Source organism: Microcella indica, assembly GCF_013414345.1.
Taxonomy (GTDB): Bacteria; Actinomycetota; Actinomycetes; order Actinomycetales; family Microbacteriaceae; genus Microcella; species Microcella indica.
Window position 1 is genome coordinate 2,541,927 of record NZ_CP058670.1, and the last position, 43,422, is coordinate 2,585,348.

Below are 43,422 nucleotides of genomic sequence, written 5' to 3' on the forward strand. Positions count from 1 at the left end.
TTGGAGTTGAACAGGAACACCGCGTGGATGTGGGGGTGAAGGTCAAGTCCCTGGAAGTGGTGTAACGGCTGATCCTTCGCTTTATGCGCTGAGCGCGATGAAGGTGTCGGCGACCACCTCGTCTCCGTTGTTGGGCAGCACCCGCATGCGGGAGCGTGCCAGGACCTCCAGGCCCAAGTAGCGGCGCCCCTCTGCCCACTCGTCGGTCTGCTCGGCCAGAACGCCGCCGACCAGGCGGATGACGCTGTCGCGGTTGGGGAAGATGCCCACGGAGTCGGTGCGGCGGCGGATCTCGCGGTTGAGGCGCTCGTTGGGATTGTTCGACCAGATCTGCGACCAGACATCTTTGGGGAACTCGGTGAAGGCGAGAATGTCGGCCCGAGCGGTATCGAGGTGCTCGGCGACCGCGGGGAGCTTCTCGGCGACGTAATCCAGGGTCCGATCGAACTGGGCGTGGACGTCGGAGGCGGTGGGCTGGTCATAGACGGAGTGCAGCATCGCCTTCACCGCCGGCCACATGCTCTTCGGGGTCACGCTCATCAGGTTCGCCGCGTAGTGGGTGCGGCAGCGTTGCCAGGTGGCGCCGGGCAGGTTCGCTGCGATCGCGTCTTTCAGGCCGGCGTGCGCGTCACTGGTGACGAGCTGCACGCCGGTGAGCCCGCGGGCGACGAGGTCGGCGAAGAACGCATTCCACGCCGACCCGGTCTCGCTCGTGGCCGTCTGCAGGCCGAGGACTTCCCGGCGGCCGTCGCCGTTGACCCCGGTGGCGATCAGCACGACCGTGTTCACCACCCGGCCGCCCTCGCGAACCTTCATCGTGAGAGCGTCGGCAGCCACGAACGTGAACGGGCCCGCCTCGACCAAAGACCGGTGCCGGAAGTCGGCAACCTGCTCGTCGAGCTCGGCAGCCATCCGCGAGACCTGCGACTTCGATAGAGCGTTGATGCCGAGAGTCTTCACCAGCTTGTCCATCCGCCGGGTGCTCACCCCGGCGAGGTAGCAGTCGGCAATCACGGTGATCAGAGCCGCCTCGGAGCGTTTCCTGCGCTCCAGCAGCCACTCCGGAAAGTAGGTGCCCGATCGTAGTTTCGGGATCGCGACATCGATCGTGCCGATGCGAGTGTCCAGGTCACGGTGCCGGTAGCCGTTGCGGTGCGTCACCCGATCAGGGCTGGGCTTGCCCCACTCGGCGCCGACCACAGCGTCGGCATCAGCGGACAGCAGGGCGTTGATCATGGTCTGCAGCAAATGCCTCATCAAATCCGGCGACGCCTCCGAGAGGGCTTCACCCAGAACGGTCGCAGGGTCGACAATGTGTGGAGCGGTCATCGTGTTGATGCCTTTCGAGTGGAGGTAAGAGACTTCTCGAAGGATCACACGGTGACCGCGTCCACGTCAGCAACGACGTGCGCGACCACCGTGCGTTACACCACTATGTGGGACTCCACTGGGGTGAAAGCCCTGCTCCGGGAATGTAACTTCAATGCTCCTCACTCGCCCTATCAGCCCAGTGCGGTCACGAAAGGTTGAATCCCCCCGGCGTGTTCGGAGACTCGATTCCTTGGAAGGATCAGTCTCATGGCACGACCCAACAAGTATCCGCGCGAGCTTCGTGAGCGCGCAGTCCGCATGGTCGCCGAGGTGCGGCCTGACTATCCCAGCGAGCACGCCGCGATCACCGCGGTCGCCGGCATGCTCGGCATCGGCTCGCCCGAAACGGTCCGAACCTGGATTCGGCGGCAGCAGGTCGATGTCGGCCAACGGCCGGGGGTGACCACCGAGGCGCAGGCGGAGATCAAGAAGCTCAAACGAGAGAACGCCGAGTTGCGGCGGGCGAACGAGATATTGAAGGCGGCTTCGGCTTTCTTCGCGGCCGAACTCGACCGGCCAGCGAAGCGATAGTCGCGTTCATCACCGACCACAAGGACCGCAATGATGGTGGCCTGCGATGGGGTGTCGAGTCGATCTGCGCCGTGCTCACCCAGCATGAGGTGAAGATCGCCCCATCGACCTACTATGACGCCCGCAAGCGTCGACCCTCAGCGCGGCAGGTGTCCGATGAGCGGTGGAAGCCGATCGTGCTGGGCTGCTGGCAGCGGCAACGGCGCGTGCTGGGCGCTCGGAAGCTCTGGTTGCGTCTGCGCCGCGAGGGCCACGACATTGCCCGTTGCACGGTGGAGCGCCTCATGCGCGAGCTCGGCATCGCTGGCGTGCGACGTGGGAAACGCACCAATCCGGTCGATGCTGACCCGCGCGAGACCAGACCTGCCGACCTTGTCGATCGGCATTTCGCCAGGTTCCGCACGAACCAACTCTGGGTCGCTGACTTCACCTACGTGTGGTCGTGGTCCGGATGGGTTTACGTCGCGTTCGTGTTCGATGTTCACTCCCGCCGCATCCTGGGCTGGCGGGCGGCGACGAGAATGACGACGCCGCTGGTGCTCGACTGCCTGGAGATGGCGTTCTGGACCAGGCGCCGCGAGGGCGTCGCCGACTTCGCCGGACTGACGCATCACACCGATGCCGGCAGCGTCTATACGTCCATTGCCTTCACCGACCGCCTGATCGAGGAAGGCATCGACCCCTCGGTTGGATCCGTCGGCGACGCCTACGACAACTCCCTCGCGGAGTCCCAGATCGGACTCTATAAGACCGAGTTGATCCATCACGAAGGGCCCTGGCGAAACGTCGATCAGGTCGAGGCCGCGACCGCGGACTGGGTGCAGTGGTTTAACACCGAACGCATCCACAGTTCGATCGATGACCTCACCCCGATCGAACTGGAGCAGCTCGAATATGCTCTGACCGAGCCCCTCGAACAAGCGGGCTGACACCAGCAATACGCTCTCCGAACACGCCGGGGGGATTCAGGTCCCCATCCAGGATCCGCTGGTGAACGCAGTGGCCCATGTTTCGAGAATCGGCGCGAGTGATCCTGCGCGCCGTGAGGAGTCGTCATGGGCGACGGTGAACGTCAGATAGAGCACCGAGCGAGCTGTGGCGAGCTTCTGCTCAAGACGAGATCGATCTGCGGCGAGCAGAGATGGCGAGCACAGCGGACACGACCACTTATTGCCACAGGCGGTCCGGTATGAACGGCCGTCAGGCCCAACTACCTGCTTGCCCCTCCTGCACAGTCGGAGCGAGTTTCTCTTCGCATACTGCTGAATGACTGCCCTTACCTCATCCATCAAAGAGGGATCATGGGGGAAGGATTCACGATACTTATCAAGAAGGGAGCGTTCGAACGGAAGCCTCCCTGATCCTCCGTGCGGGAAAACGCTGTCGATCCAGTCGTCACCACGCCCTTGCGGCTGGTCCTGCCTCAATGGCTCGCCGGGTTTGGAGGAGGCGGTGGGCGGGTGTTCGATGCGGTCGCGCTCGTTATTGGGCACGGTGTGCTCCTGTTCTTGGAGCACGGTGCTCCAAGTACTGATACGCCGTAGGAGCCGGAGTCACCACCTTGGTCTTCTCTGGCGCGGGGTGTTTAGCGCGCCCGCCCTCGAAGAAGGCCCGCTCCGGGCCTTCCGCGTTTAGCGCAGGCCTCGCTGTTTAGCGCGACGAGGCTTCAGCGTTCAGCGCATACGGAACACGTTTAGCGCGAACAGCGCCGAACCCCTGAGCAGGCAACTGCGCTTCGCTGATCCCGTGCCACCGGCGTGCCTTGAGAGATGGCACGACCCGGGTAAGCTGAACACTGCAAGAGGCCTGATAAATCAAGAAATAAGGCCCTTCGGGGATGTAGTTCAATGGTAGAACTTCAGCTTCCCAAGCTGATAGCGCGGGTTCGATTCCCGTCATCCCCTCTGACCCGCCGACAGTCATCTCGGCACACTGCTCGACGCGCAGACGCTCACCGCGTCTGCGGGGTTCGATTCCCGTCATCCCCTTTGTGTTTGCTTCTGGCTGCGCCGCCGCTCCTGCGGCTCAGTACGCTGCGGGCAAACCGATTCCGCGGGGGCACCGAATGACGGATGTTAGGGGAGGTCACCATGTCCAGGAGCACCGCACGCATCGTCGCCGGTGTTCTGGCTGTGCCGGCGCTGCTGTGGGGAGTCGCGCTGGTGGTGATCGTGACGGCGGACCTGCCGCCGCTCGGGGGAGCGGCCGCAGGCCTGCCGATCGCGAGCGTCGCACTTATGTCGCTGTCGGGAGCGATCGTTGCGGCCATCGTGGCGAGGCGGGGGCGTGAGCATCGGGGGGATGCTCCGCCCCGGCCCTTCGCCGCTGCGACCATCACGGCGAGCGCCGTCGTCGTCGCCTCGGCGATCGCCCTCGCGCTCGGGCCGGTGGTGACACCCGCTCCCGCCGTCGCCGACCCCGGGATCGGGACCGAGCAGCGCATCGTCTTCGGCGACCACAGCGGGCACGTCGGCTACGAGCCCTAGGCGCGAGAGTCCGCGCACGGGTCACCGCTACGCGGCGGGGCCGTCCACCGCTCGACCGATGAGGGGCTCGACGTCGGCCATGAAGCGGCGCACATTGTCGTCGACGATGATGTCGCTCGGCCGCAGCGGGCGGGTCAGGTGCAGCCCCTCGAGCGAGCGGATGCGGCTCAGCGCCACATAGGTCTGGCCGGGCGCGAACGCGCGCGGCCCGAGATCGACGATCGCCTGGTCGTAGGTGGAGCCCTGCGATTTGTGGATCGTGACCGCCCACGCGAGGCGCAGGGGAAACTGCGTGAACTCGGCGATGACGTCCTTGCTCACCGACTTCTTCGCCGTCGAGTAGGTGTACTTGTACTTCTCCCACGTCGCCGGCAGCACCTCGTGGCTCTCGCCGTCGACCTCGACGCGCACCGTGCGACCGATGCTCTCGACCGTGCCGAGCGTGCCGTTCACCCACCGCGGCGGCCCGTCGCCGCTCGTGTCGTTGCGCAGGAACATCACCTGCGCCCCGACCTTGAGCTCGAGCTGCTCGTCCGCCGGGTAGCCGCCCGCGCCGCCGAACTCGCCGATGATCTCGGCACGGGCGGTCTTGGAGTCTCCGGGCAGGCGGCGCAGGGCATCCCGATTGATGCGCGTGACAGTCGCGTTCGTCGTCGCGAGGGTCAGCACGCCCTCCTCGGGTGCGGGGCGCGAGCCGGCCTCGTTGAGGGCGCGCCCGATCTCGGGCGTGACGGTGCCGTGGCGCACGGCGGTGAGCATGGCGCGAAAGTCGGCGTCCTGCTGACGGTGGATGGTCTGCAGCTCGACGATGCGCAGATCCGTGTACTGCCACACGGCCGCATCGAAGAACCACATCGAGCGGTAGTGGTCGGCGTAGTAGGCGCGCTCTCCCTCATCGCGGCCCGGCACGGGGGCGAGCTGGTACGGGTCGCCGAAGAGCACGACCTGAGCCCCGCCGAAGGGCTCGTGGCGACGGGCGCGCGACTGGCGCAGGCGACGGTCGATCGCGTCCATGAGGTCGGCGCTCACCATCGAGACCTCGTCGATGACGACGGTGTCGACGCTCGCGAGCAGCCGGCGCAGCTCCGGCGGATCGTCGAGGTCGTGATCTGCGATGAGCCCGATGGGCAGTCGGAAGAGCGAGTGGATCGTCTGCCCGCCCACGTTCAGTGCGGCGACCCCCGTCGGCGCGCACACGATCGCCGTGCGGTCCGTCGTCGTCAAATAGGTCTCGAGCAGGGTCGACTTGCCGGTGCCCGCGCGGCCCGTGACGAAGACGTGTTCGCGCGTCGACTCGATGAGGTCGAGCACGGCGGACTGCTCGGGGCTCAGCGTGGTGCCGTCGGGCGAGCGCCTGGCCTCGTCAGGTACCGCCATGACGCTCCTGCCTGCGATCGGAAACCTCCACTGTATCCGACGAGCTGCAGCACGAACCGTAGGCTGAGGACATGAAGCGGGCACCCCTGGTCTGGGGAGGAGCGGTGGCGGCAGTGGTCGCAGCGGGCGCAGGCCTGCTCGCCCTCGTCATCGGCGCCACGGCCACGCCGGAGGCCCACGTCGAGCGTTATCTGCAGGCGCTCGCGGCCGATGACCTCGTGACCGCCTCGCGCCTCGCCGGACTCGCCGAGGGGTCGCCCACCCCGGTCGGCGACGCGGGCGAGCCCACCGTGCTCGCCGTGCTCGGCCGCATCGAGCGCGGCGACGACCGGGTCGCCATCATCGCGGAGTACGGAGGGCCCACGGATGCGGCCACCGTCATCTTCACTCTCGCTCCCGCCGAGCCCCTGCTCGGCATCATCCCGCAGTGGAGCTTCACGACACCTCCCGTGCGCAGCCTCGAGGTCGGCGTGGACCAGCACGACGAGTTCCTCATCAACGACGGGCGCCTCGCCGCTGCCGCCGCGGGCGAGACCGCCCGCGTCACCGGGTTCGTACCCGCGCGGCTCGAGATCGGTATCGCCGACCCCTACGTCGACGGGCGGTCGGTGAGCGTTCGACTCACCGGCGCCGCACCCCGCGTCGTCGTGCTCGAGGCCGAGCCGACCGCACGGCTCGAGCGCGGCGTGCTGCGGCAGGTCGAGGCGTTCCTCGCGGACTGCGTGGAGCAGGAGGTTCTGCAGCCGGCCGGCTGCCCCTTCGGCCGTGCGATCGACGATCGCGTGCTCGGGCTGCCGCAGTGGGAGCTCGTGAGCGACCCGATCCTCACGCTCACCGCCTCCTCCACTCCCGGCACGTGGGAGGTGCGCGCTCTCGCCGAGGTGGGGCTGCGCGTGACGGTACAGCGCCTGTTCGACGGGCGGATCTCCGACGTCGACACGACCCTCACGGCAACGGTCACGGGTGAGGTCGTCACGCGCGACGGCATGCCACGGCTGACGATCGCGCCGCCGCGCGGCTGAGCGGCTGCCTGCTCAGGAGGCCGGGCGGAGGGAACGCTGGGCGGCTACGAACTCGCGCGATCGGCGCGCTGAGCGAGCATCTCGTTGTAGGCCTGCAGCTCGGCGTCGCCGTCTCGCTCGGCTTGCCGGTCGCGCCGTTTCGACTCGCGACCGTCGGAGCGGCTCCACGACAGCATGACGAGTAGCGCGAGCGCGAGCGTCGGAATCTCGCCGACGCTCCACGCGATGCCACCGCCCGTCTGCTGGTCGGCGAGCGGCGCCTGGCCCCACTCGCGGCCCATCGCCCCGTACCACTCCGGCAGCAGGAGGCCCGTGCCCGTGAGCAGGAAGAGCCCGAAGAAGGCGTGGAACGCCATGGTCGCCATGAGGATGAGCAGCCGGATCGGGTACGCCGGCCGGTAGGGCGCGGGGTCGATGCCGATGAGTGCGTTGACGAAGAGGAAGCCGCTGAGCAGGAAGTGCAGGATCATCCACTGATGCCCGACATGGTCGGTCACGGCCCAGGAGAACAGGGGCGAGTAGTAGAACGCGAGGAGGGAGACGGCGAAGACCACGGCCGCCACGAGAGGGTGCCCGACGATCCCGGCGAAGCGCGAGTGGACGATCGCGAGGATCCACTCGCGCGGCCCCCGCGAGCCGTCGGTGCGCGCGTGGATCGCCCGCGCCGCGAGGGTCACGGGGGCGGCGAGCACGAGCAGCACGGGAATCGCCATGCTCAGCAGCATGTGCCCGAGCATGTGCACGCTGAACAGGTACGGCTCGTAGACGGCGAATCCGCCGCTCGTCACCGCGAAGAGCATCGCCATGCCGGTGACCCACAGGATGGTGCGGTGCACGGGCCAGCGGTCGCCCCGCCGGTGCAGTCGCCAGGCGCCAGCGAGGTAGAAGAAGGCGCCGAAGACGGCCAGGAGGGCCCACAGGAGGTTGAGATCCCACTCGGTCGCGAGGCGCCAGGGCTCGAAGGGCGGCGGCAGGGGCGAGCCTGTGAGCAGCTCGGCGGGCGTCGGATCGGCGAGCTCTTCGGCGGGCACCTCCTCCACGGGGGGCGCGGTGCGCGCGAGCGCCGTGGCGATGCCGGAGGCCGCGCCCATCACGACGAGCTCGGCCACGACGATCGCCCACAGGGATGCTCGGGGCTGGGCCGCGCGCTGCACGCGAGCGATGAGCACGCCCCGGTAGACGGCGCCGAACGCCCCGAGCGCGATGAGCGAGACGACCTTGGCGATGAGGAGCGCGCCGTACGGCGACGCAAGGCCCTCGAGCGTTCCGACCCGAATCTGCGCGCTCACGAGACCTGAGGCCGCGACGACGATGAAGGCGATGAGCGCGAGAGTCGAGTAGCGCGCGAGCACGGCGCCGAGTCGATCACCGAGGGCTCGGCGCGCGAGAACGAGCGTGAGCAGGCCCCCCACCCAGACGGCCGCGAAGACGCTGTGCAGGTACACGGCGGTCACGGCCGCGTCATGGTCGGCCGTGCCCCCCGCGTGACCCGTCTGCGCGACCGGCCACACCGCGGCGACCGCGAGCGCGAGCACGCCGGCGAGGAGCGCGGGCGAGCGCACGGCGAAGCACAGCACCGTCACGACGGCGGCCATGAGAGCGGTCGCGAGCCACGCCTGCCCGAGCTCGCGCTCGGTGAAGAACGAGGCGAGCAGTTGGCCGAAGCGGTCGTCGAGCGTGATGGGCTCGAGGAAGATGCTGAGGAAGATGAAGAACCCTGTGGCGACGGCCCCGAGCGCCCAGAGGGCCGCTCCCGCCGCCGCAACGTCGAGAGCGCGGTCGTGAGCGGGAGTGTCACGCGCGAGCGCGAGGAGCGACAGCAGGAGGGCTCCGATCGCGGCGGAAGCGCCGAGAGTCGTCGCGAGCTTCGCGATCGGCAGGCCGTAGCGCACGACCGGTCCCGGGTCGAGCACGAGCGGAGCCGCGGCTGCGCCCCCGACGACGAGAGAGACGAGGAGGGCGAGCAGCGCGGAGACTCCGAGGGCCGCGACGGCGAACGCTCCCCACGGCAGGCCCGCGCGCTCCGCAGCGCCGGAACCGGGGGAGCCGGGTGCGCGGCGCGCGCCAGCACTGCGCGTGGCAGCACCGTGGGCGGTGCGGGTCGCGGGCGGCGACGAGGTCATGCGGGCGGCCTTCCTACTCTCCTCGAGGCTAGACGACGCCGCTGAAGAAGCGGCGAGCCGAGCATCCCGCCTCGCACCGCCCTGGTGATGTCGGTCTGCGGCCCACAAAAAAGACGGCCCCGCGCACGAAGCGCGGGGCCGTCCGTTTGTCAGTCTAGGTGAAGAACCCTACTTGGCAGCGGCCTTGAGCTTGCTGCCGGCGCTGACCTTCACGCCGTAGGACGCGGCGATCTGGATCGTCTCACCCGTCTGCGGGTTGCGGCCCTGGCGCGCCGAACGGTGGGTGCGCTCGAAAGCGATCCACCCGGGGATCGAGACCTTGGTGCCGCTGGCGACGGCGCCGGAGACGACCGAGAACAGGGCGTCGACGGCGCGGTTGACGTCAGCCTGGCTCAGGCCGGACTCAGCGGCCACTGCGGCGACGAGCTCGGAACGGTTCATGGTGTCCTCCTCGGACCTCAGTTGTGCTGGAGACGACTCTCCAGCAGTGTGTGCTGTCGAGCCGCCTTGACGCTACCAGCTTGACTTGGTGATTCCGGGCAACTCACCACGGTGAGCCATATCCCGGAAGCGGACGCGCGAGATGCCGTACTTGGTGAGGACACCGCGCGGGCGGCCGTCGATCGCGTCGCGCGAGCGGACGCGGACGGGGGAGGCGTTGCGGGGCAGCTTCTGCAGACCCTTGCGCGCTGCCTCGCGGGACTCGTCGGTGCCGTTGGGGTCGACGAGGGCCTTCTTCAGTTCGAGTCGCTTCGCGGCGTAGCGCTCCACGACGATCTTGCGCTGCTCGTTGCGCGCGATTTTGCTCTTCTTCGCCATGACTTAGCGCTCCTCGCGGAATTCGACGTGCTTGCGGATGACCGGGTCGTACTTCTTGAGCACGAGGCGGTCGGGGTCGTTGCGACGGTTCTTGCGGGTCACGTAGGTGTACCCGGTGCCGGCGGTCGACCGAAGCTTGATGATGGGACGGACGTCCTGCTGCTTGGCCACTAGATCTTCTCCCCGCGGGCGATGAGGTCCTTGACGACGGACTCGATGCCGCGCGCGTCGATCACCTTGATGCCCTTCGCCGACAGGGTCAGCGTGACGTTACGGCGAAGCGACGGCACGAAGTACGTCTTCTTCTGGATGTTCGGGTCGAACCGGCGCTTGGTGCGGCGGTGCGAGTGCGAGATGTTGTGTCCGAAACCGGGAACGGCTCCGGTCACCTGGCAGACGGCTGCCATGGCTCCTCTTTTCTTCTGGGCTACCGTGCGGCGAACGCCGCACCCAAGGTCACTTGTCGGCACGCAGATCTGAACCGGTTCCGGTCGTGTAGCGGGTGACCGGGGAGCAGTGCGCACAAGGACGAGCGGATGTCCGCTCGGCACAATCGCCTAGCTTACGTCCTGCAGGGCCCGTGTCGCAACGCGGAGGCCGGGGCGCTCGGGGCGCGGCTACTGCTGCCGGGCATCCGCGGTGCACTGCGGGCACAGGCCGAAGACATCCACGACGTGCTCAGCCGCCGTGAAGCCGTGCTCGGTCGCGACGCCGCGCGCCCACGACTCGACCGCGGCGGCCTCGATCTCGACCGTCATGCCGCAACGGCGGCAGATGAGGTGGTGGTGGTGACTGCCCGGCGTGCACGCGCGATACAGCGCCTCGCCCTCCTGCTGCAGCGAGTCGGCCTCGCCCTCTTCCGTGAGGTCGGTGAGCGCCCGGTAGACGGTGGCGAGGCCGATCGTCGAGCCCGAGTCGCGCAGCGAGCCGTGCAGGGCTTGAGCGCTCACGAAACCCTCGGCCGTCGAGAGGGCCGTGCGCACTGCCTCGCGCTGCCACGTGTTCCGCTTCATGTCGCCTCCAGCGTGCGTCGCGACGGTGCTGACAGGTGGCGCGAGGTCGCCGAGAGGCGACGGGAGCCGACGATGCGGCACACGACGTAGATCGCGAACGAGATGGTCGTGATGTAGGGGCTGATGGGGAGCGAGCCGCCGATCGCGAGCAGGATGCCCCCCACGGCCGAGACGAAGCCGAAGACCATGCTGAGCACGGGCACGAGCACGGGGGAGCTCGAGACGCGCAGAGCGGCGGCGGCCGGCGTCACGAGCAGGGCGAGCACGAGGAGCGCCCCGATAACCTGCACCGAGACGGCGACTGCAAGGCCCAGGAGCACCATGAAGATGAAGGAGAGCGGGCGCCCCGGCACACCGCGAGCGTGGGCGACCTCGGGATCGAGGCTGTCGAACGTGAGAGGGCGCCACACGACGATCAGCACGAGGAGCACGAGCACGCTGATCGTGATGAGCAGTCCGAGCTGCGGGATGTCGACGCTGATGATCTGGCCCGTGAGCAGCCCGAACTTGTTGCCGCTGCGCCCCGGGTAGAGGGCGAGGAAGAGGATGCCGAGCCCGAGCCCGAAGGGCATGAGCACGCCGATGATCGAGTTGCGGTCGCGCGCCCGCGCGCCGAGGAGTCCGATGAGCGCGGCGGCGGCGAGGGAGCCGACGAGGGAGCCCGCGACGACGTTGAGGCCCAGAAGGAGGGCAGCGGCAGCGCCTGCGAAGGAGAGCTCGCTGATGCCGTGCACCGCGAACGCCATGTCGCGCTGCATGACGAAGACGCCGATGAGCCCGCCGAGGATGCCGAGGACGGCGGCGGCGATGATCGAGTTCTGCACGAGCGCGAGCAGCTGCACGTAGGTCTCCCAGTCGACGGTGATCATGACAGCACCGCCCTCATGCGATCACCTCGTGGTGGTGGTCGCCGTCGGGCACGCCCACGACGATGACACGGCCCCGCGAGCGGATGACCTCGACGCTCGTGCCGTACAGGCCGCTCAGCACGTCGTCGCGCAGCACCTCGTCGGGAGTGCCGATCGTGAAGCGGCCATGGGCGAGGTACAGGATGCGGTCGACCATGCCGAGCACGGGGTTCACATCGTGGGTGACGAAGACGACGGCCGTGCCGTGGTCGCGCCGACGCGCGTCGATGAGCCCGCTCACTTCCCGCTGGTGGTGCAGGTCGAGGCTCATGAGCGGTTCGTCGCACAGCAGCAGCGTCGGATCGTCGGCGAGGGATTGGGCGACTCGCAGGCGCTGCTGCTCGCCGCCCGAGAGGGTGCCGAGGGGTCGGTCGGCATAGGCGTGGGCTCCGACCGCGGTGAGCAGGGCATCCACGCGATCGCGGTCGGCGCGCGTCGCGATCGGCGGGCCCCAGCGGTGACCGTTGACGCCCAGCATGACCAGGTCGCGGCCGCGCAGGGGAGTGCCCGGCGGCACGATCTTCTGCTGGGGAATGTAGCCGACGCGGCGTGCGCCACGACGAGCGGGATGCCCGGCCACGAGCACCTCGCCCGCGTCGAGCCGCTGCTGCCCGAGCATCGCGCGCAGCAGGCTCGTCTTGCCCGAGCCGTTCGCGCCGAGGACGGCGAGGAACTCGCCGGGCGCGATGTCGAGGTCGAGCCCGCTCCACAGCCCGCGGCCGCCGAAGCCGAGAGCCCCACCGCGGATGCTGAGAACCGGGGCGGGGCGTTCGGAGCCGAGAGTGTCGGGGGTCACGCGGCCGTCAGCGCCGACTCCACGGCCTCGACGTTCGCGCGCATCCATGACACGTAGTCTTCCCCCTCCGGGAGGGTTTCGACGAACGAGACCACCGCGATGCCCGCGGACTCGGCCGCGTCGCGCACGCGCTGCGTCTCCGGGCTCTCGGTCTGCTCGTTGTAGGCGAGCAGGCGCACGTCTCCCGAGTCGATGAGGTCGAGGGTCTGCTGGAGCGCGAGCGGGGGTACGTCGGCACCCTCCTCGATCGCCTCGGAGAACTCCTCGGGCGTGCCGTCCTCGAAGCCGAGCTCGGCCAGCAGGTACACGGGCACGGGCTCCGTCGCGGCGACGGTGCCGCCCCCGAGGGAGCCGGCGAGCGCCTCCATGTCGGCCTCGAGGGACTCGAGGTCGGTCAGGAAGGCGGCGAGGTTGCTCTCGTAGGAGGCCGCGTTGCCGGCGTCCGTCTCCACGAGCGCCTCGGTGATGGCCTCGGCCACGTGCGCGATGCTGTGCACGTCGTACCAGACGTGCTCGTTGAGACCCTCGATGATGTGGCCGTGGTCCTCGGCGTGCTCGTCCTCGGCGTGCTCGTCGTCGGCGTGCTCCTCGTCGCCGTGAGCATCCTCAGCGTGGTCCTCCTCGAGGAGGCCACTCGTTTCGACGGCGGAGATGACGATGGCGCTCGAGCCGGAACCCTCGACGAGCACGTCGACGAAGGGGTCGTACCCGCCGCCGTTCTCGATGACGATGTCGGCGTTCGCGATCGCCAGCTGGTCCTGGGCGCTCGCCTCGTAGCTGTGCGGGTCGATCGCGGCGCTGTCGATGATGCTCGTGACGGTCGCGAGGTCGCCCGCGAGCGACTGCGTGATGTCGCCGTACACGTTCGTGGAGGCGACGATGGAGAGGCCTTCGGCGTCCTCCGCCGGCGCGGGGCTCGCGCAGCCGGCGAGGGCGACAGCGGCGGCGCTGCCGATGAGCAGGGCGGCCAGGGATCGGGCGAGCGAGGTCATGGAGAAAGAGTACGTCTTATCGAGAACGGTTGTCAAAACCATTCTCAATAAGATCGTGCGAGGTTCGTCTCGGCGCTGCTTCAGGCTGTGCCGCTAGCGTGCGCGCATGTCGAACCGCTGGCTCATGCTCTCCATGACCGGGATGCACCGCGCTCTTCTGCGCCTGACGGGCGGTCGCCTCGGTTCGAGGCTCGGCGCGATGCCCGTCATCGAGCTCACGACGCGGGGCCGCCGCACCGGTGCCGAGCGCACGACGCTGCTGACCATCGCCGCGCGCACCGGCAACACCTTCGTGGTCGTGGCCTCCCGCGGGGGCGACGACGCGCATCCCGCCTGGTACCTCAACCTCGTCGACGACCCGGACGTGCGCGTCGGGAAGCCGGGCAAGGAGTCTCGTCCGATGCTCGCGCGGGTCGCCGGCGACGCCGAGCGCGAGCGGCTGTGGCCCGAGATCGTGCGCGCCTACCGCGGCTACGCGGCATACCAGCGCAAGACCACGCGGCGGATTCCGCTCGTGATCCTCGAACCGCTCGCCCGCACGACGTAGAACGCGAGCGGTGCAGCGCTCGCGCGGCGTCAGTCGAGCAGCAGCGCGGGCTCCTCGATGATGCTCGCAACGTCCGCCAGGAAGCGGCTCGCGACATCCCCGTCCACCACACGGTGATCGAACGAGGCTCCGAGCGTGGTGACGAAGCGCGGGCGCACCTCGCCGTCGACGACCCACGGCTTCTTCTTGATCGTGCCGAGCGCGACGATCGCGACCTCCCCGGGGTTGAGGATGGGCGTTCCCGTGTCCATGCCGAAGACGCCGATGTTGGTGATCGTGATCGTGCCGTCGGCCATGTCGGCGGGCTGCAGCTTGCCGTCGCGCGCCGTGAGGGTCATCTGCTCGATCGACTGAGCGAGCTCGCGCAGCGTGAGGTCCTGCGCGTTCTTGATGTTCGGCACGACGAGCCCGCGAGGCGTCGCGGCGGCGAAACCGAAGTTCACGAAGTGGTGCACGATGATCTCGGTGTCGGTCCACGTCGAGTTCACGGTGGGGTTGCGGCGCACCGCCCACATCATCGCCTTCGCCATGACGAGCAGCGGCGATACCTTGATGCCCGCGAAGTCGGGGCTCGCCTTGAGCCGCGCCACGAACTCCATCGTGCGCGTCGCGTCGACGTCGACGAAGACGCTCACGTGCGGTGCCGTGAACGCGCTCTTGACCATGCCCGCGGCGATCGCCTTGCGCACTCCCTTGACGGGGATGCGGTCCTCCCGATCGCTCGGCCACTCGGGCGTCTGAATGTTGCGGAAGACGCTCGCCTGCTGCGCGTGCCGGATGACGTCGTCGCGCGTGACCTCGCCAGCGAGGCCCGTCGCCGGCACCTCGGCCAGATCGACGTCGAGGTCTTTCGCGAGCTTCCGGATCGGCGGCTTCGCGATCACCGGCGCGGCGTCCGAGGCCGGCACGGAGCGCGGCCGGGGCGCAGGCTCCTGGGCAGGCGGGGCGGACGCCGTCGACGGAGCGGGTGCTCCGCGGCGGCGGCGGGAGGTTACGGCACCCTTGGTGCCGTAGCCCACGAGCACGGCGCCGGGCTTCTCGTCGGCCTCGCGATCGATGGTCGAGGCGGTATCGGCGACGGATGCTGCGCTCGCGTCGTCCGCGGGCGCTGCGGGAGCATCCCCCTCGCCCTGCGCCCCCCGCACCGTGATGATCGCCGTGCCGACCTCGACGGTCTGCCCCTCGTCGACGAGGAGCGATTCGACCGTGCCGGCGAACGGCGACGGCAGCTCGACGAGAGACTTCGCCGTCTCGATCTCGACGAGCACCTGGTTGACGGCCACCGTGTCGCCCGGCTTGACGTGCCACGAGACGATCTCCGCCTCGGTCAGGCCCTCCCCGACGTCGGGGAGCGGAAACTCTGAAACGCTCACGGTGCCTCCAGGGGGTTCGACGCGGCTTCGGTGCGCGGACTCGTGATCAGGCTAGTAGGCGAGTGCGCGGTCGACGGCATGCAGGATGCGATCGACGTCGGGCAGGTAGGCGCCCTCGAGCTTCGCCGGTGGGAAGGGAGTGTCGTAGCCGCTCACGCGCAGCACGGGCGCCTCGAGCGAGTAGAACGCCTGCTCGGTCACCGTCGCCGCGATCTCCGAGCCGATGCTCACCGAGCCCGGCGCCTCCTGCGCGACGACGAGTCGGCCCGTGCGGCGCACCGACTCGAGCAGCGGGGCGTAGTCGATGGGGGAGAGCGAGCGCAGGTCGACGACCTCGATGCTCGTGCCCTCCTCCTCGGCGAGCGCCGCCGCGTCGAGCAGCATGCTCACGATCGCGCCGTGGCCTACGACCGTGATGTCGGTGCCGACGCGCACGACGCGCGACGCGTGGAGCGGGGCGCCGGGGTCGGAGAAGTCGACCTCGCCCTTGGGCCAGTAGCGGCTCTTCGGCTCGAAGAACATGACGGGGTCGGGGCTCGCGATGGCTTCCTGGATCATCCAGTACGCGTCGTGCGGCGTCGCGGGGCTCACGAGCCGCAGTCCCGGCGTGTGCGCGAAGTAGGCCTCGGGGCTCTCCTGGTGGTGCTCGACGGCGCCGATGTGGCCGCCGTAGGGGACGCGGATGACGATGGGCAGCTGCAGGGCGCCCTCGTGCCGCGCCGTGAGCTTGGCGAGCTGCGTCGTGATCTGGTCGAAGCCGGGGAAGATGAAGCCGTCGAACTGGATCTCGCACACCGGGCGGTAGCCGCGCATCGCGAGGCCGATCGCCGTGCCGACGATGCCAGACTCGGCGAGCGGGGTGTCGAGCACGCGGTGCGCGCCGAAGCGCTTCTGCAGGCCCTCCGTCACGCGGAACACCCCGCCGAGCGGCCCGATGTCCTCCCCCATGAGCAGAACCTTGTCGTCCGCCTCCATGGCGGCCGCGAGACCCTCCGTGAGGGCCTTCGTCATCGTGAGCGTCTGCACGCCCGGCAGCTTCTCGGCCATCACGCCTCCCCCTCGAACGAGGCCTCGTACTGGGCGAGCCACTCGCGCTGAGCATCCATGACGGGATGCGCCTCGCTGTACACGTGGGCGAACATCGACGCGGCGGCGGGCGGCTCGAGCGCGAGCGTGCGGGCCCGTGCGTCGGCGGCGACGTCCTCCGCCTCCTCGGCGACGCTCGCGAAGAAGGCGTCGCCCTCGCCCTGCGCGCGCAGGTAGGTCTCGAAGCGGCTGATCGGGTCGCGCTCCTGCCAGTAGCGGAACTGCTCCTCGTCGCGGTACTTGCTCGGGTCGTCGCTCGTCGTGTGCGCTCCGATGCGGTAGGTGAGCGCCTCGATGAAGCGCGGCCCGGCGCCGCTGCGGGCCGCGTCGAGGTTCGCGGCGGTCACGGCGTAGCTCGCGAGAACGTCATTGCCGTCGATCTGCACGCTCTCGATGCCGAAACCGCGTGGACGAAGGAACAGCGGGGTGCGGGACTGCACGCGCACGGGCACCGAGATCGCCCAGTGATTGTTCTGCAGGAAGAACACCTGAGGCGTCTGGTAGCTCTGCGCGAAGACGTAGGCCTCGTTGACGTCGCCCTGGCTCGTCGCGCCGTCGCCGAAGTAGACCATGACGGCCGTGTCGACGTCGGGATCGCCCGTGCCGACCTTGCCGTCGAAGGCGACGCCCATCGCGTAGCCGGTGGCATGCAGGGCCTGCGAGCCGATCACGAGCGTGTAGAGGTGGAAGTTGCCGGTCTCCTCCGGCACCCAGCCGCCGTGCGTCTGACCGCGCAGCATGGCGATGATGCGCACCGGGTCGAGGCCACGGATGTACCCGACGGTGTGCTCGCGGTAGGCGGGGAAGAGGTGGTCCTGAGCCTTCGCCGCGAAGCCCGAGCCCGCCTGCGCGGCCTCCTGGCCGATGCTCGGCACCCACAGGGCCAGTTGGCCCTGCCGCTGCAGGTTGCCCGCCTCGATGTCGAAGCGCCGCATCACGCTCATGACGCGGTGGAACTCGCGCAACTGGTCGTCGCTGAGCGCGTCGACGTAGGGCAGGTACTGCTCGGTGGCGTCGCTTGCGACGCGCTGGCCGTCGGGAGCCAGCAGCTGGAGGGTGTCGGCCGTGTACGACATGGATTCCACTCTAGGCCCGCGACGCGCACGCCCGGTCAGAGGGTGCCAACAACCTCGCCGCAGATTCTGAGGAGGGTCGCGACAGACTCCTCCTCGCCGATGGAGACGCGGATCCCCTCGGGGGGGAAGGCGCGCACGACGAGACCGGCGGCGCCGAGCGCGTCCGCTATGCGGGATGTTCCGTCTCCCGTCGGCAGCCAGACGAAGTTCCCCTGGCTCACGGGCACGTCCCAGCCCTGCTCGCGCAGTGCCTCCTGCACGCGCGCGCACCGCTCAGCGAGCACGCCCACGTTCTCGAGAAGCTCGTCCTCCACGTCGAGCGCCGCGAGCACGGCGCGCTGCGCGGCCTCGGTGACGCTCAGGGGGATGGCCACGCTGCGCGCCGCGTCGAGGATCGGCGCCGGTCCGATGCCGTACCCCACGCGCAGCCCGGCAAGTCCGTAGGCCTTCGAGAAGGTGCGCAGCACCACCAGGTTCGGGTAGCGCCTCAGCAGCGCGGCGCCGTCCACGGCGCTGGAGTCACGCACGAACTCGGCGTAGGCCTCGTCGAGCACGACGAGCAGGCTCGGCGGCACGGCGGCCATGAGCTCGGCGAACTCCTCGGCCCCGACCACGGTGCCCGTCGGATTGTTGGGAGAGCAGATGATGAGAACGCGCGTGCGGTCGGTGATCGCGTCGCGCATCGCGGGCAGGTCGTGCCGGGCATCCTCGGTGAGCGGCACGCGCACGCCGAGCGCCCCTGCCACCGTGACGAGGCCCGGGTACGCCTCGAAGCTGCGCCAGGCGTGCACCACCTCGTCCCCGGTGCCGGCGGCGGCCGAGATCAGCTGCGAGAGCACCGAGACGGAGCCAGCGCCGACGACGACCTCATCGGTCGTGACGCCGTGCCGGGCGGCGAGGCGCTCCCGTACGGCGAGAGCCGAGGCATCCGGATACCGGTTGATGTCGAGGTCGCGGATCGTGGCCAGCACGGCGGGGTGCGGCGGGAAGGGATTCTCGTTCGACGACAGCTTGAAGGCGTCTGCCGCGGCGGGCTTGCCCTGCTTGTAGGCGGGCAGTGCCACGATCTCGGGCCGCAGGCGCACGGAGCGCGCGGCCTCGACGAGGGCGTCTGTGCTGGGGCCAGTGCTGGTCTCGGTGGGGGCGTCGGTCACGCCCCTCAGCCTACGTCGCGTCGCCCGCGGTTCACCCGCTGCTCATTGCGGGGGTGGGGCGCGGGTGGGCATAGTGGAGACATGAAGCGATTCCTCGTGCGACTGCTCATCAACTCGGTGGCCCTGTGGCTCACCACCCTCATCGTCGCGGGGGTCGAGGTGGTCTCGTACGGCCCGCAGGGCGACACCCTCGCCTACGTGCTGACGCTCCTGCTCGTCGCCTTCATCTTCGGCCTCGTCAACGGCATCATCGGCAACCTCATCCGCATCGTGGCCTTCCCCCTCTACATCCTCACGCTCGGGCTCATCGCCCTCGTCGTGAACGGCCTCCTGCTGCTGCTCGTCGCGTGGATCTCCGATCTCATCGGCTTCGGGCTCACGGTCGAGACGTTCTGGTGGGGCGTGCTCGGTGCGGTCGTCCTGGGTCTGCTGAGCTGGCTCATCGGCATTCTGCTGCGGCCCATCGTCGGGCGCTCGCGCTAACTCTCGGCAATCATGGCGGCGGGATGCGCGTGGCCGTGAACCGCAGGACGGTCCCCTCCGCGCCGCCCCCGCCCGAACCCGGCAGGGCGTCGACGCGGGTGCGCAGCTCGTCGATCGCGGAGGAGTCCACGCGCTCGGCCGTCGCGCGGTAGCGGTCGAGGTCGTGCGCGGCGAGGGCGCCCGTCGCTCCCGCGGCGCTCGCGGTACCGGCGCGCAGCGCCTCGCTCTGCACGACGAGCGCCTCCGTCTCGCGACGCACCCCCGACAGCCCCGGCACGAGGTCTTCCCGGTGCTCGATGACGATCGCCGGATAGTCGCCGAGCACGGGCAAATCGCCGCTCGGCGACCCGACCGTGACGAGCCCGGCCGTGGCCCACTGGCCCGACTCGGCCAGTCGCGTCGCGATCGCGCCGCCCTGCGAGTAGCCGGTGAACACGACGCTCGAGTCGGCCGTGGCGCCCGCGGCCTCGAGCGCGCTGCGCACCGCCTGCATCGAGGAGGCGTCCTGACCGGCGACCAGAGCGACGTTGCTCGCCATGTCCCACGGCTGCGCACCGCCGAGCTCGACCGTCGAGTCGGTGCCGGCAATGTAGACCTCGAAATGCGGGCCGGCGGGGCCGTCGTACCGCTCGACGCGAACGGGCGCGCTCGGGTCGGGAATGCGATGCACGCGCTCGGCGACCGAGCCCGGCGCTGCGGACGCCGTGGCCGCGGGAGCGCCGCCGTCAGGTGCGCCGCCCGAGCGACGCAGGTCGGTGCCCGCGAGCTCGACCCGCACGGGTGCGGTACCGCGCACGCCGGCAAGCGTCGCGAGGCCGAGCACGGCCGTCGCCGCGCCGGAGACTCCCGAGAGCCCGAGGCCCGTCTCGCCGAGCGCGGCCACGAGAGGCGGCGGAACGCCGACAGCGCCGAGCGCGGCATCGTCGACGAGCGTGAGCACCCAGCGCATCGCCTCGACGAGCTGCGGCTCGCTGAGCGGCCGGTCGCCCCCAGGAGCCGCACCGAGCGCGGTCGCGACGAGCGCCTCGCGGTGCTCGTGCGGCAGCAGCCGCCAGCCCGCGGCGATCATGCCAGCGCCGGTGAGCAGGCCGGGCAGGATGACCAGCCCGAGGCGGCTGCCGAGCCACCCGGCAGCCGCACCGTAGTGGGCGCCGAGCCTCTCGAGCCACGAGCCCAGCGTGCGCTCGGTCTGGCCGGCGACCTCTGCCACTGACTGCACGGCGGCGGCGAGCCACGCGAGGTCCTCCGCGAGGGTCAGGAGCGCGCGCTCGTCATGCTCGAGATCGAGCGCGAGGCTCGCGTCGACGCTGGCGCGCACACCCCGCACGCGCAGGGCTTGATCACTGCACACGGAGGAGGCCGCTCGCAGGGCATCACGACGCGCGAGCAGCGCTTCGGGCGCGACGACCGTCGTGCCTGCCCCGCGGATGATGAGCGGAGCATCCTCGGTCGTCAGCGCCGGTTGCGCGCGCGGTTCCCGGTCTGCCGGGGTCGTGACCGGCCATGCCGCCTCGGTCACGGCGCCGCCTCGAGGCGGGCGGCGGCGCCGAGCAGGGCGTCGCTCGCCACCTCGCACGAGGCGGCGACCCGGCGCACGCGCCCGAGCTGCACGAGAAGGGCCTCCTCGAAGGCGCGCTGCGCAGGCCCGCGCCAGTCGCTCGCGACCTCGCCCGGCGGCAGGCGGGCCACGAGCTCGTGCAGGCTCGCCGCGACATCGGCCATGATGCGCGATCGTGCGCGCAGCAGCTCTGCCTCGAAGGCCGTCACGTGCTGTCCTCCCTGCCGGGTTGGGGTGCCGGGCGCAGGTGCGCCCCGCCATCGTGCCGAGCGCACGCGCCCCGTGGCGGTAGCTCGGGGAGCAGGGGAGGCGGAGGCGAGCGGACCGCGCGTGTGGAGGAGGGGGAACTGGGACACAATGGGGGCATGAGCTTCGACCGGGTGCAGCGGGAGCCCGGTCTGTTCTGCATCTGCTTCGTGTGCACGGGCAACATCTGCCGCTCGCCCATGGCCGAATCGGTCTTCCGCTCGCTCATCGACGCGCGCGGACTGCAGAACCGCGTGAGCGTGCGCTCCGCCGGCACGGGGGAGTGGCACGTGGGCGAGCACAGCGACGATCGGACGCTCGCGTCGCTGCAGGCACGCGGCTACGAGGGCCGAGGCCACCGCGCACGGCAGTTCGACGTCGACTGGTTCGACGACCTCGACCTCGTGATCGCCTTCGATCGCAGCCAGGAGCGCATCCTCAAGAACTGGGCGCCGAGCGACGACGCCCGGTCGAAGGTGCATCTCCTCATGAGCTTCGACCCCGACAACGGCGGTGTGCTCGACGTTCCCGACCCCTATTACTCCGACGCCGCGATGTTCGACACGGTGCTCGGCATGATCGAGCGCGCCTGCGAGGCGCTGTTCCGCCAACTCGAACCAGGACTTCGACAGGGAGCCTCATGAGCCCGCTCAGCATCCAACCCCTCAGCCCGCTCGACGGCCGCTACCGCGAGCAGGTCGCAGGGCTCGGCGAGCATCTCTCCGAGGCGGGCCTCAACCGGGCGCGCATCCAGGTCGAGGTCGAGTGGCTGATCCACCTCACCGACCACGAGCTGTTCGGGGCCCGTCGTCTCACCGCCGACGAGGCGCGCCAGCTGCGTCACATCGTCACCGACTTCGACGACGCAGCGATCGAGGACCTCGCCCGGCGAGAGGCCGTCACGCGGCACGACGTCAAGGCCGTGGAGTACTACGTGCGCGACCGCCTCGCCGAGCTCGGGCTCACCGAGCTCGCCGAGCTCACCCACTTCGCGTGCACGAGCGAGGACGTCAACAACCTTGCTTACGCCCTCACGATCCGCGCCGCCGTGCGCGACGTCTGGATGCCGCGCGCCCGCGAGGTCGTCGCGGCGCTGCGGGAGCGGGCGCTCGCGCTGCGCGAGACGCCCATGCTCGCCCACACGCACGGGCAACCGGCCACGCCGACGACCGTCGGCAAGGAGCTCGCGGTGACCGTCCATCGCCTCGAGCGCCTTCTCGCCTCGGTCGACGAGGTCGAGTACCTGGGCAAGTTCTCCGGTGCGACCGGCACCTTCTCGGCGCACCTGGCCGCCGACCCCGAGCACGACTGGATCGCAGCATCCCGCGAATTCGTCACGGGGCTCGGCCTCTCCTGGAACCCGCTCACGACCCAGATCGAGTCGCACGACTGGCAGGCGCAGCTGTACCAGCGCATCGCCCACACGGGCCGTGTGCTGCACAACCTGTGCACCGACGTGTGGACGTACATCTCGATGGGCTACTTCCGGCAGATCCCGCAGCCGGGTGCGACGGGGTCGTCGACGATGCCGCACAAGATCAACCCGATCCGCTTCGAGAACGCCGAAGCGAACCTCGAGCTCTCGGCGGCGCTGCTCGACTCCCTCGCCACGACGCTCGTGACCTCGCGCCTGCAGCGTGACCTGACCGATTCGACGACGCAGCGCAATATCGGCGTCGCCCTCGGGCACTCGGTGCTCGCGCTCGACAACATCCTCAAGGGGCTCGGCGAGATCGCGATCGATGAGGATGCCCTGGCTCGCGATCTCGAGGGCAACTGGGAGGTTCTCGCCGAGGCCATCCAGACCGTCATCCGCGCGGAGGTCACCGCGGGGCGCAGCTCGATCGCCGACCCCTACGCGATGCTCAAGGAGCTCACGCGCGGCCATCGGGTGGGCGGCGCCGAGCTGCGCGCCTTCATCGAGCGGCTCGACATTCCCGCCGAGGCGAAGGCACGGCTGGCCGCGCTCAGTCCCGCCACCTACGTGGGGCTGGCGTCACGGCTCGTGGACTACATCGAGCCGACCACCGAGTAGCGCTGCGGAGAAGCCCTCAGTCGTGCGGCGTGTCCGGCGGCGCTTCGCCGTCGGCGGGCTTGTTGGGCGTGACGGCGAGCATGAGCATCGCGAGCACGACGAGGTCGAATACGAAGGTGCCGCCGAAGAACAGCAGCGACAGCACGAGGTCGCGCGTGACGAGGAAGGTCACGCCACCCAGGAAGGCCGCGACGAGCGCGGCGAGACCCACGAGTTCGGCGGGGCGCAGCTTCTCGCGCCGGCGGGGTTCGGTCATGACGCGGTGTGCTCCTTCGGCTGTGCAGTCCATCGCGCGCTCAGGCCCGCGATGACGAGGAAGACGCCGAGGACGACGGCGTAGGCGCCGAAGAACCCGACAGCGCTCACGGGATCGCCGACGAAGGCGAGCACGACGGCGAGCGCGAGCGTGCCGCCGCCGATCACGACGGCGTCTCGGGCGAGCGCGCTGCGGTCGCGATGACGGATGCCCCACACGAGCTCGAGGCCTCCTGCGAGCACCGCGAAGCCTCCGATGAGGAGCACGAGCATGCCGAGCCCTGCAGTCGTCGTGGTCGAGACCACCACGAGCGCCAGGAGACCCGCGACACCCGTGATGACCGCGAGACCGCGGTGGAGGAGCTTCAGCGGCTCGCCGCGCCGCATGCGCACGTCGGTGAGCACGAGGACGGCCGCCGTGGCGAGCCCGAAGGCTCCGAGCATGATGAGCCCGACGAGCGCGGAGTGGTCGGCGATGAAGGTGATGCTGAGCCCGACGATGAGGGCGGGGACCGCGCGCAGAACCGGGGCCAGCCAGGGAGAACGGGGCGCGGCGCTCACGTCGGCGGAGGGCGCGGTGGTCATGGGCCCATCGTAGAGCCGCGGGCCGAGAGGTCCCTGCGCGTGCTGTCCACGGCCGTCGCCCCCTGTCGTTTCTCCAAGCCGTCCAGCAGGAGCTCGAGGCCGACGTCGAAACCGGAGCCCTGGTGCTCGCCGTGGAGGACGATGTGCTCGACGAGGTACGGCACGTCGGCGTCGCGGAAAGCCTCGAGAGCGCTGTCGCGCTGCGCACGTTCGGCCTCGGCGTCGTCCGACGCGAACTCGATCGCCTGGAAGACGTACCCCTGGATGTACGCCTCGAGAACGTGGTGGGCGTGGAACGCCTGCTGAGGGGTGAACGCCGCGCGTCGCAAGTGGCCGAGCGACGCCTCGATGTAGGCGATGCGGGCCGGACCGCCGCTGCTCGCGCGAATGCGATTGACCCAGGGGTGGTGGAGCAGCACGACGAAGGCGGAGCGCGCTGTGCGCCGCACGGCGACGCGCCAGTCGTCATGCGGGTCGAGGGTGACCTCCGACCACACACGGTCGACGAGGGCATCGACGAGGGCCCGCTTCGACGAGAAGTAGTGGTAGACCGACATCGCCTCCACCCCGAGGCGGCGACCGAGACCGCGCATCGTGAGCGCATCGAGACCCTCAGCGTCCGCGAGTGCGAGTGCGGCGTCGAGAACGCCCTCGCGCGTCAGATCAGCCTTCTCACCCGCTCGTCGCTGCGCCATACCCACCCCTGCTTGACAAATCTTACGGGATAAGTTTACGGTGTGCGTGCTGTCTTACATCGTATAATTGGAGGTCGTCGTGCGCGCCATCCGTCGAACCCGCTACGGCGGGCCCGAGGTTCTCACCGTCGAGGAGACGGTCGAGGCGCCCCTCGAGCCCGATCGGGTGCGCCTGTCGGTGCGCGCCGCCTCCCTCAATCCCTTCGAGTGGCATCACCAACGGGGACTGCCCCTCCTCATGCGCCCCTCGAGCGGCTGGCGCGCTCCGCGCGACCGCGGGCTCGGAGTCGATGTGGCCGGTGTCGTCGCGGAGGTCGGCGACGAGGTCGAGGGCTTCGCCGTCGGCGACGAGGTCTTCGGTATCGCCCGAGGTGCTCTTGCTGAACGTGCCGATGCCCGCGCTGAGCTTCTCGCGATCAAGCCGCCCACCACCACGTTCGAGGAGGCCGCCGCCGTGCCCCTCGCCGGACTGACGGCGCTGCAGGCGCTGCGCGATCAGGGCCGGATGCGCGAGGGCTTCTCGGTGCTCGTGCTCGGCGCGTCCGGCGGTGTCGGACACTATGCCGTGCAGCTCGCACGCTCTCTCGGCGCGTCCCGCATCGTCGGAAGCTGCAGCGCTCGCAACCGCGACCTGGTGCTCTCCCTCGGCGCCGACACCGTTCTCGACTACGCGCGCGGGGAGGTCGAGGCTCTCGAGGAGCGCTTCGATGTCATCCTCGACATCGCGGGAGGCGCTCGCGTGTCGTTCCTCCGCCATCGACTGAATCCAGGCGGAACCGTCGTGCTTGTCGGCGGGCCCGGCGACGGTCTGCTGCTGGGCCCCGCCGCGCGGATCTTCGGCGGGATCCTGGCGAGCAGGTTTCAACCCGAGCGTGTGGTCGGCGTCGATGCACGCATGAACGGGCACGATCTGCGGACTGTCGCCGACATGCTCGCCGCCGGCCAGCTGCGCTCCATGCTCCACCGCCGGGTTCCGCTGGAGGAGACCGCCCAGGCCCTCGCCGAGGTGGAGGCCGGTCATGTGCCCGGCAAGATCGTCGTCGTGCCCTGACCATTCCCCGCGGGACACCGAGGAGGGGTTCTAGACCCGAGGCATGTCGGCGAAGCGCGAGAGGTGGCCCTGGAAGGCGACGGTGATCGTGTTGGTGGGGCCGTTGCGGTTCTTCGCGACGATGAGGTCGGCCTCGCCGGGGCGGGCGCTCTCCTTCTCGTACGCGCTGTCGCGGTGCAGGAGGATCACCATGTCGGCGTCCTGCTCGAGCGAGCCCGACTCGCGCAGGTCGCTGAGGGCTGGCATCTTGTCGGCACGCTGCTCAGGCCCGCGGTTGAGCTGCGAGAGGGCCACGACGGGCACCTGCAACTCCTTGGCGAGGAGCTTGAGCGCGCGGGAGAACTCGCTCACCTCCTGCTGGCGAGACTCGACGCGCTTGCCGCTCGTCATGAGCTGCAGGTAGTCGATGATGACCATCTTCAGACCCACGGTCTGCTTGAGTCGCCGGCACTTGGCGCGAATCTCGGGGAGGGTCATGTTGGGACTGTCGTCGAGGTAGAGCGGGGCATCCGCAATGCGACCACGCGTCGCGGCGATCTTCGTCCAGTCGTTCGTCTCGAGCGTGCCCTTGCGCATGGAGTGCAGAGGGATGGCAGCCTCCGCCGAGAGCAGGCGCATCGCGATCTCGCTGCGCCCCATCTCGAGGGAGAACACGATCGTGGGCATGTCGTGCTTGATCGCCGAGGAGCGCGCGAGGTCGAGCGCGAGCGTCGACTTGCCGAGCGCCGGTCGGGCGGCGATGAGGACGAGCTGGCCGGCGTGGAGGCCGTTCGTCAGGGCGTCGAGGTCGTGGAAGCCGGTCGGCACGCCCGTCATCTTGCCGTCGAGCCCGCGCGCCGCCTCGATCTCGTCGATCGCCTCGCCGACCGCCTCGGTGAGCGGCACGTAGTCCTCCGACTGCGAGTCGCCCGAGACGTTGTAGATCTCGGCTTGCGCGCTGTTGACGAGGTCGGTGACCTCGCCCTCGCTCGCGTAGCCCATCTGCACGATGCGGGTGCCCGCCTCCACGAGTCGGCGCAGCACCGCCTTCTCGGCCACGAGGGAGCCGTAGTAGCCCGCGTTGGCGGCGGTCGGCACGATGCCCGTGAGCGTGTGCAGGTAGTCGGCGCCGCCCGCCTTCGTGAGCGACGCGGTCTTCGTGAGCTCGTCGGTGACCGCGATGACATCGGTGGGCTCACCGTGCGAGTAGAGGTTGAGGATCGCCTCGAAGATGACCTCGTGCTTCGGCAGGTAGAAGTCGAGCCCGCGCACGGACTCGATGACATCGGCCACGGCGTCCTTGCTCAGGAGCATGCCGCCCAGCGCGCTCTGCTCGGCGAGGAGATCGTGCGGCGGGACGCGGTCGGCGGAGCGGTACTCGCCGGTGCCCCGCGGCTCGGACGAGCCCCGACCGTCGGTCACCGTGGAGATGTGCGCGATGGACACTGATTCCCCTCCCCGGTGCGACGCAGGACCCTGGTCACGAGGGGCCCGCTAGATGTGGTGGGCACCAGTGTGCCCGGGTCTGTTCTCCACCCCACCACCGACATTCCGAACGCGGAAGAAGTGCTTGAGGGGGAGAGACGGTTCACTGTAGGGAGCACCGCGGGAGCCGCTCAAATCGCCTTGTGGATAACTCTGTGGAGGAATTCCGCGAAACGCCGGGGATGATGTGAGCAGTCTGTGGACTAGCCTGTGGAGTATTCGTGGATTTCGCGGCGTAACCTGACGATGATCAGGGTTTTTCCTCTCACATCTCTGTGTGTAGAAAGAGGTCTCAACCCCCACCTGAACCTTCCCGTGGCCGCCGTGTCCACTGTGCACAAACACGCCGTTGCGCACTTGACAGCAGGCATGCGGAAGGGGTACCCGCCGTCAGGCGGATACCCCTTCGAGGCCGTGCTGCGTCGGCTAGGACGCGGCGACGACGCGCAGCGTGATGGTCGCGACGATGCCGTCGCGCAGCTTGAGGATCGCCTCGTGGTCGCCCGTCGACTTCACGGGAGAGACGATCTCGATCATGCGCTTGTCGACCTGGCCGTGGCCGGCAGCGGCCACGGCATCCGCGACATCACCGGTCTTGACCGAGCCGAACAGGCGACCCTCGGAGCCCGCCTTGACGGCGAGCGTCACGGGGTTGGCCTCGAGCCGGGCCTTGAGGTCCTGGGCCTCCTCGATCGTGGCGTGCTCGCGCGCGGCGCGCGCAGCCTTGATCGTCTCGATCTGCTTCTCTCCGCCGCGCGACCACGCGACAGCCAGACCCTGGGGGATGAGGTAGTTGCGGGCGTACCCGTTCTTGACCTCGATGACGTCACCGGGGGCACCGAGGCCCGTGACGTCCTGCGTGAGGATGAGCTTTGACATCGTGTGCTCCCTAGCGTCCCGCGCCCGCGTACGGCAGCAGAGCCATCTCGCGCGCGTTCTTGACGGCGCGGGCGATGAGGCGCTGCTCCTGCACGGAGACTCCGGTGATACGGCGGGCGCGGATCTTCCCGCGCTCCGAGATGAACTTGCGGAGGGTGGCGACGTCCTTGTAGTCGATGATGCCGACCCGGATCGCCTTCGCGGGCGCGGCGTTCTTCGCGCCCTTGCCCCCGCGTGGCTTGCGGCGGTCGCCGCTGCTCTTTCCTGCCATGGTGTTGGTGTCCTTCGGTACTAGTCGTGAGGTTGTGAAGGGCCGCTCGTGACGCGCGGCCTAGAAGGGGGTGTCGTCGGAGAACGAGCCGGGCGTGTTCCACACGTCGCCTCCGGCCGCCGACTGCTGCCCCGAGTTCGCGGGAGCATTCGAGGATGCGCCCCACGGCTCGTCAGCAGGAGCGCCGCTGCGCGCGCCGCCACCGCTACCACCGCTCGTGCGCGTGACCTGGGCCGTCGCGTAGCGGAGGCTCGGGCCGATCTCGTCGATGTCGAGCTCGATGGAGGTGCGCTTCTCGCCCTCCTTCGTCTCGTACGAGCGCTGCTTGAGGCGGCCCTGCGCGATGACGCGGCTGCCCTTCGTCAGGGTGCTCGCCACGTGCTCGGCGAACTCGCGCCAGACGCTCGCGCGCAGGAAGAGGGCTTCGCCGTCCTTCCACTCATTCGACGCGCGGTCGTAGGTGCGGGGAGTCGACGCGATCGTGAAGTTCGCCACCGCGAGCCCGCTCTGCGTGTAGCGCAGTTCGGGGTCGGCCGTGAGGTTGCCCACGACGGTGATGATCGTCTCGTTCGCCATGACTACTCCGCTGCCTTGGCTGCGGGCGCCTTCCCGGCGGCTGCGGCGCGTGCCGCCTTGGCCTCGGCGCGAGCAGCGTTCTCCGCGTTGATCGACTCGGCGCGCGCGGCGGCCTCCTCGGAGCGGAGGACCTTCGTGCGCATGACGGCCTCGCTGAGCTTGAGCTGACGATCCAGCTCCTGCGTCGTGGCCGAGGTCGCCGTGAAGTTCACGACGGCGTAGATGCCCTCGTTCTTCTTGTTGATCTCGTAGGCCAGCCGACGGCGGCCCCAGATGTCGACGTTCTCGATCGTTCCGCCGTCGTTGCGCACGACTCCCAGAAACTTGTCGAGGCTCGGAGCGACAGTGCGCTCATCGATCTCGGGGTCGAGAATGACCATCAATTCGTACTGATGCATGACTCACCCACCTCCTTCGGACTCGAACGGCTGCAGACGGTCTGCAGCAGGAGGGTATGGCATCGTGTCGCCCGGGTAGAGCCCGGACAACCTTCGCAGTCTAGTCGGATGCCTCGCGCGACTCAAACCACCGGCGCAGCCTCCGCTCGGCCTCCTCGTCGCCGAGCGGCCCCTCGTCGAGGCGCACCTCGAGAAGGAACCGGTACGCCTCGCCCACGAGCGGCCCCGGTGGCACCTGCAGAATCGCCATGATGCGCTCACCGTCGAGATCGGGCCTGATCGCGGCGAGCTCCTCCTGCTCCGCGAGCCGGGCGATGCGCTCTTCGAGCTCGTCGTACGCGCCGCGCAATCGTGCCGCCTTGCGGCGGTTGTGCGTCGTGACATCGGCGCGGGTGAGGATGTGCAGTCGCTCGAGCTCGTCCTCGGCGTCTCTCACGTAGCGGCGCACGCCCGAATCGGTCCACGGCGCATCGCTGTATCCGAAGAAGCGCAAGTGCAGCTCGATGAGACGGCTCACGCGCTTGATGGTGTCGTTGTCGAAGCGCAGTGCCGTCAAGCGCTTGCGCGCGAGCTTCGCCCCGACGACGTCGTGGTGGTGGAAGGTCACGACGCCGCCGGACTCGACGCGCTTCGTCGCAGGCTTGCCGATGTCGTGCAGCAGGGCGGCCAGTCGCAGCACGAGGTCGGGTGGCGTGAGGGACTCGCTGCTCGTGCCTGCCCGTTCGCCCTCGAGCTCGATCGCCTGGTCGAGAACCGTGAGCGAGTGCTCGTAGACGTCCTTGTGGTGCGCGTGCTCGTCGACCTCCAGCCGTAGGGCGGGCAGCTCGGGCAGGACGACGTCTGCGATGCCCGTGGCGACGAGCAGCTCGAGCCCTCGACGCGGGGTCGGTGTCAGGAGCAGCTTGGTGAGCTCGTCCCGCACGCGCTCTGCCGAGATGATCTGCAGCCTCTCCCTCATGCTGTGCATGGCGACGACCACCTCGTCGTCGACCTCGACACCCAGCTGCGCGGCGAATCGCGCCGCGCGCAGCATGCGCAGCGGGTCGTCGCCGAAGGACGATTCGGCCGTGCCCGGTGTGGTCAGACGGTGCGCGAGGAGGTGCTCGAGCCCCCCGGTCGGGTCGACGAGGGTGAGCTGCGGCACGCGCAGCGCCATGGCATTGATCGTGAAATCTCGTCGACCGAGATCCCCCTCGAGGGTGTCGCCGAACGCCACCTCGGGTTTGCGCGAGTCCGCTCCGTAGGCATCGCTGCGATAGGTCGTGATCTCCACCGTCGTGCCGCCCAAGCGCGCTCCGATCGTGCCGAAGGCGCGCCCGATGTCCCAGTGGGCGTCGGCGACGGGCGCCACGATCCTGACGATGTCGTCGGGGCGCGCCGAGGTGGCGAAGTCGAGATCATTGACCGGGCGCCCGAGAAAGGCGTCGCGCACCGGGCCTCCCACGAGCGCCAACTCATGGCCGGCCGACTGGAAGCGCTCGGCGAGAGCCAGAATGGCGGGATCCGAGGCCAGGGTCTGCAGTCGGGTGACGGCCGCAGCCACGCTCTCCATAGTCACCAGAGTCTAGACTTCATCGCATGTCGGTCGAGCGGGGGCACAGGGGCTCCCGCGCGACATCTCCCCGCATCGCCTCGCGCGCGATCTCGCTCCTGCTGGCGGTGGGCGTCGCCCTCGGAATCGCTCCCCTCGCGCCGGTATCCCTCGCGATCGCGGCGGAGGCCGATGCCGAGACGGGCGGGGTCACTCTCGTCGCAGCGCCGGCGGAAGCGGGGCTCGTGCGCCAGGGCACCATGCTGACCGTGCGCGTCACGGTGCGCAACGACACCGAGGAGACCCTCCCCGCCGGCGAGGTCGTGCTCTCCCTGGATTCCGGAGTGACGACCGGGCAGGAGCTCGCCGCCTGGTTCGCCGAGGATGCTCCGCGCGCGCTCGATCGCGCGGTCACCCGTGACACGGTGAGAGCTCTCGAGCCCGGCGCTGTGGCCGTGCTCGATCTGCGAGTCGGGGCCGGCGAGCTCGGCGTCGACGCGCGCTCCGGGCCACGCCGGGCTCTCGTCGAACTGCGGGCCGACGGCGACGTGCTCGGATCCGACCCGACCTCCGTCGTCTGGCTCTCCTCCGCCGACCCTCTGCCGGTGGGCCGGTCGGCCATCGTCCTCCCGCTCACGACCCCCGGCCTCGATGCGGCCCTGCTCGACGCCGAGCAGCTCGCGGCGCTCACGGCGGAGGGGGGATCCCTCACAAGGACCCTCGAGGCGGCCGCCGAGCACGAGGTCACGCTCGCACTGGACCCGCGCATCGTCGCCTCGACGCGCATCCTCGGCGAGGATGCCCCGGAGAGCGCCCGGGATCTGCTCGAGAGGCTGGAGGCCTCCGAGGGGGACTCCTTCTCGCTCGACTGGGCCGATGCCGACCCCGCGCTTCCCGTGCTCGCCGGCGACCTGCCCCTCGAGGCTCCCGACCGGGCTCCTGCGGGGGACGCGTCGTCGTCGCTCGAGGAGCTGGCTGCCTGGACGCACGCCACGACCGCGGTCGCCTGGCCCTCGACGGCGACGACCTCTGACGAGGCCCTCGCCGCACTCGTCGAGTCGGGAGCGCAGACGATCCTCGCTCCGAGCTCTCGACTCTCGAGCGAGGGACCGCTGCTGACCGTCGGGGGCGCTCGCGTGCTCGCCATCGACAGCGCGCTCTCCACCGCGCTCGCCGAAGCAGCGTCAGCGCGATCCTCCCAGGCCTGGACGAGCGCCGTCGCTCGCGCGAGCGCCTTGCTCGCGGCATCCGCCGCCGAGGGTCGGGATGTCATCGGATCCGTCGACCGCGACGCGAGGAGCGCCCTGCGCCTGACCGACCTCCTTGACGCGCTCGACGAGCTCCCGTGGCGCACGCCCACGGCCCTCTCCGCTCTCCTGCTGGGAACCCCCAGCGGTACGGCGTCCGTCACCGAGGGGTCGGCAGGCGAGGCGCTCACCGAGGCGATGTCGGGCGCGCTCGCGGCCGAGGAAGCCGATCGCGACTTCGCGAGCATCACGGCTGACCCCGCGGCGCTCATCGCGGAGCGGCGCCTCGAACTGCTCGCGGCATCCTCGCCCGGGTGGGCCCACGAGCGCGTCGACGCCCTCGCCGCCTTCGTCGCGTCCTCCGAGCGGCTGCGGTCGTCGGTGCAGGTCGTCGACAGCAGCCCGATTCTGCTGCTGACCGACCGAACCTCCGTTCCCATCACGATCCAGAACTCGCTCGACGAGTCCGTGACCGTCTTCGTGAGCGTCGCCCCCGCCACGGGGCAACTGCGGGTGCTCGACCAGCGCGTCGAGGTGACGCTCGAACCCGACTCGAGCGCTCAAGCGCTCGTTCCCGTCCAATCGCTCACGAACGGCACCGTCGACATCACCGTGTCGTTGCGCGACTCGGAGGGCCGCCCCGTCGGAGAGTCCACGAGCTTCGAACTCAACCTGCAGGCGGGGTGGGAGACCGCGGGCACCATCGCGATCGCCGCCGTCGTGGCCCTGCTCTTCGCGATCGGCATCATCCGCAACATCCGCAAACGCCGCCGCCGGCTCGCAGCGAGCGAGCGGGAGCCGGAGGATGCATCGTGAGCGAGACACCCTCTCCCGGAGAGCCGGCACCCGAGGAACCGACTGCCGGGGCGCCGACCGAGGGCTCGAGCCTTCGACGGGCGAGTCTGATGCTCGCCTCCGGCACCGTCGTCTCACGACTGCTCGGGTTCGTGAGCGCCGTCATGCTCACGCAGACGATCGGCGCGCTCGGGTCGGGGGCGAACACCTTCGCACTCGCGAACCAGTTGCCGAACAACATCTACGCGATCATCGCGGGGGGCGTGCTGAGCGCGGTCCTCGTCCCCCAGATCGTGCGCGCTCACAGCCACGCCGATGGCGGTCGTGCCTACCTGAACCGACTCATCACGGTCGGTCTCGTCGTCTTCCTCCTCGCCGCCGTCATCGCGACCCTCGCCGCGCCCGCACTCGTCGCGCTGTACGCGAGCCCTGCCGACGGCGCGACCGGGCGAGGGTTCACCGAGCAGGAGCTCGCGCTCGCGACGGCGTTCGCGTACTGGTGCCTGCCGCAGGTGCTGTTCTACGCGCTCTACACACTGTTCGGCGAGGTGCTCAACGCCCGCAAGGTCTTCGGCCCCTTCACGTGGGCCCCCGCGCTCAACAACGTCGTCACGATCGGAGGGCTGCTCCTCTTCGGGGTGCTCTTCGACGCGGACGTGCGCGATGCGGGGCAGTGGAGCCCCGACATGATCGCCGTCCTCGGCGGCTCCGCCACCCTCGGCGTCGTCTGCCAGGCCCTCGTGCTCCTCCTCTTCTGGCGACGCGCAGGGCTGACCTTCCGCCCCGACTTCCGTTGGCGGGGAGTGGGGCTCGGGGCGACGGGGCGCGCGGCCGGCTGGGTCTTCGCGATGATCGTCGTGATGCAGCTCGGCGGGCTCGTGCAGACGCGCGTCGCCTCCGAGGCGGCGACGGCCGACGATGCCTCGCTCATGGTCATGCGCACGGCGTGGCTGCTGTTCATGCTGCCGCACTCCGTGGTCGTCGTCTCGATGGTGACGGCGTACCTCACGCGCATGAGCGCCCGCGCCCGCGACGGCGACATCGCGGGCATTCGCGAGGACACTCGCACCGCGAGCATCCTCACCGTTCTCTTCATGGCGCTCGCCGCTACCGGCCTCATCGCCCTCTCGGTGCCCATCGCGCGCATCTTCAGCGCCCCCGCCGTCGACCAGATCGCCATCGTGATCGCCGCCTTCGCCGTCGGGCTCGTGCCGTTCAGCGCCTATTTCGTGATCCAGCGCGTCCTGTACGCGCTCGACGACACCCCCCTCGCGTTCTGGTTGCAGGCTGCCCACACCGGGTTCTTCGTCGCGGGAGCCCTCGCGTGCCTCGCGCTGCCCACCGCGTGGATCGTGCCCGGAATCGGTCTCGTCACGTCCGCGGCGGGGGCCTTCCAGCTCGTGCTCGGCGCGAGCACGCTCTCGCGACGGATCGGCGCCTTCGGCATGAGGACGGTGTGGCTGCGTGTACTGCAATCGACCGGCGCCGGCGTGCTCGCCCTCGTCGTCGGGCTGCTCGGCAGCGGAGCGCTCGGCGCCTTCACCTCGGGTGGGTTCGCGCGGGAGACGATCCCCGGAGCGATCGTCACGATCGCACTCGTCGGCCTTCTCGTCGTCATCGTGTACGGTCTCGCGCTGTGGGCGCTGCGCGTGCCGGAGGCCACACGCCTCGCCCGCCACGCGCGCGAGCGAGCGCGCCGCCGCCGCTGACGTGGCCATCCGGTGAACAGCACGGGGGCCGGAATACCGCCGACCTAGACTGTGTTGGCACGGATAGCGTGTCGCACAGCGCGGACGAATCGGCAGTCGAGGGGAATCATGCGTCAGGTCATCATCATCGGGTCCGGCCCGGCCGGCTACACCGCCGCCATCTACGCCGCGCGCGCCAACCTCGAGCCCTTGCTCATCGCGTCCTCCGTCGAGTTCGGCGGCGAGCTCATGAAGACGACCGAGGTCGAGAACTTCCCCGGCTTCCCCGAGGGCATCATGGGCCCCGACCTCATGACCCGCATGCAGCAGCAGGCCGAGCGCTTCGGCACCGAGATCGTCTACGACGACGTCACCGAGCTCGAGCTCGGCGGCGACGTGAAGGCCGTCACCCTCGGAAACGGCGACCGCCACGAGGCGCTCTCGATCATCTACGCGACCGGCTCGGCGTACCGCAAGCTCGGCCTCGAGGACGAGGAGCGCTTGAGCGGCTACGGAGTCTCGTGGTGCGCGACGTGCGATGGCGCCTTCTTCCGCCAGAAGACCGTCGCGGTCGTCGGCGGCGGCGACTCGGCCATGGAGGAGGCGACCTTCCTCACGCGCTTCGCCGACAAGGTGTACGTCATCCACCGCTCCGAGACGCTGCGGGCCTCCGCGGCGATGCAGGATCGCGCCATGAAGGACCCCAAGATCGAGTTTCTCTTCAACAGGAGCGTGCAGCACATCTACGGCGGCGACCTCGTGACGGGTGTCGGCCTCGTCGACACGATGACGGGGGAGGAGTCGACACTCGATGTGAGCGGACTCTTCATCGCGATCGGCGCCGACCCGCGCACTCACCTCGTGCACGGCTCTCTCGAGCTCACCGAGCACGGCACGATCGCCGTCGAGGGTCGCTCCTCGAGGACGAGCGTTGCCGGCGTGTTCGCGGCGGGCGACGTTCTCGACCCCACCTACCGGCAGGCGGTCACCGCGGCGGGCAGCGGCACGGTCGCGGCTCTGGATGCCCAGCACTACCTCGAGGGACTGACCGACGAGCTGCGCGCTCCCGTCGAGTCCGTTCCCGCCTGATCAGCGCACCACGACACCGAACCCCGCACGAGCTAAGGAGATCCCATGTCCACACGAGACGTCACCGACGCCACTTTCGAGTCCGAGGTCCTGCAGAGCGAGAAGACGATCATGGTCGACTTCTGGGCTGAGTGGTGCGGCCCGTGCCGCGCCGTCTCGCCGATTCTCGACGCGATCGCGACCGAGAACTCGGAGAAGATCGACATCGTCAAGCTCAATGTCGACGACAACCCCGAGACGGCGATGAAGTACCAGATCACGTCGATCCCTGCCATGAAGGTGTTCCGCGGGGGCGAGGTCGTCAAGACCGTCATCGGCGCGAAGCCGAAGCCGGCCCTCGAGGCCGACCTCGCCGAGTTCCTCGCGTAGGCGGGCTTTCCCCGACAGCGCGACGCCTCCGGGCACGCTCCTGGCCCGCTCCTCCTCTGGGGAGCGGGCCTTCTGCGTGTCTGCGCCTATCCTGGTGAGGGAGCACGACACCTGACGTCGGACCGAACGGGATGCACGACCATGACCATTTCGCGTGAGGGCACGAACCTCGACCCCTGGTACGGGCACTATGCCGAGCGCACCGCCGGCTTGAGCGCCTCCGAGGTGCGCGCACTGTTCGCGGTCGCCTCGCGACCGGAGGTCGTCTCCCTCGCCGGCGGCATGCCCGCCGTCTCCGCGCTGCCCTTGGACACGGTCGCGGCCTCGATGGAGCGTGTCATGGCCGAGCGAGGGCCGGCGGCTCTGCAGTACGGCTCGGGTCAGGGAACCCCCGAACTGCGCGAGCACATCCTCGAGATCATGGCCCTCGAGGGCATCCGCGCTGGCGTCGACGACGTCGTCGTCACGACGGGCTCGCAGCAGGCTCTCGACCTCGTCGCGAAGCTCTTCCTCAACCCGGGCGATGTCGTCATCGCCGAGTCGCCCTCCTACGTGGGAGCGATGGGCATCTTCCGCTCGTACCAGTCGGAGGTCGCCCATGTGCCGATGGACGACGACGGGATGATCCCCCACGCCCTCACGGAACGCATCGCCTCCCTGCGCGCGGCCGGGCGGTCGATCAAGCTCCTGTACCTCATTCCGAACTTCCACAACCCTGCAGGGGTGACTCTTTCGGCCGAACGACGCCTGGAGATTCTCGATATCGCGCGGAAGAACGACATACTCATCATCGAGGACAACCCTTACGGGTTGTTGTGGTTCGATCGGCCGGCGCCACAGGCCATGCGCTCGGTCGACGACGAGGGCATCGTCTACCTCGGCTCGTTCTCGAAGACCTTCGCGCCGGGGTTCCGCGTCGGGTGGGCACTCGCGCCGCACGCCATCCGCGAGAAGCTCGTCCTCGCCGCCGAGTCGGCCATCCTGAGCCCGAGCTCCCTCAACCAGATGATCATCAGCGACTACCTCGATCGTGCCGACTGGCGCGGCCAGGTCGACGTCTTCCGCGACCTCTACCGTGAGCGGCGCGACGCGATGCTCGACGCCCTCGACCACTACCTGCCCGACCTGACCTGGACGGTTCCCAACGGCGGCTTCTACGTGTGGCTCACGCTGCCCGGCGGTCTCGACTCGAAGGGCATGCTGCCCCGCGCCGTCAAGGAGCTCGTCGCCTACACCCCCGGCACGGCGTTCTACGCCGACGGCTCCGGCCGTGAAGCCCTGCGTCTCGCCTTCTGCTACCCCGAGGCGGCCCAGGTGCGGGAGGGCGTGCGCAGACTCGCAACCGTCGTGCGCAGCGAGACCGAGCTGCTGCAGACGTTCTCGCCGACCGGGCCCATCGAGACCGTGCACCGACCGCATGCGAGCGCGCCCGCCCCGCAGTCCGAGCCTCTGCACCCGGCCGAGCGGGGGCCGCGATGACGGGCGACAGCCCTCGCGCCGAACGCGTCATCGTGCTCGCGGGAGGGATCTCCCACGAGAGGGACATCTCCCTGCGCTCCGGCCGGCAGGTCGCCGACGCTCTCGCCGCGCACGGTCTGCAGGTCGAGTTGCGCGACCCCGACGCCTCCCTGCTGCCGAGCCTCATGGCGCAGCCGCCCGACGTCATCTGGCCCACGCTGCACGGCGCGAGCGGCGAGGACGGTGCTCTGCGCAGCCTCCTCGAATTCCTCGGCCTGCCCTACGTCGGCTCCTCCGCGAGCGCGACACGGCTCGCGTGGGACAAGCCCACGGCGAAGTCGCTCGTCGGCCGGGTCGGGGTGCCGACGCCGCACTCGATCACCCTCACGCGAGACGCCTTCCGTGAACTCGGTGCGGAGAGCGTGCTCGACGTCGTGCGCGGCGAACTGCCGCCCCCCGTAGCCGTCAAGCCCGCCCAGGGCGGCTCGGCCCAGGGCGTGAGCCTCGTCGACACCGACGAGGAGTTGCGGCGGGCCATGGTGCTCGCCTACACCTACTGCGACGTCGCCCTCATCGAGCAGCGCATCAGCGGCACCGAAGTGTGCATCGGCGTCATCGACACGGGGGATGGCCCCGTCGCGCTGCCTCCCGTGGAGATCGAGCCGCTCTCGGGCTTCTACGACTTCGAGGCCCGCTACAACGCGGGGGCGACACGGTTCTACGCGCCCGCCCGCATCGACGCCGCCGTGGCGGAGCGCGCCACCGAGGTCGCCCTCGCGTCGCACGAGGCCCTCGGCCTGCGCCACCTCAGCCGCATCGACCTCATCATCGACGGCACGGGCACGCCGTGGTTCCTCGAGGCGAGCGTCATGCCGGGTCTCACCGAGACCTCGACCCTCGCGCTCGCTCTCGACGCTGCTGGCCACGATGTCGGGTGGGTCTACGCCGAGCTCGCGCAGGCCGCCGTGCGCGACGCGCGCCGCTGACGACCATCTCGGGGTGTCTCAGAAGCCGAGCGACGGCGGAGAGACAGGATCCCCCTCGACCGCCGAGGAGCCCGTGGGCGCGGAGGCGGGCCGCGTCAGCGGAAGCCGGGTTCGCCCAGCTCGCCCAGGATGCGATTGAGGTCGGCCACGGTCGCGAAGTCGATCACGACCGTGCCCTTCTTCTGGCCGAGGGAGATGGCCACACGAGTGTCGAGGCGATCACCGAGACGCTCGGCGATCTCGTTGAGCTGACCCTGCCGACCACCTGCCGCGGGCTTGCGCTTCGCCGCGCCACCCGCGGCACCCTTGCCGGTCACGGCCTGGGCGGCCGCCTCCGCCTGACGCACCGAGAGCTCCTCGTTGACGATCTTGTCCGCGAGGCGAGCCATCGCCTCGACGGACCCCGTCGACAGGATCGCGCGCGCGTGACCGGCCGAGAGCACCCCCGCGGCGACGCGGGACTGCACGGCCTCGGGCAGGCGCAGGAGGCGCAGGGTGTTCGTGATCTGCGGGCGCGAGCGGCCGAGCCGCTCAGCCAGCTGCTCCTGCGTGATGCCGAAATCCTCGAGCAGCTGCTGGTAGGCGCTCGCCTCCTCGAGCGGGTTCAACTGGGCTCGGTGCAGATTCTCGAGCAGAGCATCCCGCAGCATGGCGTCGTCGGCGGTGTTGCGCACGATCGCGGGAATCGCCTCGAGACCGGCAATGGTGGAAGCCCGCAGGCGACGCTCACCCATGATGAGCTCGTAGCGCGGCTCACCGGCGCTCGCGACCGCGCGCTCGCGCACGACGATGGGTTGCAGCACCCCGAACTCGCGCACCGAGTGCACGAGCTCCTCGAGAGCCTCGGGGTCGAACTCGGTGCGGGGCTGCTGAGGGTTCGGCACGATGTCGGCCGGTGCGATCGCGGCGAGGCGGGCTCCGGGAACCGCCGAGAGATCACCCTCCGCCGGTGCCGGCTGCGGGAAGAAGACGTCGACGGGTCGATCGCCGTCGGCCGTCGGGATGAGTGCGCCGATACCGCGGCCGAGCCCTGTTCTCTTGGTCGCCATCAGGATGCCGCGCCTCTCTGTGCGATCTCGGCGGCCGCCTCCAAGTAGGAGAGAGAACCGGGAGAGCTGGTGTCGTAGCTGATGACGCTCTGCCCGTAGCTGGGTGCCTCGCTGATGCGGACGGAGCGGGGGATGAGGGTCGTGAGCACCTGGTCGGGGAAGTGCTGACGCACGTCGTCGGCAACCTGGTTCGCGAGGTTCGTGCGCGAGTCGTACATGGTGAGCAGAATCGTCGAGACGCGCAGCTCCGGGTTGAGGTGCTTCTCGATGAGCTCGATGCTGTTGAGCAGCTGGCTCAACCCCTCGAGCGCGTAGTACTCGCACTGAATGGGGATGAGCACCTCGCGAGCGGCGACGAAGGCGTTGATCGTCAAGAGGCCGAGCGAGGGCGGGCAGTCGATGAAGACGTAGTGCACGGGCTCGTCGAGCTGCGCGAGGTACGCGTCGAGCGCCGTGCGCAAGCGCTGCTCGCGAGCGACGAGAGACACCAGCTCGATCTCCGCCCCCGCGAGATGGATCGTCGCGGGCACGCAGTACAGGTGCTCGAACTCGGGGCTCTTCTGCACGACGTCCTGCAGGGCCGAGTCGCCCACGACGACGTCGTAGACGCTCGCGGTATCCGCACGGTGCTCGACGCCGAGAGCCGTCGACGCGTTGCCCTGCGGGTCGAGGTCGATCACGAGGACGCGTGCGCCCGACCGGGCGAGGGCCGCCGCGAGGTTGACGGTCGTCGTCGTCTTGCCGACACCGCCCTTCTGGTTCGACACCGTGATGACGCGCGTGGATTCGGGCAGCGGAAACGCGCGAGCCTCGAGCGCCATGCGGCGGCGAGTGATGTCCGCGATCTCGCGTGCCAGCGGCGTGGTGTCGTCGTAGGTGCCGTCCGTCGTCACCGATGAGCCTCCCGCTCGAATGTTTCACGTGAAACGGGCGCTGTCCTCAGCGCCCGTCCTGATCCCTGGGCGATGCGCCTCAGGATGCCTCGACCACTGTAGCCCGAAACAACCGGGTCGCTTCCGGCAGGAGGTCCCCGCCGAGCTCGAGCACCTCGTGCTCTCGAATGCCGTGCCGGCGCAGCACGGATCGCGCCGCCACGACCTCCTCGTGAATGCGTGCTCCCTTGAGGAAGAGGAGCTCGCCGCCGGGGGAGAGGAGGGGAACGGTGAGCGGAACGAGCTTGCTCAGAGCGCTCACGGCTCGGGCGGTCACCTGCTCGAAGGGCCCCGCGTCCACTGCGTCCTCGGCGCGCGCCCGCAGCACCGTCACGTTGCGCAGGCCCAGTCGAGCCGTCTCCGCGAGCAACCACATCGTGCGGCGCTCCATGGGCTCGATGAGCACGAGCTCGGCGTCCGGCCTCGCGATCGCGAGCACGAGACCGGGGAGGCCCGCTCCGCTGCCGACGTCGGCGACCCGTCCTTCCGCGGTGAGCAGGGGAGCCACGAGAGCGCAGTTCAGGAGGTGGCGCGACCAGAGTCGAGCGGCCTCGAGCGGGCCGATGAGACCGAGCTCCTCGCCCTGCTCGGCGAGGTGCGCCGCGAACTCTCGCGCGAGCTCCAGGCGATCGCCGAGGATCTGCCGCGCGCTCGCGGGTTCGGGCTCGAGATCAGTCGTCATGTTTCACGTGAAACATGCGGGCTAGGCGCGACGGATAACCGTGTGCCGCTCCGCGCCCTCACCCTCGGACTCCGAGGTGAAGCCGCGCTCCGCCACGAGATCGTGCACGAGCTTGCGCTCGTAGCTCGACATCGGAGGGAGTGCTGCCGAGGAGGCGCCCTCCTCGATGCGCTCGACGGCACGGTCGACGAGCCTCTGCAGCTCCTCCGCACGCGCGTCGCGAGAGCCGGCGATGTCGAGGATGAGGCGGGAGAACTCTCCCGTGCGGGCGAGCACCGCGAGGCGCGTGAGCTCCTGGAGGGCAGAGACGGTCTCGGGCTTCGAGAGCGTGCGCAGAGCATCCGGCTCCTCGGCCGCGACCGAGAGGTACACGCGACCCGCGCGCTCCTCGATGTCGAGGTCGCCGTCGAGGTCGGCGATGTCGAGAAGCTCCTCGAGGTAGTCGGCCGCGACCTCGCCCTCGTCGAGAGTGGGGTCGAGGGTCACGGGGGTGGCGTCGTCGCTCATGACTTCTTCTTCTTCTTCGCTCGTTGCTTGCTCACGGGTTGCTGGCGCTGTGCCTTCTTCGGCTCCTCGACCGCGATGGTTCCGGGTGCCTCGTCATCGGGGTCGGGCAGACCCTTGCGCTGACGCTTGCGCGCGAGACGCGCCTCGCGGGCCTGGGCAGCTTCACTGCCCGGGGTCGGCATGTTCCGGATGACGATGAACTGCTGCACCATCGTCCAGATGTTCGAGGTGAACCAGTAGAACATCACGCCGATGGGGAAGGCGAAGCCTGAGAAGACGAACACGAGCGGCAGCAGGTAGAGCATGATGCGCTGCTGCCGGTACATCGGCGAGGCCTTCATCTCCGGCGACTGGTTCTTCGACATGATCTGCAGCTGCGTGATGAACTGCGACCCCGTCATGAGGATCACCAGGATGACGGCGATGATGATGACCGCGACGTTGCCCTCGGAGCTCGCGATCGAGCTGCCGAGCGGCGCGATGCCGAAGAGCTCGGCGCTGCCGAACTCGGCCGAGAGCCGCGCGTCGAGAAGGCCCACACCCGGGCGGTCGGCGTAGGCGTCGTTGAGCACGGAGAAGAGGCCGAAGAAGATCGGCATCTGCAAGAGGAGCGGCAGGCACGAGGAGAGCGGGTTCGTGCCGTGCTTCTTGTACAGGGCCATCGTGTCGCGCGACATCGCCTCGCGCGAGAACTGATCCTTCTTGCCCTTGTACTTGTCCTGGATCTTCTTGAGCTCGGGAGAGATCTCGAGCATCTTGCGCTGGCTCTTGATCTGCCGGACGAAAACCGGGATGAGCGCCGCACGCACGACCACCACGAGACCGCAGATCGACAGGACCCAGGTGATGCCCGCCGCCGACTCCATGCCCGCCATCGTGAGGAGGGAGTGGAAGCCGACGAGGATCGCCTCGATGACCCACTTGATGGGCCAGAGGATGCCGCCGATGATGTCCATGCGGGGGCTACGCCTTTCTCTCGAGAGTGATGAACCCGAACCGGGTGCGCCGGTAGGGGGAGTGCGCGGGAACGGGGACATCATCGATGCCCCCCTCTGCCCAGGGGTGGCAGCGGGCGAGGCGCCGAGTCGTCAACCAGGCGCCCTTGATGACGCCGTGCTCCTGCACCGAGCGTAGGCCGTAGGCGGAGCAGCTCGGGTAGTACCGGCAGACGTCGCCGTAGAGAGGAGAGATCACAGCCCGATAGACGTGCAGCACCGCGACGACCGCGTTGCGGGGGATGAGCGCGATCGCCCGCAGAACGCGCAGCACGCCGGCACTGGTCACGTCATCACCACCCCTCGAAGACCGCCCTCGATGTCAGAACGCAGGGTATCCCAGCCAGCGTCGACGGCCCCTGGGAGTGCCCGGATCACGATGTCCGCGGTGACCGGCACGAAGGATGCCGCTGCGCAGATCGCACGCAGACGACGGCGCACGCGATTGCGGTGCACCGCGTTGCCGACCTTCGAGGACACGATGAAGCCGAAGCGGGGGCCAGACCCCTCGTCGCTCGGAGCACAATAGATCACCGCGACGGACGAGGACGCACGACGGCCACGACGCACGATGCGGCGGAAGTCCTCACCGCGCAGAATGCGGTGCGCGCGCCCCAGCACCCCGAGAGCTCGACTAGGCCGAGAGCTCGGTGCGCCCCTTGCGGCGGCGAGCCGCGAGGATCGCGCGACCGGCGCGCGTGCGCATGCGGAGGCGGAAGCCGTGCACCTTGGCGCGACGACGGTTGTTGGGCTGGAACGTGCGCTTGCTCATGATCTGATCTCCTCGGCCCGCGAGGGCTGCGACGACGGAAGGGAAAGCTGTCTGCCACGGTCGACGACGAGCGCAGACAGAAGTCAACCGGTTAACAATAGGTCTGCCGGGTCGGGCGGTCAAACCGTGCAGCGCCAAAACGGACATTATCC

49 protein-coding genes and 1 tRNA gene are annotated in these 43,422 nt (G+C 69.5%); 15 read left to right on the plus strand and 35 right to left on the minus strand.

Annotated elements, in window-relative coordinates:
- Positions 1–81 precede the first annotated feature (81 nt).
- A complete protein-coding gene (locus HUJ41_RS12380; RefSeq protein WP_179872331.1) occupies positions 82–1,329 on the minus strand; it encodes an IS256 family transposase in 1,248 nt (415 codons plus the stop codon).
- 249 nt (positions 1,330–1,578) lie between these two features.
- Between HUJ41_RS12380 and HUJ41_RS12385 the strand changes: the two genes are divergently transcribed.
- Positions 1,579–2,831, plus strand: a protein-coding gene (locus tag HUJ41_RS12385; RefSeq protein WP_179872076.1) for an IS3 family transposase whose coding sequence is annotated in 2 segments (ribosomal slippage) — positions 1,579–1,861 and positions 1,861–2,831 — 1,254 coding nt in all. Because the reading frame shifts where the segments join, the coding sequence is not laid out codon by codon here.
- A gap of 36 nt (positions 2,832–2,867) precedes the next feature.
- Here the strand turns inward: HUJ41_RS12385 and HUJ41_RS12390 are convergent.
- Positions 2,868–3,395, minus strand: coding sequence for a hypothetical protein (locus HUJ41_RS12390; protein WP_179872796.1), 528 nt, complete (start codon positions 3,393–3,395; stop codon positions 2,868–2,870).
- A gap of 340 nt (positions 3,396–3,735) precedes the next feature.
- On the opposite strand from HUJ41_RS12390, the gene HUJ41_RS12395 reads away from it, so the two are divergent.
- Positions 3,736–3,806: transfer RNA gene (locus HUJ41_RS12395), tRNA-Gly, on the plus strand.
- A gap of 186 nt (positions 3,807–3,992) precedes the next feature.
- Positions 3,993–4,388 (plus strand): hypothetical protein, encoded by a 396-nt coding sequence (locus tag HUJ41_RS12400; RefSeq protein WP_152583280.1) that lies wholly within the window; start codon positions 3,993–3,995, stop codon positions 4,386–4,388.
- 27 nt (positions 4,389–4,415) lie between these two features.
- Here HUJ41_RS12400 and HUJ41_RS12405 read toward each other — a convergent pair whose 3' ends face one another.
- Positions 4,416–5,765 (minus strand): ATP-dependent DNA helicase, encoded by a 1,350-nt coding sequence (locus HUJ41_RS12405; protein WP_179872797.1) that lies wholly within the window; start codon positions 5,763–5,765, stop codon positions 4,416–4,418.
- A gap of 71 nt (positions 5,766–5,836) precedes the next feature.
- On the opposite strand from HUJ41_RS12405, the gene HUJ41_RS12410 reads away from it, so the two are divergent.
- On the plus strand, positions 5,837–6,787 hold the full coding sequence (locus HUJ41_RS12410) for a hypothetical protein (protein ID WP_179872798.1): 951 nt from the start codon (positions 5,837–5,839) through the stop codon (positions 6,785–6,787).
- A gap of 44 nt (positions 6,788–6,831) precedes the next feature.
- Here HUJ41_RS12410 and HUJ41_RS12415 read toward each other — a convergent pair whose 3' ends face one another.
- The 9 genes from HUJ41_RS12415 to HUJ41_RS12455 form a co-directional block, all read right to left on the minus strand.
- Positions 6,832–8,910, minus strand: a complete 2,079-nt coding sequence (locus HUJ41_RS12415) for a bifunctional copper resistance protein CopD/cytochrome c oxidase assembly protein (RefSeq protein WP_179872799.1) — start codon at positions 8,908–8,910, stop codon at positions 6,832–6,834.
- Positions 8,911–9,078: 168 nt separating this feature from the next.
- Positions 9,079–9,351, minus strand: coding sequence for an HU family DNA-binding protein (locus HUJ41_RS12420; RefSeq protein ID WP_179872800.1), 273 nt, complete (start codon positions 9,349–9,351; stop codon positions 9,079–9,081).
- Positions 9,352–9,423: 72 nt separating this feature from the next.
- Positions 9,424–9,729, minus strand: a complete 306-nt coding sequence (gene rpsN, locus HUJ41_RS12425; protein ID WP_100823748.1) for a 30S ribosomal protein S14 — start codon at positions 9,727–9,729, stop codon at positions 9,424–9,426.
- 3 nt (positions 9,730–9,732) lie between these two features.
- Positions 9,733–9,900 (minus strand): 50S ribosomal protein L33, encoded by a 168-nt coding sequence (rpmG, locus tag HUJ41_RS12430; protein ID WP_055857761.1) that lies wholly within the window; start codon positions 9,898–9,900, stop codon positions 9,733–9,735.
- On the minus strand, positions 9,900–10,136 hold the full coding sequence (gene rpmB, locus HUJ41_RS12435) for a 50S ribosomal protein L28 (protein ID WP_152583284.1): 237 nt from the start codon (positions 10,134–10,136) through the stop codon (positions 9,900–9,902). Before rpmB ends, rpmG begins: the two co-directional genes overlap by 1 nt.
- A gap of 210 nt (positions 10,137–10,346) precedes the next feature.
- Positions 10,347–10,742 carry a Fur family transcriptional regulator gene (locus HUJ41_RS12440; protein ID WP_152583285.1) on the minus strand — a complete coding sequence of 132 codons (396 nt, stop codon included), beginning with the start codon at positions 10,740–10,742 and terminating at the stop codon, positions 10,347–10,349.
- The gene (locus tag HUJ41_RS12445; protein WP_179872801.1) at positions 10,739–11,611 is read right to left on the minus strand and encodes a metal ABC transporter permease; all 873 of its coding nucleotides are present in this window, start codon (positions 11,609–11,611) and stop codon (positions 10,739–10,741) included. Before HUJ41_RS12445 ends, HUJ41_RS12440 begins: the two co-directional genes overlap by 4 nt.
- A gap of 13 nt (positions 11,612–11,624) precedes the next feature.
- Positions 11,625–12,494, minus strand: coding sequence for a metal ABC transporter ATP-binding protein (locus tag HUJ41_RS12450; protein WP_179872802.1), 870 nt, complete (start codon positions 12,492–12,494; stop codon positions 11,625–11,627).
- Positions 12,443–13,438: a metal ABC transporter solute-binding protein, Zn/Mn family gene (locus tag HUJ41_RS12455; RefSeq protein ID WP_179872803.1), complete on the minus strand. Its 996-nt coding sequence runs from the start codon at positions 13,436–13,438 to the stop codon at positions 12,443–12,445. The genes HUJ41_RS12450 and HUJ41_RS12455 overlap by 52 nt, the downstream gene beginning before the upstream one ends.
- Before the next feature lie 106 nt (positions 13,439–13,544).
- Between HUJ41_RS12455 and HUJ41_RS12460 the strand changes: the two genes are divergently transcribed.
- On the plus strand, positions 13,545–13,985 hold the full coding sequence (locus HUJ41_RS12460) for a nitroreductase/quinone reductase family protein (RefSeq protein ID WP_179872804.1): 441 nt from the start codon (positions 13,545–13,547) through the stop codon (positions 13,983–13,985).
- A gap of 29 nt (positions 13,986–14,014) precedes the next feature.
- On the opposite strand, the gene HUJ41_RS12465 is transcribed toward HUJ41_RS12460, so the two are convergent.
- The 4 genes from HUJ41_RS12465 to HUJ41_RS12480 are packed head-to-tail and all read right to left on the minus strand — an operon-like array spanning position 14,015 to position 18,605.
- Positions 14,015–15,358: a dihydrolipoamide acetyltransferase family protein gene (locus tag HUJ41_RS12465; protein WP_179872805.1), complete on the minus strand. Its 1,344-nt coding sequence runs from the start codon at positions 15,356–15,358 to the stop codon at positions 14,015–14,017.
- Positions 15,359–15,409: 51 nt separating this feature from the next.
- Entirely contained in the window at positions 15,410–16,405 is a 996-nt protein-coding gene (locus HUJ41_RS12470) for an alpha-ketoacid dehydrogenase subunit beta (protein WP_179872806.1), read from the minus strand.
- On the minus strand, positions 16,405–17,520 hold the full coding sequence (locus HUJ41_RS12475; protein WP_179872807.1) for a thiamine pyrophosphate-dependent enzyme: 1,116 nt from the start codon (positions 17,518–17,520) through the stop codon (positions 16,405–16,407). Before HUJ41_RS12475 ends, HUJ41_RS12470 begins: the two co-directional genes overlap by 1 nt.
- 35 nt (positions 17,521–17,555) lie before the next feature.
- Complete coding sequence (locus HUJ41_RS12480; RefSeq protein ID WP_179874023.1) at positions 17,556–18,605, minus strand: histidinol-phosphate transaminase; 1,050 nt, start codon at positions 18,603–18,605, stop codon at positions 17,556–17,558.
- A gap of 150 nt (positions 18,606–18,755) precedes the next feature.
- Here HUJ41_RS12480 and HUJ41_RS12485 point away from each other — a divergent pair, with 150 nt between their 5' ends.
- Entirely contained in the window at positions 18,756–19,157 is a 402-nt protein-coding gene (locus tag HUJ41_RS12485) for a phage holin family protein (RefSeq protein WP_179872808.1), read from the plus strand.
- A 10-nt stretch (positions 19,158–19,167) separates the two neighbouring features.
- On the opposite strand, the gene HUJ41_RS12490 is transcribed toward HUJ41_RS12485, so the two are convergent.
- Together HUJ41_RS12490 and HUJ41_RS12495 are read right to left on the minus strand one after the other, a co-directional pair.
- Positions 19,168–20,676 carry a hypothetical protein gene (locus tag HUJ41_RS12490; RefSeq protein ID WP_179872809.1) on the minus strand — a complete coding sequence of 503 codons (1,509 nt, stop codon included), beginning with the start codon at positions 20,674–20,676 and terminating at the stop codon, positions 19,168–19,170.
- The gene (locus HUJ41_RS12495) at positions 20,673–20,924 is read right to left on the minus strand and encodes a hypothetical protein (protein WP_179872810.1); all 252 of its coding nucleotides are present in this window, start codon (positions 20,922–20,924) and stop codon (positions 20,673–20,675) included. The genes HUJ41_RS12490 and HUJ41_RS12495 overlap by 4 nt, the downstream gene beginning before the upstream one ends.
- 156 nt (positions 20,925–21,080) lie before the next feature.
- On the opposite strand from HUJ41_RS12495, the gene HUJ41_RS12500 reads away from it, so the two are divergent.
- Together HUJ41_RS12500 and purB are read left to right on the plus strand one after the other, a co-directional pair.
- On the plus strand, positions 21,081–21,605 hold the full coding sequence (locus HUJ41_RS12500) for a low molecular weight protein-tyrosine-phosphatase (RefSeq protein WP_179872811.1): 525 nt from the start codon (positions 21,081–21,083) through the stop codon (positions 21,603–21,605).
- Positions 21,602–22,996 carry an adenylosuccinate lyase gene (purB, locus tag HUJ41_RS12505; RefSeq protein WP_179872812.1) on the plus strand — a complete coding sequence of 465 codons (1,395 nt, stop codon included), beginning with the start codon at positions 21,602–21,604 and terminating at the stop codon, positions 22,994–22,996. The genes HUJ41_RS12500 and purB overlap by 4 nt, the downstream gene beginning before the upstream one ends.
- Before the next feature lie 16 nt (positions 22,997–23,012).
- On the opposite strand, the gene HUJ41_RS12510 is transcribed toward purB, so the two are convergent.
- From HUJ41_RS12510 to HUJ41_RS12520, 3 genes are read right to left on the minus strand one after another with little or no spacing between them, the layout of a single operon-like run.
- On the minus strand, positions 23,013–23,252 hold the full coding sequence (locus tag HUJ41_RS12510; protein ID WP_179872813.1) for a hypothetical protein: 240 nt from the start codon (positions 23,250–23,252) through the stop codon (positions 23,013–23,015).
- The gene (locus HUJ41_RS12515) at positions 23,249–23,836 is read right to left on the minus strand and encodes a hypothetical protein (protein ID WP_179872814.1); all 588 of its coding nucleotides are present in this window, start codon (positions 23,834–23,836) and stop codon (positions 23,249–23,251) included. Before HUJ41_RS12515 ends, HUJ41_RS12510 begins: the two co-directional genes overlap by 4 nt.
- A complete protein-coding gene (locus tag HUJ41_RS12520) occupies positions 23,833–24,531 on the minus strand; it encodes a TetR/AcrR family transcriptional regulator C-terminal domain-containing protein (RefSeq protein ID WP_179872815.1) in 699 nt (232 codons plus the stop codon). Before HUJ41_RS12520 ends, HUJ41_RS12515 begins: the two co-directional genes overlap by 4 nt.
- Before the next feature lie 79 nt (positions 24,532–24,610).
- Here HUJ41_RS12520 and HUJ41_RS12525 point away from each other — a divergent pair, with 79 nt between their 5' ends.
- A complete protein-coding gene (locus tag HUJ41_RS12525) occupies positions 24,611–25,582 on the plus strand; it encodes an NAD(P)-dependent alcohol dehydrogenase (protein ID WP_179872816.1) in 972 nt (323 codons plus the stop codon).
- 30 nt (positions 25,583–25,612) lie between these two features.
- Here the strand turns inward: HUJ41_RS12525 and dnaB are convergent, their stop codons facing one another.
- From dnaB to HUJ41_RS12555, 6 genes are all read right to left on the minus strand, one after another.
- Positions 25,613–27,007, minus strand: a complete 1,395-nt coding sequence (gene dnaB, locus HUJ41_RS12530; RefSeq protein ID WP_431356471.1) for a replicative DNA helicase — start codon at positions 27,005–27,007, stop codon at positions 25,613–25,615.
- Positions 27,008–27,472: 465 nt separating this feature from the next.
- On the minus strand, positions 27,473–27,925 hold the full coding sequence (gene rplI / locus HUJ41_RS12535) for a 50S ribosomal protein L9 (RefSeq protein WP_152583301.1): 453 nt from the start codon (positions 27,923–27,925) through the stop codon (positions 27,473–27,475).
- Between the two features lie 10 nt (positions 27,926–27,935).
- Complete coding sequence (rpsR, locus tag HUJ41_RS12540; protein ID WP_100823727.1) at positions 27,936–28,196, minus strand: 30S ribosomal protein S18; 261 nt, start codon at positions 28,194–28,196, stop codon at positions 27,936–27,938.
- 60 nt (positions 28,197–28,256) lie between these two features.
- The gene (locus HUJ41_RS12545) at positions 28,257–28,772 is read right to left on the minus strand and encodes a single-stranded DNA-binding protein (RefSeq protein ID WP_179872817.1); all 516 of its coding nucleotides are present in this window, start codon (positions 28,770–28,772) and stop codon (positions 28,257–28,259) included.
- Positions 28,773–28,774: 2 nt separating this feature from the next.
- Positions 28,775–29,170 carry a 30S ribosomal protein S6 gene (gene rpsF / locus HUJ41_RS12550; protein WP_179872818.1) on the minus strand — a complete coding sequence of 132 codons (396 nt, stop codon included), beginning with the start codon at positions 29,168–29,170 and terminating at the stop codon, positions 28,775–28,777.
- 100 nt (positions 29,171–29,270) lie between these two features.
- The gene (locus HUJ41_RS12555; RefSeq protein WP_179872819.1) at positions 29,271–30,722 is read right to left on the minus strand and encodes a CCA tRNA nucleotidyltransferase; all 1,452 of its coding nucleotides are present in this window, start codon (positions 30,720–30,722) and stop codon (positions 29,271–29,273) included.
- A 26-nt stretch (positions 30,723–30,748) separates the two neighbouring features.
- On the opposite strand from HUJ41_RS12555, the gene HUJ41_RS12560 reads away from it, so the two are divergent.
- The 6 genes from HUJ41_RS12560 to HUJ41_RS12585 all read left to right on the plus strand — a co-directional run bounded on the left by HUJ41_RS12560 (position 30,749) and on the right by HUJ41_RS12585 (position 38,333).
- The gene (locus tag HUJ41_RS12560) at positions 30,749–32,764 is read left to right on the plus strand and encodes a DUF6049 family protein (RefSeq protein ID WP_179872820.1); all 2,016 of its coding nucleotides are present in this window, start codon (positions 30,749–30,751) and stop codon (positions 32,762–32,764) included.
- Complete coding sequence (murJ, locus tag HUJ41_RS12565) at positions 32,761–34,452, plus strand: murein biosynthesis integral membrane protein MurJ (RefSeq protein WP_246299254.1); 1,692 nt, start codon at positions 32,761–32,763, stop codon at positions 34,450–34,452. The genes HUJ41_RS12560 and murJ overlap by 4 nt, the downstream gene beginning before the upstream one ends.
- A gap of 108 nt (positions 34,453–34,560) precedes the next feature.
- Positions 34,561–35,520: a thioredoxin-disulfide reductase gene (gene trxB, locus HUJ41_RS12570; protein WP_179872821.1), complete on the plus strand. Its 960-nt coding sequence runs from the start codon at positions 34,561–34,563 to the stop codon at positions 35,518–35,520.
- Positions 35,521–35,565: 45 nt separating this feature from the next.
- Entirely contained in the window at positions 35,566–35,889 is a 324-nt protein-coding gene (gene trxA, locus HUJ41_RS12575) for a thioredoxin (protein WP_152583308.1), read from the plus strand.
- Between the two features lie 141 nt (positions 35,890–36,030).
- Positions 36,031–37,368 (plus strand): aminotransferase-like domain-containing protein, encoded by a 1,338-nt coding sequence (locus tag HUJ41_RS12580; protein WP_179872822.1) that lies wholly within the window; start codon positions 36,031–36,033, stop codon positions 37,366–37,368.
- Positions 37,365–38,333 (plus strand): D-alanine--D-alanine ligase family protein, encoded by a 969-nt coding sequence (locus HUJ41_RS12585; protein ID WP_179872823.1) that lies wholly within the window; start codon positions 37,365–37,367, stop codon positions 38,331–38,333. Before HUJ41_RS12580 ends, HUJ41_RS12585 begins: the two co-directional genes overlap by 4 nt.
- 95 nt (positions 38,334–38,428) lie before the next feature.
- On the opposite strand, the gene HUJ41_RS12590 is transcribed toward HUJ41_RS12585, so the two are convergent.
- The 8 genes from HUJ41_RS12590 to rpmH all read right to left on the minus strand — a co-directional run bounded on the left by HUJ41_RS12590 (position 38,429) and on the right by rpmH (position 43,270).
- The gene (locus HUJ41_RS12590) at positions 38,429–39,382 is read right to left on the minus strand and encodes a ParB/RepB/Spo0J family partition protein (protein ID WP_179872824.1); all 954 of its coding nucleotides are present in this window, start codon (positions 39,380–39,382) and stop codon (positions 38,429–38,431) included.
- Positions 39,382–40,203 (minus strand): ParA family protein, encoded by an 822-nt coding sequence (locus HUJ41_RS12595; protein WP_179874026.1) that lies wholly within the window; start codon positions 40,201–40,203, stop codon positions 39,382–39,384. Before HUJ41_RS12595 ends, HUJ41_RS12590 begins: the two co-directional genes overlap by 1 nt.
- A gap of 151 nt (positions 40,204–40,354) precedes the next feature.
- Entirely contained in the window at positions 40,355–40,996 is a 642-nt protein-coding gene (gene rsmG / locus HUJ41_RS12600; RefSeq protein ID WP_179872825.1) for a 16S rRNA (guanine(527)-N(7))-methyltransferase RsmG, read from the minus strand.
- A 21-nt stretch (positions 40,997–41,017) separates the two neighbouring features.
- Positions 41,018–41,503: a Jag family protein gene (locus HUJ41_RS12605; protein ID WP_179872826.1), complete on the minus strand. Its 486-nt coding sequence runs from the start codon at positions 41,501–41,503 to the stop codon at positions 41,018–41,020.
- Positions 41,500–42,459, minus strand: coding sequence for a membrane protein insertase YidC (gene yidC, locus HUJ41_RS12610; RefSeq protein WP_179872827.1), 960 nt, complete (start codon positions 42,457–42,459; stop codon positions 41,500–41,502). Before yidC ends, HUJ41_RS12605 begins: the two co-directional genes overlap by 4 nt.
- Before the next feature lie 7 nt (positions 42,460–42,466).
- The gene (gene yidD / locus HUJ41_RS12615) at positions 42,467–42,772 is read right to left on the minus strand and encodes a membrane protein insertion efficiency factor YidD (RefSeq protein WP_179874027.1); all 306 of its coding nucleotides are present in this window, start codon (positions 42,770–42,772) and stop codon (positions 42,467–42,469) included.
- 11 nt (positions 42,773–42,783) lie between these two features.
- Positions 42,784–43,119: a ribonuclease P protein component gene (gene rnpA / locus HUJ41_RS12620; protein ID WP_179872828.1), complete on the minus strand. Its 336-nt coding sequence runs from the start codon at positions 43,117–43,119 to the stop codon at positions 42,784–42,786.
- 13 nt (positions 43,120–43,132) lie between these two features.
- Complete coding sequence (rpmH, locus tag HUJ41_RS12625; RefSeq protein WP_022881903.1) at positions 43,133–43,270, minus strand: 50S ribosomal protein L34; 138 nt, start codon at positions 43,268–43,270, stop codon at positions 43,133–43,135.
- Between the last annotated feature and the right edge of the window lie 152 nt (positions 43,271–43,422).

Coding starts and splice junctions, on each gene's coding strand:
- rpmH (WP_022881903.1), bottom strand. CDS start 43,270: ATGAGCAAGCGCACGTTCCAGCCCAACAACCGTCGTCGCGCCAAGGTG.
- rpmB (WP_152583284.1), bottom strand. CDS start 10,136: ATGGCAGCCGTCTGCCAGGTGACCGGAGCCGTTCCCGGTTTCGGACAC.
- HUJ41_RS12510 (WP_179872813.1), bottom strand. CDS start 23,252: ATGACCGAACCCCGCCGGCGCGAGAAGCTGCGCCCCGCCGAACTCGTG.
- rsmG (WP_179872825.1), bottom strand. CDS start 40,996: ATGACGACTGATCTCGAGCCCGAACCCGCGAGCGCGCGGCAGATCCTC.
- HUJ41_RS12410 (WP_179872798.1), top strand. CDS start 5,837: ATGAAGCGGGCACCCCTGGTCTGGGGAGGAGCGGTGGCGGCAGTGGTC.
- rplI (WP_152583301.1), bottom strand. CDS start 27,925: ATGTCAAAGCTCATCCTCACGCAGGACGTCACGGGCCTCGGTGCCCCC.
- HUJ41_RS12585 (WP_179872823.1), top strand. CDS start 37,365: ATGACGGGCGACAGCCCTCGCGCCGAACGCGTCATCGTGCTCGCGGGA.
- rpsR (WP_100823727.1), bottom strand. CDS start 28,196: ATGGCAGGAAAGAGCAGCGGCGACCGCCGCAAGCCACGCGGGGGCAAG.
- HUJ41_RS12555 (WP_179872819.1), bottom strand. CDS start 30,722: ATGGAGAGCGTGGCTGCGGCCGTCACCCGACTGCAGACCCTGGCCTCG.
- yidC (WP_179872827.1), bottom strand. CDS start 42,459: ATGGACATCATCGGCGGCATCCTCTGGCCCATCAAGTGGGTCATCGAG.
- trxB (WP_179872821.1), top strand. CDS start 34,561: ATGCGTCAGGTCATCATCATCGGGTCCGGCCCGGCCGGCTACACCGCC.
- HUJ41_RS12560 (WP_179872820.1), top strand. CDS start 30,749: ATGTCGGTCGAGCGGGGGCACAGGGGCTCCCGCGCGACATCTCCCCGC.
- purB (WP_179872812.1), top strand. CDS start 21,602: ATGAGCCCGCTCAGCATCCAACCCCTCAGCCCGCTCGACGGCCGCTAC.
- HUJ41_RS12485 (WP_179872808.1), top strand. CDS start 18,756: ATGAAGCGATTCCTCGTGCGACTGCTCATCAACTCGGTGGCCCTGTGG.
- trxA (WP_152583308.1), top strand. CDS start 35,566: ATGTCCACACGAGACGTCACCGACGCCACTTTCGAGTCCGAGGTCCTG.
- HUJ41_RS12590 (WP_179872824.1), bottom strand. CDS start 39,382: ATGGCGACCAAGAGAACAGGGCTCGGCCGCGGTATCGGCGCACTCATC.
- HUJ41_RS12450 (WP_179872802.1), bottom strand. CDS start 12,494: ATGGATGCGCGCGAACGTCGAGGCCGTGGAGTCGGCGCTGACGGCCGC.
- HUJ41_RS12545 (WP_179872817.1), bottom strand. CDS start 28,772: ATGGCGAACGAGACGATCATCACCGTCGTGGGCAACCTCACGGCCGAC.
- HUJ41_RS12520 (WP_179872815.1), bottom strand. CDS start 24,531: ATGGCGCAGCGACGAGCGGGTGAGAAGGCTGATCTGACGCGCGAGGGC.
- HUJ41_RS12595 (WP_179874026.1), bottom strand. CDS start 40,203: ATGGCGCTCGAGGCTCGCGCGTTTCCGCTGCCCGAATCCACGCGCGTC.
- HUJ41_RS12440 (WP_152583285.1), bottom strand. CDS start 10,742: ATGAAGCGGAACACGTGGCAGCGCGAGGCAGTGCGCACGGCCCTCTCG.
- HUJ41_RS12500 (WP_179872811.1), top strand. CDS start 21,081: ATGAGCTTCGACCGGGTGCAGCGGGAGCCCGGTCTGTTCTGCATCTGC.
- HUJ41_RS12420 (WP_179872800.1), bottom strand. CDS start 9,351: ATGAACCGTTCCGAGCTCGTCGCCGCAGTGGCCGCTGAGTCCGGCCTG.
- HUJ41_RS12470 (WP_179872806.1), bottom strand. CDS start 16,405: ATGGCCGAGAAGCTGCCGGGCGTGCAGACGCTCACGATGACGAAGGCC.
- HUJ41_RS12455 (WP_179872803.1), bottom strand. CDS start 13,438: ATGACCTCGCTCGCCCGATCCCTGGCCGCCCTGCTCATCGGCAGCGCC.
- rpsN (WP_100823748.1), bottom strand. CDS start 9,729: ATGGCGAAGAAGAGCAAAATCGCGCGCAACGAGCAGCGCAAGATCGTC.
- HUJ41_RS12400 (WP_152583280.1), top strand. CDS start 3,993: ATGTCCAGGAGCACCGCACGCATCGTCGCCGGTGTTCTGGCTGTGCCG.
- HUJ41_RS12605 (WP_179872826.1), bottom strand. CDS start 41,503: ATGAGCGACGACGCCACCCCCGTGACCCTCGACCCCACTCTCGACGAG.
- rpsF (WP_179872818.1), bottom strand. CDS start 29,170: ATGCATCAGTACGAATTGATGGTCATTCTCGACCCCGAGATCGATGAG.
- HUJ41_RS12475 (WP_179872807.1), bottom strand. CDS start 17,520: ATGTCGTACACGGCCGACACCCTCCAGCTGCTGGCTCCCGACGGCCAG.
- HUJ41_RS12415 (WP_179872799.1), bottom strand. CDS start 8,910: ATGACCTCGTCGCCGCCCGCGACCCGCACCGCCCACGGTGCTGCCACG.
- HUJ41_RS12380 (WP_179872331.1), bottom strand. CDS start 1,329: ATGACCGCTCCACACATTGTCGACCCTGCGACCGTTCTGGGTGAAGCC.
- HUJ41_RS12515 (WP_179872814.1), bottom strand. CDS start 23,836: ATGACCACCGCGCCCTCCGCCGACGTGAGCGCCGCGCCCCGTTCTCCC.
- HUJ41_RS12580 (WP_179872822.1), top strand. CDS start 36,031: ATGACCATTTCGCGTGAGGGCACGAACCTCGACCCCTGGTACGGGCAC.
- HUJ41_RS12445 (WP_179872801.1), bottom strand. CDS start 11,611: ATGATCACCGTCGACTGGGAGACCTACGTGCAGCTGCTCGCGCTCGTG.
- HUJ41_RS12460 (WP_179872804.1), top strand. CDS start 13,545: ATGTCGAACCGCTGGCTCATGCTCTCCATGACCGGGATGCACCGCGCT.
- HUJ41_RS12405 (WP_179872797.1), bottom strand. CDS start 5,765: ATGGCGGTACCTGACGAGGCCAGGCGCTCGCCCGACGGCACCACGCTG.